Origin of the sequence: Micromonospora sp. C41 (genome assembly GCF_018070485.1) — a bacterium.
GTDB classification, from domain to species: domain Bacteria; phylum Actinomycetota; class Actinomycetes; order Mycobacteriales; family Micromonosporaceae; genus Micromonospora; species Micromonospora chalcea.
In genome coordinates, this window is sequence record NZ_JAGPXP010000003.1 from 282,014 (window position 1) to 339,684 (window position 57,671).

The 57,671-nt window shown below is 73.3% G+C and carries 47 protein-coding genes (2 of these 47 running past the window's edge); 16 read left to right on the forward strand and 31 right to left on the reverse strand.

Annotated elements, in window-relative coordinates; all coding sequences use genetic code 11:
• Both KBX43_RS05395 and KBX43_RS05400 read right to left on the reverse strand, forming a co-directional pair.
• Nucleotides 1-495, reverse strand: partial view of a MoxR family ATPase gene (locus KBX43_RS05395; protein ID WP_043325980.1) — the start only. 555 nt of this gene lie to the left of the window's left edge; only the first 495 of its 1,050 coding nucleotides appear in the window; its start codon is at nucleotides 493-495; the stop codon falls past the left edge of the window.
• 192 nt (nucleotides 496-687) lie between these two features.
• Nucleotides 688-1,209 (reverse strand): hypothetical protein, encoded by a 522-nt coding sequence (locus tag KBX43_RS05400; RefSeq protein WP_043325982.1) that lies wholly within the window; start codon nucleotides 1,207-1,209, stop codon nucleotides 688-690.
• A gap of 281 nt (nucleotides 1,210-1,490) precedes the next feature.
• Here KBX43_RS05400 and KBX43_RS05405 point away from each other — a divergent pair, with 281 nt between their 5' ends.
• The gene (locus KBX43_RS05405; RefSeq protein ID WP_210883536.1) at nucleotides 1,491-2,483 is read left to right on the forward strand and encodes an endonuclease/exonuclease/phosphatase family protein; all 993 of its coding nucleotides are present in this window, start codon (nucleotides 1,491-1,493) and stop codon (nucleotides 2,481-2,483) included.
• Between the two features lies 1 nt (nucleotide 2,484).
• Here KBX43_RS05405 and cimA read toward each other — a convergent pair whose 3' ends face one another.
• On the reverse strand, nucleotides 2,485-4,083 hold the full coding sequence (gene cimA / locus KBX43_RS05410; protein ID WP_210883538.1) for a citramalate synthase: 1,599 nt from the start codon (nucleotides 4,081-4,083) through the stop codon (nucleotides 2,485-2,487).
• A gap of 318 nt (nucleotides 4,084-4,401) precedes the next feature.
• Here cimA and KBX43_RS05415 point away from each other — a divergent pair, with 318 nt between their 5' ends.
• The 4 genes from KBX43_RS05415 (at nucleotide 4,402) to KBX43_RS05430 (ending at nucleotide 6,944) form a co-directional block, all read left to right on the forward strand.
• Complete coding sequence (locus KBX43_RS05415) at nucleotides 4,402-4,962, forward strand: peroxiredoxin (protein WP_030500869.1); 561 nt, start codon at nucleotides 4,402-4,404, stop codon at nucleotides 4,960-4,962.
• 2 nt (nucleotides 4,963-4,964) lie between these two features.
• Nucleotides 4,965-5,495: a carboxymuconolactone decarboxylase family protein gene (locus KBX43_RS05420; protein WP_104113885.1), complete on the forward strand. Its 531-nt coding sequence runs from the start codon at nucleotides 4,965-4,967 to the stop codon at nucleotides 5,493-5,495.
• 193 nt (nucleotides 5,496-5,688) lie between these two features.
• Entirely contained in the window at nucleotides 5,689-6,153 is a 465-nt protein-coding gene (locus KBX43_RS05425) for a hypothetical protein (protein ID WP_030500871.1), read from the forward strand.
• A 50-nt stretch (nucleotides 6,154-6,203) separates the two neighbouring features.
• A complete protein-coding gene (locus tag KBX43_RS05430; protein ID WP_043330569.1) occupies nucleotides 6,204-6,944 on the forward strand; it encodes a tyrosine-protein phosphatase in 741 nt (246 codons plus the stop codon).
• Between the two features lie 52 nt (nucleotides 6,945-6,996).
• Here KBX43_RS05430 and KBX43_RS05435 read toward each other — a convergent pair whose 3' ends face one another.
• Entirely contained in the window at nucleotides 6,997-8,091 is a 1,095-nt protein-coding gene (locus tag KBX43_RS05435) for a branched-chain amino acid aminotransferase (RefSeq protein ID WP_210883540.1), read from the reverse strand.
• Between the two features lie 193 nt (nucleotides 8,092-8,284).
• Nucleotides 8,285-9,316: a 3-isopropylmalate dehydrogenase gene (locus tag KBX43_RS05440; protein WP_030500874.1), complete on the reverse strand. Its 1,032-nt coding sequence runs from the start codon at nucleotides 9,314-9,316 to the stop codon at nucleotides 8,285-8,287.
• Nucleotides 9,317-9,535: 219 nt separating this feature from the next.
• Here KBX43_RS05440 and KBX43_RS05445 point away from each other — a divergent pair, with 219 nt between their 5' ends.
• Both KBX43_RS05445 and KBX43_RS05450 read left to right on the forward strand, forming a co-directional pair.
• Nucleotides 9,536-10,408, forward strand: coding sequence for an FAD:protein FMN transferase (locus KBX43_RS05445; RefSeq protein WP_043325992.1), 873 nt, complete (start codon nucleotides 9,536-9,538; stop codon nucleotides 10,406-10,408).
• 296 nt (nucleotides 10,409-10,704) lie between these two features.
• A complete protein-coding gene (locus KBX43_RS05450) occupies nucleotides 10,705-11,058 on the forward strand; it encodes a hypothetical protein (protein ID WP_030500876.1) in 354 nt (117 codons plus the stop codon).
• A 60-nt stretch (nucleotides 11,059-11,118) separates the two neighbouring features.
• Here the strand turns inward: KBX43_RS05450 and serA are convergent, their stop codons facing one another.
• The 5 genes from serA to KBX43_RS05475 all read right to left on the reverse strand — a co-directional run bounded on the left by serA (nucleotide 11,119) and on the right by KBX43_RS05475 (nucleotide 19,145).
• The gene (gene serA, locus KBX43_RS05455; RefSeq protein WP_210883542.1) at nucleotides 11,119-12,717 is read right to left on the reverse strand and encodes a phosphoglycerate dehydrogenase; all 1,599 of its coding nucleotides are present in this window, start codon (nucleotides 12,715-12,717) and stop codon (nucleotides 11,119-11,121) included.
• 315 nt (nucleotides 12,718-13,032) lie between these two features.
• A complete protein-coding gene (ilvC, locus tag KBX43_RS05460) occupies nucleotides 13,033-14,046 on the reverse strand; it encodes a ketol-acid reductoisomerase (protein WP_043325996.1) in 1,014 nt (337 codons plus the stop codon).
• 59 nt (nucleotides 14,047-14,105) lie between these two features.
• Nucleotides 14,106-14,621, reverse strand: a complete 516-nt coding sequence (gene ilvN, locus KBX43_RS05465; RefSeq protein ID WP_018786257.1) for an acetolactate synthase small subunit — start codon at nucleotides 14,619-14,621, stop codon at nucleotides 14,106-14,108.
• Nucleotides 14,622-16,517 (reverse strand): acetolactate synthase large subunit, encoded by a 1,896-nt coding sequence (locus tag KBX43_RS05470; RefSeq protein WP_069087633.1) that lies wholly within the window; start codon nucleotides 16,515-16,517, stop codon nucleotides 14,622-14,624.
• A gap of 180 nt (nucleotides 16,518-16,697) precedes the next feature.
• The gene (locus tag KBX43_RS05475; protein ID WP_064446998.1) at nucleotides 16,698-19,145 is read right to left on the reverse strand and encodes a bifunctional diguanylate cyclase/phosphodiesterase; all 2,448 of its coding nucleotides are present in this window, start codon (nucleotides 19,143-19,145) and stop codon (nucleotides 16,698-16,700) included.
• 110 nt (nucleotides 19,146-19,255) lie between these two features.
• On the opposite strand from KBX43_RS05475, the gene ilvD reads away from it, so the two are divergent.
• Nucleotides 19,256-21,103, forward strand: a complete 1,848-nt coding sequence (ilvD, locus tag KBX43_RS05480) for a dihydroxy-acid dehydratase (RefSeq protein ID WP_082931014.1) — start codon at nucleotides 19,256-19,258, stop codon at nucleotides 21,101-21,103.
• 82 nt (nucleotides 21,104-21,185) lie between these two features.
• Nucleotides 21,186-21,908 (forward strand): hypothetical protein, encoded by a 723-nt coding sequence (locus KBX43_RS05485; RefSeq protein WP_307851474.1) that lies wholly within the window; start codon nucleotides 21,186-21,188, stop codon nucleotides 21,906-21,908.
• 77 nt (nucleotides 21,909-21,985) lie between these two features.
• Here the strand turns inward: KBX43_RS05485 and KBX43_RS05490 are convergent, their stop codons facing one another.
• Both KBX43_RS05490 and KBX43_RS05495 read right to left on the reverse strand, forming a co-directional pair.
• On the reverse strand, nucleotides 21,986-22,159 hold the full coding sequence (locus KBX43_RS05490) for a hypothetical protein (RefSeq protein ID WP_210883544.1): 174 nt from the start codon (nucleotides 22,157-22,159) through the stop codon (nucleotides 21,986-21,988).
• A gap of 53 nt (nucleotides 22,160-22,212) precedes the next feature.
• On the reverse strand, nucleotides 22,213-22,917 hold the full coding sequence (locus tag KBX43_RS05495; RefSeq protein WP_210883546.1) for a TetR/AcrR family transcriptional regulator C-terminal domain-containing protein: 705 nt from the start codon (nucleotides 22,915-22,917) through the stop codon (nucleotides 22,213-22,215).
• An 85-nt stretch (nucleotides 22,918-23,002) separates the two neighbouring features.
• On the opposite strand from KBX43_RS05495, the gene KBX43_RS05500 reads away from it, so the two are divergent.
• A complete protein-coding gene (locus tag KBX43_RS05500; protein ID WP_113971849.1) occupies nucleotides 23,003-23,686 on the forward strand; it encodes a DUF4386 domain-containing protein in 684 nt (227 codons plus the stop codon).
• On the opposite strand, the gene KBX43_RS05505 is transcribed toward KBX43_RS05500, so the two are convergent.
• The 6 genes from KBX43_RS05505 to KBX43_RS05530 all read right to left on the reverse strand — a co-directional run bounded on the left by KBX43_RS05505 (nucleotide 23,683) and on the right by KBX43_RS05530 (nucleotide 31,450).
• Nucleotides 23,683-25,377 carry a SulP family inorganic anion transporter gene (locus KBX43_RS05505; RefSeq protein WP_043326022.1) on the reverse strand — a complete coding sequence of 565 codons (1,695 nt, stop codon included), beginning with the start codon at nucleotides 25,375-25,377 and terminating at the stop codon, nucleotides 23,683-23,685. The two genes, KBX43_RS05500 and KBX43_RS05505, sit on opposite strands and share 4 nt — an antisense overlap.
• Nucleotides 25,374-25,712, reverse strand: a complete 339-nt coding sequence (locus KBX43_RS05510) for a helix-turn-helix transcriptional regulator (RefSeq protein WP_043326024.1) — start codon at nucleotides 25,710-25,712, stop codon at nucleotides 25,374-25,376. The genes KBX43_RS05505 and KBX43_RS05510 overlap by 4 nt, the downstream gene beginning before the upstream one ends.
• Before the next feature lie 81 nt (nucleotides 25,713-25,793).
• Nucleotides 25,794-28,241, reverse strand: coding sequence for a glycoside hydrolase family 2 protein (locus KBX43_RS05515; protein WP_210883548.1), 2,448 nt, complete (start codon nucleotides 28,239-28,241; stop codon nucleotides 25,794-25,796).
• Entirely contained in the window at nucleotides 28,238-29,098 is an 861-nt protein-coding gene (locus KBX43_RS05520) for a carbohydrate ABC transporter permease (protein WP_113971852.1), read from the reverse strand. Before KBX43_RS05520 ends, KBX43_RS05515 begins: the two co-directional genes overlap by 4 nt.
• Complete coding sequence (locus KBX43_RS05525; RefSeq protein WP_210883550.1) at nucleotides 29,095-30,096, reverse strand: carbohydrate ABC transporter permease; 1,002 nt, start codon at nucleotides 30,094-30,096, stop codon at nucleotides 29,095-29,097. The genes KBX43_RS05520 and KBX43_RS05525 overlap by 4 nt, the downstream gene beginning before the upstream one ends.
• A 70-nt stretch (nucleotides 30,097-30,166) precedes the next feature.
• Nucleotides 30,167-31,450, reverse strand: a complete 1,284-nt coding sequence (locus tag KBX43_RS05530; RefSeq protein ID WP_069087623.1) for an ABC transporter substrate-binding protein — start codon at nucleotides 31,448-31,450, stop codon at nucleotides 30,167-30,169.
• A gap of 339 nt (nucleotides 31,451-31,789) precedes the next feature.
• On the opposite strand from KBX43_RS05530, the gene KBX43_RS05535 reads away from it, so the two are divergent.
• Nucleotides 31,790-32,815 (forward strand): LacI family DNA-binding transcriptional regulator, encoded by a 1,026-nt coding sequence (locus tag KBX43_RS05535; protein WP_113971853.1) that lies wholly within the window; start codon nucleotides 31,790-31,792, stop codon nucleotides 32,813-32,815.
• A gap of 11 nt (nucleotides 32,816-32,826) precedes the next feature.
• On the opposite strand, the gene KBX43_RS05540 is transcribed toward KBX43_RS05535, so the two are convergent.
• On the reverse strand, nucleotides 32,827-35,184 hold the full coding sequence (locus KBX43_RS05540) for a GGDEF domain-containing protein (protein WP_307851475.1): 2,358 nt from the start codon (nucleotides 35,182-35,184) through the stop codon (nucleotides 32,827-32,829).
• 378 nt (nucleotides 35,185-35,562) lie between these two features.
• Here KBX43_RS05540 and KBX43_RS05545 point away from each other — a divergent pair, with 378 nt between their 5' ends.
• Nucleotides 35,563-35,946 carry a PH domain-containing protein gene (locus KBX43_RS05545; RefSeq protein WP_064446987.1) on the forward strand — a complete coding sequence of 128 codons (384 nt, stop codon included), beginning with the start codon at nucleotides 35,563-35,565 and terminating at the stop codon, nucleotides 35,944-35,946.
• Here KBX43_RS05545 and KBX43_RS05550 read toward each other — a convergent pair.
• Nucleotides 35,940-36,866 (reverse strand): 2-hydroxyacid dehydrogenase, encoded by a 927-nt coding sequence (locus KBX43_RS05550; protein ID WP_140946256.1) that lies wholly within the window; start codon nucleotides 36,864-36,866, stop codon nucleotides 35,940-35,942. The genes KBX43_RS05545 and KBX43_RS05550 overlap by 7 nt on opposite strands.
• Nucleotides 36,867-37,008: 142 nt before the next feature.
• On the opposite strand from KBX43_RS05550, the gene KBX43_RS05555 reads away from it, so the two are divergent.
• The 3 genes from KBX43_RS05555 to KBX43_RS05565 are packed head-to-tail and all read left to right on the forward strand — an operon-like array spanning nucleotide 37,009 to nucleotide 41,708.
• Nucleotides 37,009-38,814, forward strand: coding sequence for a SpoIIE family protein phosphatase (locus KBX43_RS05555; RefSeq protein ID WP_210883553.1), 1,806 nt, complete (start codon nucleotides 37,009-37,011; stop codon nucleotides 38,812-38,814).
• Nucleotides 38,815-38,859: 45 nt separating this feature from the next.
• A complete protein-coding gene (locus tag KBX43_RS05560; RefSeq protein ID WP_043326037.1) occupies nucleotides 38,860-40,035 on the forward strand; it encodes a sorbosone dehydrogenase family protein in 1,176 nt (391 codons plus the stop codon).
• Nucleotides 40,036-40,088: 53 nt separating this feature from the next.
• Nucleotides 40,089-41,708, forward strand: coding sequence for a metallophosphoesterase (locus tag KBX43_RS05565; RefSeq protein WP_104113640.1), 1,620 nt, complete (start codon nucleotides 40,089-40,091; stop codon nucleotides 41,706-41,708).
• 339 nt (nucleotides 41,709-42,047) lie between these two features.
• Here the strand turns inward: KBX43_RS05565 and KBX43_RS05570 are convergent, their stop codons facing one another.
• From KBX43_RS05570 to ligA, 7 genes are all read right to left on the reverse strand, one after another.
• The gene (locus tag KBX43_RS05570; RefSeq protein WP_064446984.1) at nucleotides 42,048-44,405 is read right to left on the reverse strand and encodes a pyruvate dehydrogenase; all 2,358 of its coding nucleotides are present in this window, start codon (nucleotides 44,403-44,405) and stop codon (nucleotides 42,048-42,050) included.
• A gap of 111 nt (nucleotides 44,406-44,516) precedes the next feature.
• Complete coding sequence (gene gatB / locus KBX43_RS05575; protein ID WP_043326041.1) at nucleotides 44,517-46,010, reverse strand: Asp-tRNA(Asn)/Glu-tRNA(Gln) amidotransferase subunit GatB; 1,494 nt, start codon at nucleotides 46,008-46,010, stop codon at nucleotides 44,517-44,519.
• Between the two features lie 100 nt (nucleotides 46,011-46,110).
• The gene (locus tag KBX43_RS05580; protein WP_247677166.1) at nucleotides 46,111-47,259 is read right to left on the reverse strand and encodes a putative Ig domain-containing protein; all 1,149 of its coding nucleotides are present in this window, start codon (nucleotides 47,257-47,259) and stop codon (nucleotides 46,111-46,113) included.
• Nucleotides 47,260-47,451: 192 nt separating this feature from the next.
• On the reverse strand, nucleotides 47,452-48,927 hold the full coding sequence (gene gatA / locus KBX43_RS05585) for an Asp-tRNA(Asn)/Glu-tRNA(Gln) amidotransferase subunit GatA (RefSeq protein WP_043326045.1): 1,476 nt from the start codon (nucleotides 48,925-48,927) through the stop codon (nucleotides 47,452-47,454).
• A 76-nt stretch (nucleotides 48,928-49,003) separates the two neighbouring features.
• Complete coding sequence (gene gatC / locus KBX43_RS05590; protein WP_013284468.1) at nucleotides 49,004-49,309, reverse strand: Asp-tRNA(Asn)/Glu-tRNA(Gln) amidotransferase subunit GatC; 306 nt, start codon at nucleotides 49,307-49,309, stop codon at nucleotides 49,004-49,006.
• Nucleotides 49,310-49,407: 98 nt separating this feature from the next.
• Nucleotides 49,408-51,978 (reverse strand): bifunctional diguanylate cyclase/phosphodiesterase, encoded by a 2,571-nt coding sequence (locus KBX43_RS05595; RefSeq protein WP_210883557.1) that lies wholly within the window; start codon nucleotides 51,976-51,978, stop codon nucleotides 49,408-49,410.
• Nucleotides 51,979-52,130: 152 nt separating this feature from the next.
• Nucleotides 52,131-54,284: an NAD-dependent DNA ligase LigA gene (ligA, locus tag KBX43_RS05600; protein WP_083296931.1), complete on the reverse strand. Its 2,154-nt coding sequence runs from the start codon at nucleotides 54,282-54,284 to the stop codon at nucleotides 52,131-52,133.
• A gap of 179 nt (nucleotides 54,285-54,463) precedes the next feature.
• On the opposite strand from ligA, the gene KBX43_RS31825 reads away from it, so the two are divergent.
• Nucleotides 54,464-55,009 (forward strand): type II toxin-antitoxin system PemK/MazF family toxin, encoded by a 546-nt coding sequence (locus KBX43_RS31825; protein WP_210883559.1) that lies wholly within the window; start codon nucleotides 54,464-54,466, stop codon nucleotides 55,007-55,009.
• 19 nt (nucleotides 55,010-55,028) lie between these two features.
• Here KBX43_RS31825 and KBX43_RS05610 read toward each other — a convergent pair whose 3' ends face one another.
• The 4 genes in view from KBX43_RS05610 to mnmA are tightly spaced (at most 36 nt apart) and all read right to left on the reverse strand, a layout consistent with a single transcriptional unit that may run on beyond the window.
• A complete protein-coding gene (locus tag KBX43_RS05610; RefSeq protein WP_210883561.1) occupies nucleotides 55,029-56,063 on the reverse strand; it encodes an ADP-ribosylglycohydrolase family protein in 1,035 nt (344 codons plus the stop codon).
• 26 nt (nucleotides 56,064-56,089) lie between these two features.
• Nucleotides 56,090-56,458, reverse strand: a complete 369-nt coding sequence (locus KBX43_RS05615) for a VOC family protein (RefSeq protein ID WP_210883563.1) — start codon at nucleotides 56,456-56,458, stop codon at nucleotides 56,090-56,092.
• 36 nt (nucleotides 56,459-56,494) lie between these two features.
• Nucleotides 56,495-57,499 carry a methionine synthase gene (locus KBX43_RS05620; protein ID WP_210883565.1) on the reverse strand — a complete coding sequence of 335 codons (1,005 nt, stop codon included), beginning with the start codon at nucleotides 57,497-57,499 and terminating at the stop codon, nucleotides 56,495-56,497.
• A 30-nt stretch (nucleotides 57,500-57,529) separates the two neighbouring features.
• Nucleotides 57,530-57,671 carry the 3' portion of a tRNA 2-thiouridine(34) synthase MnmA gene (mnmA, locus tag KBX43_RS05625; protein ID WP_013284461.1) on the reverse strand. 935 nt of this gene lie beyond the right edge of the window, so only the last 142 of its 1,077 coding nucleotides appear in the window; its start codon lies beyond the right edge, outside the window — the gene reads right to left on this strand; its stop codon occupies nucleotides 57,530-57,532.

The window sequence follows — 57,671 nt, forward strand, 5'->3', positions numbered from 1 at the left end:
CGGGTTCTGGGTGGCCAGGACCAGGAACGGCTCCGGCACCGGCCAGCTCCGCCCGCCGATCGAGACCTGCCGCTCGGCCATCGCCTCCAGCAGGGCCGACTGCACCTTGGCCGGGGCCCGGTTGATCTCGTCGGCGAGCACGAGGTTCGCCATGATCGGTCCCAGCTCCACGTCGAACTGCTCGGTCGAGGCGCGGTAGATGCGGGTGCCGACGATGTCGGAGGGCACCAGGTCGGGCGTGAACTGGATCCGGGAGAAGGTGCCGCCGACCACTGTGGCGAGGGTCTGCGCCGCGAGCGTCTTGGCCACCCCCGGTACGCCCTCCAGCAGGCAGTGACCGTCGGCGATGAGGGCGGTGAGCAGGCGTTCGACGAGCCGATCCTGCCCGACGATCACGCGTTTGACCTCGGCGAGGGTCTGTTCCAGCTCGACGCCGCTCGCGTCGGCATCGACCGGGCTGGGCACGCTGGCCAGGGTGTCCGAGATGTCCGTCACGGTGCTTGCTTCCCGGGCCGGACCGGCGACAAACGTCGGATTATCGGACCCGGACCGGCAGTGGCCGAACCGGACGGGCAGCATCTCCCCGATCGGGCGGCAACGGCGCGAACCCCATCGGTCCGGGCGGGACCGGGACGGAACACGACACCGGCCCCCGCCGCAGCGGAGGCCGGTGCGCGGCCGGACGGGTCAGTTGGCGACCAGGATGTGGAACGGCCGGTCGGCGAAGCCGCCGGTGGAGTTGCGGGTCTGAACGAAGACCGCGTTGGGGGTCAGCGTGCGCGGCGCGGCCGAGATCTCGCCGCCCGGCGGCACGTTCGCCGAGTCGTTCGTGCCGATCGAGACGTGGTACGCCTTGGCGGACACGTCGTAGTCGAACAGCACCTGGTACTGCCCGGCGGACACGCCCGGGCCGGGTACGAACCGGAGCGAGGACACCACGTTGCCGGAGTGCTGCAGCAGCGTCCCGTTCGCCGACACGACCGCCCAGGCGACCTGACCGGGGGCCGGCGGGGCCAGCGTGGCCCGCATGGCGGCGCGGGCGGCCTGCCGCTCGGCGGCGGTCACCGGCGGCTGTGCGGTGCTGTGCCGGGCGCCGGGCTGGGGTCGCGCCTCCGCCTGGGCGGCCGCGGCGATCCCTCCACCGGCCAGGGTGAGGGACAGCGCGGCGAGCGCCACCACCGTCGCCTTTCGCTTGAAGAATGTGGCCATGAGTTCTCCCTTGGTTAAACCGTGGTGATACGGCGACTGCGCGCGTCAAATTGCGGATCATCGGGAATCCGCCCGGGGAGCGCACCGCTCGTGAGCTGGCCTTACTACAGAGAGTCGCGACGTCTCAACCAGGGGGAACGTAGCACCGGAAAACGCGGGCGGTCAATAGCTCATATTGCGTGTCCGACCGATCGAAAAAGTGCTCAGAAATTGCGGTCGAGCATTCACGAAATTGTTTCGCCGGGCATCGCGGCAGCGCGGACCCGGGTAGCCTGACGGCCATGATCACAGCGCCGGACCTGTCCCGGGGCGGCACCCGGGGCGGCCGCTGGGCCACCGCCGCGTGCTGGCTGGCAGCGGCGCCGGTCGCCGCCTGGGCGCTGGTACGCCTGGCCGGGCTGGAACGCGGTCCGCTGGTGCTGGCGATCGCCTTCACGCCGTACGTCGCCGCGCTGGCCCCGGTCGTGGCGGTGTCGGCGCTCGCCCTGCGGCGCCGGGCCCCGGCGGTGGTCGCGGCCCTCGCCGCGCTGTCGTTGATCGGCGCGGTGGCGCCCCGGGCGGTCCCCGACGCCCGTCCCCCGGCCGACGGGCCGACGCTGCGGCTGCTCACCGCCAACCTGCGCCTCGGCTCGGCCGACCCGGCGGGACTTGTCGACCTGGCCCGGGTCCGGCGGGTGGACGTGCTCACGGTGCAGGAGCTCACCCCGGCGCTCGCGGCCGAGCTGGACCGGCTCGGCCTGGCCACGCTGCTGCCCTACCGGTCGCTGAGCCCCGAGGTCGGCTCCACCGGCTCCGGCGTGTACGCCCGCCACCCGCTGCGCGACACCGGGCACCGCCGCAACAAGGGGTTCTTCTTCACCCAGGCGTACGCGACGGTGACGGTGCCGGGTGCGCCGCCGTTACGGGTGGAGTCGGCGCACCCGGCCGCGCCGTACGCGGTGGACGTGGTGCCGGACTGGTGGACCGACCAGCGCGCCCAGCCGCCGGCCACCCCGGACGGCGGGCTGAGCGTGCTGGCCGGGGACTTCAACGCGACGCTCGACCATGCGGCGCTGCGGGAGCTGATCGCCACCGGTTACACCGACGCGGCGGACGCGGCCGGGGCCGGGTTCGGCGGCACCTGGGGCCCGTACGACGGCGACCCGATCCCGCCGGTCACCATCGACCACGTCCTGGTGGACCGGCGCATCGCGGTGCGCGCCGCCGGCACCTTCCCGGTGCCGGGCAGCGACCACCGCGCGTTGCTGGCCGAGCTGCGCCTGCCGGCCGGGTGAGTCAGGCCGCGGTCCCGCCCGTCACCCGGGTCCGGTCCAGGCCGTAGGTGAGCGCGTCGACGAGCGCGTGCCAGCTGGCCTCGACCACGTTCGGGTGCACGCCCACGGTGGTCCAGTCGCGGCCCGCCCCGGCGGTCTCCACGAGTACGCGCGTCACCGCGCCGGTACCATGGCTGCCCTCCAGGATGCGGACCTTGTAGTCGGCCAGCTGGAACTCGCGCAGCTCCGGGTAGTGCCGGGACAGCGCCACCCGCAACGCCTCGTCCAGCGCGTTGACCGGGCCGTTGCCCTCGGCGGTGGCGATCACCCGCTCGCCGCGTACCCGGATCTTCACCGTGGCCTCGGAGACCACCGCGCCGTCCTCGCGGTGCTCGACCAGCACCCGGTACGACTCCAGCGTGAACGGCCGGACCGGCGCCGCGCCCGGCAGTTCCGAGCGGACCAGCAGTTCGAACGAGGCGTCGGCGGCCTCGAACGACCAGCCATCGGCCTCCAGCTCCTTGACCCGCCCGGTGACCTTGGACAGGGTGTCCGGATGGCCGGCCAGGTCCAGACCGAGCTCACGGCTCTTGAGCTCGATGCTGGCCCGGCCGGCCATCTCGGTCACCAGGATCCGCATGTCGTTGCCCACCACGGTGGGTTCCACGTGGTTGTAGAGCAACGGGTCGACCTTGATCGCGCTCGCGTGCAGCCCCGCCTTGTGAGCGAAGGCGGCGGCCCCGACGTAGGCCTGGTGGGTGTCGGGGGCGATGTTGGCGATCTCGGCGATGGCGTGCGAGACCCGCACCATCTGTTCCAGGCAGCCCTCCGGTAGGACGGGCATGCCCAGCTTGAGCTGAAGATTGGCGACGATCGCGAAGATGTCGGCGTTGCCGGGGCGCTCGCCGTACCCGTTGGCGGTGCCCTGCACGTGGCGGACGCCGGCCTCGACGGCGGCGATGGTGTTGGCGACCGCGCAGGCGGTGTCGTTCTGCGCGTGCATGCCGAGCCGTTCCGGCGCGATCCCGGTGCGCGCCACCAGCCCTTCGATCACGGCGGTGACCTGGGAGGGCAGCATGCCGCCGTTGGTGTCGCAGAGGACGAAGCGCTCGGCGCCGGCGGCCAGCGCGGTCTCCGCCACGGCGGCGGTGTAGCCCGGGTCGAAGCGGAACCCGTCGTAGCAGTGCTCCCCGTCGACGAAGACCCGCCGGCCCTGCGCCACCAGGTACGACACGGTGTCGCGGATCATGGCGAGGTTCTCCTCGGCGGTGGTGCGCAGCGCGCGTTCCACGTGCCGCAGGTCCGCCTTGGCGACCAGGGCGACGGCCGGGGTCTGCGCGTCGAGCAGCCCGCGCACCTGCGGGTCGTCCTCGACCGCGAGGCCGGCCTTGCGGGTGGCGCCGAAGGCGACCAGGATCGCGTGCCGCAGTTCCAGCTCGGTGCGGGCCCGGCGGAAGAACTCGGTGTCCTTGGGCACCGCGCCCGGCCAGCCCCCCTCGATGAAGCCGACCCCGAGGTCGTCGAGCAGGCGGGCCACCGCCAGCTTGTCGACCACCGAGTACGTGAGTCCTTCGCGCTGGGCGCCGTCGCGCAGCGTCGTGTCGTACACCTGGAAGGTCATCGGAGTCCTCTTCTCGTGTCCGTCCTGGGGAGCAAACAAAAAGACCCCCCGCGGATGCGGGAGGTCTGCGCGCTCGGCGAGGGAAGGCCGGCGCGCTAGCTGCTAATGATCAGGACGAAGCTGGTCACGACCAGTACTCTGCCACCCCGCCCCCGCTTTTGGGAGGCGAAACCCATATTCCGGGACGATCGCGGGGCTGGTGACCGCCTTCACACCCGGCCACCGCCCACCACGAGCGCAAACAGGGCTGCGGAAGAATCTTGAACAGATCCAGTTACTGGCCCGGCGGTGCCGCCGGGTCACGCTCAAGGAGGACCCGTGCTCACTGTCGGTGACCACTTCCCCGAGTACGAACTCACCGCCTGCGTGTCGCTCGACGCCGACAAGGCGTTCGAGACGATCAACCACAAGTCCCACGAGGGCCAGTGGCGCGTCGTGTTCTTCTGGCCGAAGGACTTCACCTTCGTCTGCCCCACCGAGATCGCCGAGTTCGGCCGTCTCAACGGCGAGTTCGCCGACCGCGACGCCCAGGTGCTCGGCGTCTCCGTCGACAACGAGTTCGTCCACTACGCCTGGCGCAAGGACCACCCGGACCTGCGCGAGCTGCCCTTCCCGATGCTCAGCGACATCAAGCGTGAGCTGACCTCCGCCTGCGGCGTGCTCGGCGCCGACGGTGTCGCGCAGCGGGCCACCTTCATCGTGGACCCGAACAACGAGATCCAGTTCGTCATGGTGACCGCCGGTTCGGTCGGCCGTAACGTCTCCGAGGTGCTGCGGGTGCTCGACGCGCTCCAGACCGACGAGCTGTGCCCGTGCAACTGGAACAAGGGCGGCGCGACGCTCGACGCCAACGCGCTCCTCGCCGGCGCCGGGGCCTGACCATGGGCCTGGACGCGATCAAGGCGGGCCTGCCCGAGTACGCCAAGGACATCCGGCTCAACCTCGGCTCCACCATCACCACCTCGACGCTGAAGCCGGAGCAGGCGTGGGGCACCGCCCTGGCCTGCGCGGTGGCGGCCCGCAACCCGGTGGTGCTGCGGGAGATCGCCGCCGAGGCGGCCGGTCACCTCACGCCCGAGGCGGTCGCGGCGGCCAAGGGCGCGGCTGCGGTCATGGCGATGAACAACGTCTACTACCGGGCCAAGCACCTGATCGGCGACGAGCAGTACGCGTCGCTGCCGGCCCGGCTGCGGATGCAGATCATCGCCCGCCCCGGCGTGGAGAAGACCGACTTCGAGCTGTGGTGCCTCGCCGTCTCGGCGATCACCGGCTGCGGCGTCTGCCTGGAGTCGCACGAGAAGACGCTGCGCGCCGCCGGGTTCAGCCGGGAGCAGGTGCACGAGGGGCTGCGGATCGCCGCCGTCGTACACGCCGCCGCGGTGACCCTGGACGCGGAGGCCGCGCTGGCCTGATCCACCGGCCCGGACGCGCCCGACCGGCGCCGCGCGGGCCGACCTCCCGAGGGGCCGGCGTCACCACCGTGGCGCCGGCCCCTCGGCGTCGGCGGGCCGGCCGCCGGCGGGTTGGTGCCCGGACAGGGTGGGTAACCCTCCCGACTGATGACGGCGCCGCGACGGCCGCGGCCCTGGGGACGGGAGGCGGCACATGGACGGACTGGACCCGCGCGCCACGCACGGCGGCACCGAGCCGATCCTCGACGACGGCCGGGGCACCGTCGCCGGGGGCGCCCCGGCGGGCGCCTTCGACCCGTGGCGCTACCGCGACGAGGCGGGCGTGGCGAGCGCCGACCTGACCGGCTACAAGGTCGAGGCCACCGACGGCGCCATCGGCAAGATCGACCGGGCGAGCCACGAGGTGGACGACAGCTACCTGGTCGTGGACACCGGGCCGTGGATCTTCGGCAAGAAGGTGATGCTCCCGGCCGGCACCGTGAACCACGTCGACCACGACGCCCGCACCGTGCACGTCGACCGGGAGAAGGACCAGATCAAGGCCGCCCCGGAGTACGACGAGTCCAGCCACGCCGACCCGGGCTACCGGGACCGGCTCGGCGGCTACTACGGCGAGAGCCACTCGGCGCTGCCGCCGGACGTGCCGCCGCGCATCTGACACCGCGGCGACGGCCGGCGGGGACGTGGGAACGCCCCGCCGGCCGTACCGTGTCGGATGTGGACGCCCCGCAGAGCCCCTTCCCCACCCTGTTCAACTTCCGCGACGTCGGCGGATACGCCGCTCAGGACGGGCGCACCGTGCGCCGCGGCCGGCTCTACCGTTCCGACTCGCTGCACCGCATCGACGAGACCGACCGGGCGGCGTTCACCGCGCTCGGCATCCGTACCGTGATCGACCTGCGCCGCCCCACCGAGGTGGAACGCGACGGGCGGGTGCCCGCCTACGACGGGCTCGCCTACCGGCACATCCACCCCGAGCACGCCGACTGGGGCGCGAACCGGTTCGACGCCTCCGGCGTCAGCCTGGCCCGCTACCTGGCCGACCGGTACGCCGACCTGGCGCGTACCGGGACCGCCGGGCTCGCCGAGGCGGTCGGGCTGATCGCGGACAGCGCCAACGCGCCGGTGGTGGTGCACTGCGTCGCCGGGAAGGACCGCACCGGCATCGTCTGCGCGCTCACGCTGTCCGTGCTCGGGGTGCCCGACGAGGACGTGGTCGCCGACTACGCGCTCAGCACCGCGGCGTCGCAGCGCTTCACCGAGTGGGTCCGCGCCACGCTGCCGGACGCGGAGGAACCGCCGCCGCCGTTCCTGGAGTCACCGGCCGAGACGATGGAGCTGTTCCTGGCCGAGCTGCGCGCCGGCCACGGCTCGGTCGAGGGTTACCTGAACCACGCGGGCGTCACCGAGACGCAGCTGGAGTCGCTGCGCACCCACCTGCTGGACTGACGCCGCGCGGTGAGCAGGGAGCGGACTCGCTGCTCACCGCGCGGTCGGGCGGTCAGATGACCCGGGTGACCCAGCCGTGCGGGTCCTCGGCGCGACCGCGCTGGATGTCCACCAGCTTCTGGCGAAGGGCCATGGTGACCTGGCCGGGCTCGCCGCCGCCGATGAGGAACTCGCCCTCCGGGAAGCGCACGCCGCCGATCGGGGTGACGACAGCGGCCGTGCCGCAGGCGAACACCTCGCGCAGCCGCCCGCTCGCCGCGTCGGCCTGCCAGTCGGCGAAGCTGACCGGCGCCTCCCGCACCTCGTGCCCGGCCTCGGCGGCCAGGGTGAGGATCGCGTCGCGGGTGATGCCGGGCAGGATCGTGCCGCCCAGCGGCGGGGTGACGATGCTGCCGTCGTCGTAGACGAAGAAGACGTTCATGCCGCCCAGCTCGTCCACGTAGCGCCGCTCGACCGCGTCCAGGAAGACCACCTGGTCGCAGCCGGCCTCGATCGCCTCGGCCTGCGCCGCGAGCGACGCGGCGTAGTTGCCGCCGCACTTCGCCGCGCCGGTGCCGCCGGGCGCGGCCCGGGTGTAGTCCGGCGAGACCCAGACCGTCACCGGCTTCACCCCGCCGGAGAAGTACGCCCCGGCCGGCGAGGCGATGACGCAGTACAGGTATTCGTTGGCCGGGCGCACGCCGAGGAAGACCTCGCTGGCGAACATGAACGGACGCAGGTAGAGGCTGGCGTCCTCGTGCTCCGGGATCCACGCCTGGTCGATCTCGACCAGGCGGCGCAGCGACTCCACGAACGTCGCCTCCGGCAGCCCCGGCATGGCGAGCCGGCGGGCGGACGCGCTGAACCGGGCCGCGTTGGCCTCCGGGCGGAACATCGTCACCGCGTCGCCGGTGCGGTACGCCTTCAGCCCTTCGAAGATCTCCTGCGCGTAGTGCAGCACCGCCGCGGCCGGGTCCATCGGGATCGGCGCGCGCGCCTCCAGGCGGGCGTCGTACCAGCCCTTGCCCTCGGCGTAGCGGATGGTGACCATGTGGTCGGTGAAGACCCGGCCGAAACCGGGGTTCGCCAGCAGGGCGGCCCGGTCGGCGGCGGATACCGGCGCGGGATTCGGACGGATCTCGAAATCGAGCTTGTCACCACCGCTCATCGCGCTGACCTCCCTGCGTGTTCACGGCATGCGGGATCGCACGCCGACGTCACTGGTGCCAGAAACTTACCCCGAACGGTCGTTCAGCGGATAGGTCCGCCCTCGGACGGCTGCGCCGCACCGGACCGCCGAATCGGGCCCGGAGACGGGTCTGGCGGCCCGTTACCGGGCCGCCAGGTGAGGATCGGCCCGGTCAGGATACGGCGTACCCGGCGAGCCGGTCGCCGACCTCCTCGGTGCGCAGCGGCGCGCCGGGCGTACGCGCGGCCAGCTCGGCGCCGACCGCGGCGGTGACCCGGGCGGCGGCGTCGGCGTGGCCGAGCTGGTCCAGCAGCAGCGCGGCGGAGAGCACGGCGGCGACCGGGTCGGCGACGCCCTTGCCGGCGATGTCCGGCGCGGAGCCGTGCACCGGCTCGAACATCGACGGGTAGCGCCCCTCCGGGTTGATGCAGCCGCTGGCCGCCAGCCCGATGCCACCGGTGACCGCGGCGGCGATGTCGGTGAGGATGTCGCCGAAGAGGTTGTCGGTGACCACCACGTCGTACCGGGACGGGTTGGTCACCAGGAACATCGCGGCGGCGTCGATGTGCTGGTACTCGGTGGTGACGTCGGGGTGCTCGGCGGCCACCGCGGCGAAGGCGCGCGACCAGAGCGAACCGGCGTGGGTGAGCACGTTGGTCTTGTGCACGAGCGTGACCTTGCGCCGTTCGCGACGGCGGGCGCGGGCGAAGGCGTCGCGGATGACCCGCTCGACGCCGTGCCGGGTGTTCAGGCTCTCCTCGGTGGCCACCTCGGCCGGGGTGTCCCGGTGCAGCGCGCCTCCGGCGCCCGCGTACAGCCCCTCGGTGCCCTCGCGGACCACCACGAGGTCGACCTCGCCGGGCTTGACCGCGGCGAGCGGGCCGCCGACGCCGGGCCAGAGCCGGGACGGTCGCAGGTTGACGTACTGGTCGAAGGCGAACCGGAGCTTGAGCAGCAGGCCGCGCTCCAGCACGCCCGGCGGCACGGTCGGGTCGCCGACCGCGCCGAGCAGGATCGCGTCGTGACCGGCCAGCTCGTCGAGGACGGAGTCGGGCAGCGCCTCGCCGGTGCGGTGCCAGCGCGCCGCGCCCAGGTCGTACTCGGTGGCCTCGATGCCGGGCAGCACCGCGTCGAGGACCTTGCGGGCCTGCGCGACCACCTCGGGTCCGATGCCGTCGCCGGCCACCACCGCGATGCGTGCCACCTGATGCTCCTCGTCTCGACGTTCCCGGCAACGGTACGTCGGTGTCCCGCCCCCCGGTACGAATCTTCCACCATTCGGGAACGCGAGTCACAGGATCCTCCCAGCTGACACCCATGGCGCGGTCATCTCCACTGCTTAGGGTCGGGTTTCATCGGGTCGACGCAGGCCCGGAACCGGCCACCGCCGCGACACGGCGGCGACCACCGAGGGGCAGGTGTCATGCGGATCGAGCACCGGCGGACCCACTGGGCGGACGAGCAACCACGTACCCGCTGGGTCGACCAGTCCGCGTTCCGCCCGGTCCGTCCGGACCTGCACCTGGGCGCCAGCAGCCACCGCGTCGAGCGGCCCGGCGCCGGCGCGTCCGGCCGGATCACCGTCCGGCACACGGTGGCCACCTCGACCGCCGACTACACACTGCTGCTCAACGCGCCCGAGTGGCTGGGCCACCGGGTGGTGGGCGAGGCGCTGCGGGACGCCGTCGCCGAACTGCGCGCCATCGACCTCACCTACGGACCGAACCGGCCGGACAGCCTCGTGTCCCGGCTGCGCCGCGACGAGATCAGCCCCGACTCGTACCCCCCGCTGGCCGACCTGATCGACCTCTGCGCGTCGATGCGGGCGGCGACCGACGGCTGGTTCGACGCCTGGGCCGTGCCCGGCGGCTTCGACCCGGGCGGCCTGCTCGGCGGCTGGGCCGTGGAGCGGGCCGCGGCGCGGTTGCGCGCCGCCGGCATCCACGACTACGCCGTGCTCAGCGGCGCCGACCTGACGGTACGCGGGCGCGCGGCGCACGGCGGGCCGTGGCGCGTGGCCGTGCACCACCCCACCGACACCCGGCGCACGCCGCTCGTGCTGGAGATGACGACCGGCGCGGTGGGCACCTCCGGTGTCACCGGGCGGCGGGGGCACGTGATCGACCCGCACACCGGCGAGCCGACCGACCGCCTGGCGGCCGCAACCGTGATCGGCCCGGACCTCGCCGTCGCCGACGCCTACGCCACCGCCCTGTACGCCGCCGGACCGGCCGGACTGGCCTGGTTCCGCCAGGACTCGGACTACCGCCCGCTGTTCGCGCAGCACCGGCGCTGAGCCGCGATCGGCCCCCGCGGTCTCGGCAACGACCGTGGGGGCCGGTCAGCGACGAGTGCGCGTGGCTCGCGCAATCGAGGGGTGCGGGCCGACGGGGCGGACGCCCGACCGCGCCACCCGAAGACGGGCCGGGGAATCGACTCAGCCGGAAACCGCAACGGTACGCTAGCGAATCGACGCAACTCGACGCAAGAGTCTCCACAGCGGACGCCGGGGAATCGGTGTCGGCAATCAGCCGGTGAACGCACGGTGGGGCAGAGGTGACGGGCCGGGCCCGGGATGGCACGCTGTCCGCCGTGAGTTTCGATCTGAGCGTGTGGGCCCTGCCGAACGGGGCGACACCGGAGCAGGTGCGGGCGGCGGTGCAGCAGTGCCGCGAGGGCTGGCACGGCAAGCAGCAACCCGACCCGAGGCTGGTCGCCTTCTACCGGGCGATCACGGCGAGCTACCCCGACGGTCCGACCCGGCCGGGTACGCCCTGGGAGGCGCCGCTGCACACGGCCGCCGACCACATCGAGATGAACCTGAACCCGACCTGCCCGGACCAGGTCCTGCTGGACATCGAACGGCTGGCCGGCGAACACGACCTGATGCTCTTCGACGCGCAGGACGGCTCGGTCTACCCGCCACCGGCCCGCGTGCGTTCCTGACCGGCCGGAACGACGAAGGGCCCGGCCGCATCCGGCCGGGCCCGATGTGTCCTGTCCGGACTACACGTCGCGCAGGTCGGCCGCGCTGGCCGCCACCGCGCCGATCGAGTCGGCGGCGGAGGTGAGCAGGTCGGCGCCGAGCGCCTGGTCGACGGTGAGCGTCATCAGCGTCTCGCCACCGGCCTCACGGCGGGCCACCTGCATGGCGGCGATGTTGACGCCGGCCTCGCCGAGCAGCGTGCCGACGGTGCCGACCACGCCGGGCCGGTCGGCGTAGCGCAGGAAGACCAGGATGCCCTCCGCGCCGATCTCGACGTCGAAGCCGTCCACCTCGGTCAGCTTGAACACGTCCCGGGCGCCGGTGTGCACCACGGTGCCGGACACCCGGACGGTACGGCCGTCCGGCAGCGCGCCGCGCACGGTCACCAGGTTCGGGTGGTCGACCGTCTCGCCCGGCGTGGCCAGCGTGACCTCGACACCCCGCTCGGCGGCCAGGTGCGGCGCGTTGACGTAGGTGACCTGCTCCTCCACCACGGAGCTGAACAGGCCCTTGGTCGCGGCGAGCTTGAGCACCGACACGTCGTGGGCGGCGATCTCGCCGCGCACCTCGACCGTGACGCTGGCGGCCACCCCGCCGGCCAGGGCGGTGAACGCCCGGCCCAGCCGCTCGGACAGCGGCAGCAGCGGGCGTACGTCCTCGGCGACCACGCCACCGGCCTGCACGTTCACCGCGTCCGGCACGAACTCGCCCTGCAGCGCCAGCTTGACGCTCTTGGCCACGGCCAGACCGGCCTTGTCCTGCGCCTCGTTCGTGGAGGCGCCCAGGTGCGGGGTGGCCACCACGTTGTCGAAGGCGAACAGCGGCGAGGAGGTGCACGGCTCCTTGGCGTACACGTCGACGCCGGCGCCGGCGACCCGGCCCTCCGCGATCGCGTCGGCGAGCGCCTGCTCGTCGACCAGCCCGCCCCGGGCCGCGTTGACGATCCGGACGCCCGGCTTGACGATCGCCAGCTCCTTCTCGCCGATCAGGCCCACCGTCTCCGGCGTCTTCGGCAGGTGGATCGAGATGAAGTCGCTCTCCCGCAGCAGCTCCTCCAGCCCGACCAGGCGGACACCGAGCTGCGCGGCGCGGGCCGGCTGGATGTACGGGTCGTACGCGATCAGCCGGGTGCCGAACGCGGCGATGCGCTGGGCGAACAGCACGCCGATGCGGCCGAGGCCGACCACGCCCACGGTCTTGCCCTGGATCTCCACGCCGGTGTACTTGGACCGCTTCCACTCGCCGGCCTTGAGCGCGGCGCTGGCGCTGGCGGTGTTGCGGGCCACCGCGAGCAGCAGCGCGACGGCCTGCTCGGCGGCGGAGACGATGTTCGAGGTGGGCGCGTTCACCACCATGACGCCCCGGGCGGTGGCGGCGGGCACCTCGACGTTGTCCAGACCGACGCCGGCCCGGGCGACCACCTTGAGCCGCGGCGCGGCCGCGATCGCCTCGGCGTCGATCTGGGTGGCGCTGCGTACGATCACCGCGTCGGCCTCGGAGAGGGCGGAGAGCAGGGCCGGGCGATCGGTGCCGTCCACGTGCCGCACGTCGAAGTCGTGGGCGAGCACCTCGATGGCGGCGGGGGCGAGTTCTTCGGCGATCAGTACGACAGGATTCATCGGTCCTCGTAGACGCTCGGTAATGGTGCGGCCTGGGACGCCGGGGCGCCGCGCTGCGCCCTACGCCGATCCGTGCCATGGCCGTCGGGTGCGCCGGGGCACCACACCAAGGATGGTAGGTGGCTGCCCGCCCGGCGTGTCCCGGAGTGCGGGGTGAGGGCCCTCACAAAGGCCCGTCGCACGCCCGTCATCCCCCGTTAACGGGTGCGGTACGGGACGAGGCGCTACTCACCGTGTCTCAACACGTGAACGCACGGCGGCCCGCAGCCGGACGCCGGGGAGAGCGTCGGGCCACGGGCCGCACGAGGGAAGAACTCAGGCGGTCTCGGTGATCGGCCGGTCGACCCAGCTCATCATGCCGCGCAGCTTCTGCCCGGTCTCCTCGATCGGGTGCGCCGCGCCCTCGGCCTGCCACTTGGCGAAGTTCGGCCGGCCGGCCTCGTCCTCGGCCACCCACTCGCGGGCGAACTCGCCGGACTGGATCTCGCCGAGGATCTTGCGCATCTCCTCCTTGACCCGCGAGTCGATCACGCGCGGGCCACGGGACAGGTCGCCGTACTCGGCGGTGTCGGAGATGCTGTAGCGCATCCGGGCGATGCCGCCCTCGTACATCAGGTCGACGATCAGCTTCAGCTCGTGCAGGCACTCGAAGTAGGCCACCTCGGGCGCGTAGCCGGCCTCGGTGAGCACCTCGAAACCGGTCTGCACCAGCGCCGCCGCGCCGCCGCAGAGCACCGCCTGCTCGCCGAACAGGTCGGTCTCGGTCTCCTCGGTGAACGTGGTCCGGATCGCGCCGGCGCGGGTGCCGCCGATCGCCTTGGCGTACGCCAGAGCCAGGCCGAACGCGTTGCCGCTGGCGTCCTGCTCGACGGCGACCAGGCAGGGCACGCCCTTGCCGTCGACGTACTGGCGGCGGACCAGGTGACCGGGGCCCTTCGGGGCGACCATCGCCACGTCCACGTCGGCCGGGGGCTTGATCAGGCCGTACCGGATGTTGAAGCCGTGCCCGAAGAACAGCGCCTTGCCCGCGGTCAGGTTCGGCGCGATGGCCTCGGCGTAGATGTGCCGCTGGGCCGTGTCCGGCGCCAGGATCATGATCACGTCGGCCTCGGCGGCCGCCTCGGCGGGCGTGAGCACCCGCAGGCCCTGCTCCTCGGCCTTCGGCCGGCTCTTCGACCCGGCGGGCAGGCCGATCACCACGTCGACGCCCGAGTCGCGCAGCGACAGCGCGTGCGCGTGGCCCTGGCTGCCGTACCCGATCACGGCGACCTTGCGGCCCTGGATCAGGCCCAGGTCGGCGTCGTCGTCGTAGAACACCTCAACGCTCATTGACTTCCCTTTCGTACGGCGGAGCCCGTCGGCCCGTCGAAAAAACTTGTGGGTACGGATCAGGCGGCGCGCAGGGCCGGGCCGGCGGTGATGGCCCGGGAACCCCGCCCGATGGCCACCGTGCCGGACTGGACCATCTCCTTGATGCCGAACGGCTCCAGGTCACGCAGCAGCGCGTCGAGCTTGTCCGGCGTGCCGGTGGCCTCGATCGTCAGCGTGTCCGGCGCGACGTCGACCACCCGGGCACGGAACAGGCCGACCGTCTCCAGCACCTGGGCGCGGGCCGTGCGGTCCGCGCGGACCTTGACCAGCAGCAACTCCCGCGCCACCGACACCTGCGGATCCAGCTCCACGATCTTGAGTACGTTGACCAGCTTGTTGAGCTGCTTGGTCACCTGCTCCAGCGGCGAGGACTCGGCGTTGACCACGATGGTGATGCGGGAGACGTCCGGGTTCTCGGTCTCGCCGACGGCGAGGCTGTCGATGTTGAACCCGCGCCGGGAGAACAGCCCGGAGACCCGGGCCAGGACGCCCGGCTTGTTCTCCACCAGCACGGACAGCGTGTGCATCGTCATTTAGAGTTCGTCCTCGTCGAAAGCAGGGCGCACGCCCCGCGCGAACATGATCTCGTCGTTGCTGGTGCCGGCGGCGACCATCGGCCAGACCATCGCGTCCTTGCCGACCACGAAGTCGATGACCACCGGCGCGTCGTTGATCGCCATGGCCGCCTCGATGGTCTTGTCCACGTCGGCGGCGTTCTCGCAGCGCAGCCCGACGCAGCCGAGCGCCTCGGCGAGCTTGACGAAGTCCGGGATGCGGTGCTTGTGCGTGCCCAGCTCGGTGTTGGAGTAGCGCTCCCCGTAGAACAGGGTCTGCCACTGCCGCACCATGCCCAGGTTGCCGTTGTTGATCACGGCGACCTTGACCGGGATGCCCTCCAGCGCGCAGGTGGCCAGCTCCTGGTTGGTCATCTGGAAGCAGCCGTCGCCGTCGACCGCCCACACGGTGGTGTCCGGCTTGCCGACCTTGGCCCCCATCGCGGCCGGGACGGCGTAGCCCATGGTGCCCAGGCCACCGGAGTTGAGCCAGGTGTGCGGCTTCTCGTACGAGATGAACTGGCTGGCCCACATCTGGTGCTGGCCGACGCCCGCCACGTAGATCGCGTCCGGGCCGGCGATCTCGCCCAGCCGCTTGATCACGTACTGCGGGGAGAGCGTGCCGTCGGCCGGCTCCTCGAAACCGAGCGGGTACCGCTCGCGCAGGTCGTCGAGCTGCGCCCACCAGTCGGTCAGGTCGACCGACGGGTGCGCGGCCTGCTCGGCGGTGACCGCCGCGATCAGCTCGTCGATGACGTGCCGCGCGTCGCCCACGATCGGGACGTCGGCGTGCCGGTTCTTGCCGATCTCGGCCGGGTCGATGTCGGCGTGGACCACAGTCGCGTCCGGCGCGAACGAGTCGAGCTTGCCGGTCACCCGGTCGTCGAAGCGGGCGCCCAGCGCCACGATCAGGTCGGCCTTCTGCAGGCCGTAGACCGCGGCCACGGTGCCGTGCATGCCCGGCATGCCCAGGTGCTGACGGTGCGAGTCGGGGAACGCGCCGAGCGCCATCAGCGTGGTGACCACCGGGATGCCGGTCTGCTCGGCCAGCTTGCGCAGCCCCTCGGTGGCGCCGGCCTTGAGCACGCCGCCGCCGACGTAGAGCACCGGACGGCGGGCCGAGGTCATCAGCCGGGCCGCCTCGCGGATCTGCTTGCCGTGCGGGTGCAGCGTGGGCCGGTAGCCGGGCAGGTCGAGCGCGGGCGGCCAGGAGAAGGTCGCCGGCGCCTGGAGCACGTCCTTCGGGATGTCGACGAGCACCGGGCCGGGCCGGCCGGTCGCGGCCAGGTGGAACGCCTCGGCCAGCACCCGCGGGATCTCGTCGGCCGTCTGCACCAGGAAGTTGTGCTTGGTGATCGGCAGCGTGATGCCCTGGATGTCCGCCTCCTGGAAGGCGTCCGTGCCGATCGACGGCCGGGCCACCTGGCCGGTGATCGCCACCATCGGCACCGAGTCCATGTAGGCGTCGGCGATCGGCGTCACCAGGTTCGTCGCGCCCGGGCCGGAGGTGGCGATGCAGACGCCCACCCGGCCGGTGGCCTGCGCGTAACCGGTGGCCGCGTGCCCGGCGCCCTGCTCGTGCCGGACCAGGATGTGGCGGACCGTGGAGTCGTAGAGCGGGTCGTACGCGGGCAGGATCGCACCGCCCGGAATGCCGAAGACCACGTCGACGCCGAGCGCCTCCAGCGACCGCACGAGCGAACCGGCGCCCGAGACCTGCGCGGTGGCGGGCTCCCGTACGGGCGTCTCGGTGGTGGCGGCCGCCGGGGCGGCACGGCCGGGGCGGGCGGCGGAGTCGGAGTCACCGGCCGCGCCGGTGCCGGAACGGGCACGGCGGGCGGAGTGGGCGAGGGTCTCTGGCGTGGGTCTCGTCATGGCGGTTCAAGCCTTCGGAAGTGAGTGGGTGACGCGCTTCTCAGGATGGGACGCGGAGGTCCCGCGATGGGTCCGACGGCAACAAAAAAGCCCACGTGCAGGATGCACGGGGCCAGCGCACTCTCGGTGGGAGAGTGCGCTCAGGTAAGTACTCGCGGCGACCGGTTCGACGACATGCGGCTAAGCCTGACGCATCTCACGCGATGAGTCAACTGATCCCACATTTTGGTTCACGGACGTGGGCGTTTCGGCACCCGGCATGCCCTCCACCCCCGGCGTCACCTGCGAAGATCCCTCCATCGGAGGACGCTGGGCGGGCACCGTGGCGGGCGGGTTGTTGCGCAGCCGGGGCAGCAACGGAGACGGGCTGTGCGCCGGCGGCGCCGGTGGTGTCTGCGGCATCGCGGTGTGCCGGTTCCCGGGCGCGGTCGCCGCCTCCAGCATCGCCTCCAGGTGCTCGGCCGGCACGCCCCAGCCGAACAGCGCCCCCTGACCGAACCGGCAGCCGGCGGCCACCACCGCGGCCAGCTCGGTCGGGTTGGTCACGCCCTCGGCGATCACCTCCAGGCCGAGCTGATGCCCCAGGCGCATGACGATGTCGACCATCGGCGCGAAGGCCGGACCGTCCCGCCCGACCGGCCGGACCGGCTCGTGCTCGGCGACCAGACTGTGGTCGATCTTGAGAATGTCGATCGGCAGCCGCCGGAGCTGGCCGAGCGACGAGTAGCCGGCGCCGAAGTCGTCCAGCGCGATCCGGACGCCGGTCAGCCGCAGCGCGGTGAGCCGCCGGATCAGCTCGTCCAGGTCGGTGGCGACCGCGTGCTCGGTCACCTCCAGCACCAGCCGCTGCGGCGGCACGTGGTGCGCGCGCAGCGCCTCGGCGACCTGGACCACGTACTCCGGCGCGTGCAGCTCGCGCGGTGAGACGTTCACCGACACCCACACGTCGTGCCCGTCGGCGAGCCAGCGGGAGAGCTGGTAGCAGGCCTGGTGCAGCACCCACGCGCCGAGCTTGGCGATCATCCCGCACTCCTCGGCGAGCGGGATGAACTCGTCCGGCCGGACGTTGCCCAGCTCCGGGTGCCGCCAGCGCAGCAGCGCCTCGGCGCCGACCGGACGCACCGACGGCAGCGAGGCCACCGGCTGGAAGACCAGCCGCAGCTCGTCGCGCTCGATCGCGCCGCGCAGCTCGTGCTCCAGCCGGGTACGCCGGCTCAGCAACTGGTCGTACGTGGCGTCGTAGCGCTCGATCCGGTTCTTGCCCCGCTGCTTGGCGTAGCGCAGCGCCAGGTCGGCGTTGCGCAGCAGCAGCTCCACGTCCGCGTCGCCGTGCCCGGCCGCCACGCCGATGCTCACCGACAGGAAGACCGGACCGTCCCCCTGCTCGTACGGGCGGCCGAGCACCCCGAGCAGCCGGTCGGCCACCGGGCCGGGATCGGCCGACCCGTGCATCAGCACCGCGAACTCGTCGCCGCCGAGCCGGGCCGCCAGGTCACCCGGCCGCAGGTTGCCCCGCAGCCGCCGCCCCACCTCGATCAGCACCGCGTCGCCGACGTCGTGGCCCCGCATGTCGTTGACGTTCTTGAACCCGTCCAGGTCGAGCCCGAGCAGGACGCAGGGCACGCCCGACTCGGCGCAGCGGTGCAGGGCCCGCAGCAGCCCGCGCCGGTTCGCCAGCCCGGTGAGCGGGTCGGTGTGCGCCAGCTCACGGAAGTGCGCCTCCCGCTCGGCCAGCCGGCCCGCGTAGCCGCGTACGTCGTTGAGCGCCAGGTACTGCCGGGTGACCAGGGCGAAGCCCTCGACCGTGCCGGCCACGATGGCGTACCCGTCGAACCCGCCACCCTGCACCAGGTGGTACATCGCGGAGGCGGCGATGGCGAACATCGGCACGAAGGCGTACTCGCCGTCGCGGCGGATGAGATCGACGTCGAGCTGCGTCAGGTCGGCCCGGCGTCCGGCCACGGCGGTGGCGAGCAGGCCGGCGGCGGTCAGCGTGGCGCCGGTCAGCGCCAGGCCGGGACCGGCCTGGCAGAGCCCGGCCGAGACGCCCAGACCGCCCGCGGTGACCGCTATCGCGCCGACGCCGAGCAGGGTCAGCCACCCGCGTGGCGGCGCGACCCGCAGCACCAGGATCACGGTCAGCCCGGTGGTCAGCGCCGCGATGATCGAGGCCAGCACGATCGGCAGGCAGGCGACCGGGGTGGCGTCACCGAGCAGCCGGGTCGGCTCGCTGAACGCCACCCAGCCGACGAACCAGAGCGCGCTGCCCATGATCAGGCCGTCCAGCAGCAGCCGGGCGGTGGCGGCGCGGGTCGCGGCGGCGCCGGGCAGCCGGAGCACGGCGGCGCCGAGGCCGAGCCCGGCGAGCGTGGTGCCCACCGCGACCACTGCCGCCCAGCCGGTCCGCTGGCCCTGCCGGTGCGCCCAGTGGTCCCCGGCCGCGAGCAGACCGCCGAGACCGACCAGCAGGCTGAGCAGGGCCGCCCCGGCGGCGACGGCCAGCAGCAGGTGGGCCTGCCGCCGAGGGCCGGTGCGACGCCGCGCGGACGCGGCGAGCAGCACCGTGGCGGCGGCCGCGGCGATCCCGCTCAGCGCCGCGACGGTGACCATCCCCGGGGACGACTGCACGCGTCAACTGTGCCGGATGAGCGCCCCCCGTGGGGCACCGGGTGTGCAACTGTTGGGACACAGGGTGCGCGGCGGGGGCGCGCCGCCGGGATGGTGTCAGACTGGTTGTCATGCCTGAGCTGCGGTCGAGGACCTCCACCCACGGTCGGACGATGGCCGGCGCCCGGGCCCTGTGGCGGGCCACCGGGATGACCGACGACGACTTCGGCAAGCCGATCGTCGCCATCGCCAACAGTTTCACCCAGTTCGTACCCGGTCACGTCCACCTCAAGGACCTCGGCGGCCTGGTCGCCGACGCGGTGGCCGAGGCCGGCGGCGTGGGGCGGGAGTTCAACACCATCGCCGTGGACGACGGCATCGCCATGGGCCACGGCGGCATGCTCTACTCCCTGCCCAGCCGGGAGCTGATCGCCGACGCGGTCGAGTACATGGTCAACGCGCACTGCGCGGACGCCCTGGTCTGCATCTCCAACTGCGACAAGATCACCCCGGGCATGCTGCTCGCCGCGCTGCGGCTCAACATCCCCACCGTCTTCGTCTCCGGCGGCCCGATGGAGGCCGGCAAGACGGTGGCGATCGAGGGAGTCGTGCACTCCAAGATCGACCTGATCGACGCCATGATCGCCTCCTCGAACGAGGCGGTCACCGACGACCAGCTCGGCGAGATCGAGCGCTCCGCCTGCCCGACCTGCGGGTCCTGCTCCGGCATGTTCACCGCCAACTCGATGAACTGCCTCACCGAGGCGATCGGCCTCGCGCTACCAGGCAACGGCTCGACGCTCGCCACCCACGCCGCGCGCCGGTCGCTGTTCGTCGAGGCCGGGCGCACGATCGTGGAGATCGCCAAGCAGTGGTACGAGAACGACGACGCCTCGGTGCTGCCGCGCTCGATCGCCGGCCGGGAGGCGTTCGAGAACGCGATCGCCCTCGACGTGGCCATGGGCGGCTCCACGAACACGGTGCTGCACCTGCTCGCCGCCGCCCGCGAGGCGGAGCTGGACTTCGGCGTCGCCGACATCGACGCGATCTCCCGCCGGGTGCCGTGCCTGGCCAAGGTCGCCCCGAACTCGCCGAACTACCACATGGAGGACGTGCACCGGGCCGGCGGCATCCCGGCCATCCTCGGTGAGCTGGACCGCGCCGGGCTGCTGCACCGAGACGTGCGCGCGGTGCACTCCCCCGGCCTCGACAAGTGGCTGGCCGACTGGGACGTGCGCGGCGGCTCGGCCACGCGAGAGGCGATCGAGCTGTTCCACGCCGCCCCGGGCGGCGTGCGCACCACCGAGCCGTTCTCCACCACCAACCGCTGGTCGTCGCTGGACACCGACGCGGCCGGAGGCTGCATCCGGGACCGGGAGCACGCCTACAGCGCGGACGGCGGCCTGGCCATCCTGCACGGCAACCTCGCGCCGGCCGGCTGCGTGGTGAAGACCGCCGGCGTGCCCGAGGAGTGCCTGACGTTCCGCGGCCCGGCCAAGGTCTACGAGTCGCAGGACGACGCGGTGACCGCGATCCTCGCCAAGGAGATCGTCGCCGGGGACGTCGTGGTGATCCGGTACGAGGGCCCGAAGGGCGGCCCCGGCATGCAGGAGATGCTCTACCCGACCTCGTTCCTCAAGGGCCGGGGGCTGGGCCGCTCCTGCGCGCTGCTCACCGACGGCCGGTTCTCCGGCGGCACCTCCGGCCTGTCCATCGGGCACGTCTCCCCGGAGGCCGCCTCCGGTGGGCTGATCGCGCTGGTCCGCGACGGCGACGAGATCGTCATCGACATCCCGGGCCGGTCGATCGAGCTGAACGTGCCCGCCGACGAGCTGGAGGCGCGCCGGGTGGCCGAGGAGAAGCGGGACCGCCCGTACACCCCGGTCGACCGGCAGCGTCCGGTGTCGGCGGCGCTGCGCGCGTACGCCTCGATGGCGACCTCGGCCAGCGACGGCGCCTACCGCCGCGTCCCCGAGTGATGTAAGGAAGGGCCCCTTCTTAACGCCTCCGGTAGAGGAGGGGGCCCTTCTTAACACCCGCACGCCGGTAGGGTCCGGCGGCGTGGAGACGACGGTGAGTTACGCGCGACTGGTCCGGCCGGCGATCGACCGGGTGTACGTGGGCGCCCGCTGGGCAGCGCGCGCCCGGATGGAGGCGTTCTACGCCGAGCGGGGCTGCACACTCGGCGCGGAGAACAGCTTCTTCTCCGGTGTGCTGGCCCGGCCGATGCCCGCCGAAGCGCTGGCCGACGGCCTGATCTACACCCCCGGAAGCATGGACGAGGAACTGGCGCAGGGCGTCGTCGTCCGGGACGACGAGGGCGCGTGGCACCTCACCGACCTGGGCCGGGAACTGACGCTGTTCGCCCAGCGGGCCACCGGCGAGGCCGCCGAGGAACTGTGGGCCATGCTGCCGGGCGTGCTGCCCGGCCTGGGCATCGTGCCCCGGCTCGCCGACCTGGTCGGCCGGGTGCTGGCGCACGCGCAGGCCACCGGCGGGCCGGTGTTCCGGGCGATGTCCCCGCCGTACGAGCCGGAAGGGGCCTCCCCGGCGCTGCTGCTCGTCACCCGGCTGGGCTCGCTGCGGCACCACCGCGCGGACGCGCACCGGGCCGCGTGGCGGGCCGCCGGGCTGACCGCCGACGAGATCCGCGCGCTGCCGGACGGCCCGGAACGCGCGGCGATCGAGGCGGACACCGACCGCCGCGACGAGCCGGCGTACGCGGCGCTCACCGAGGCCGAGCGCTGGGAACTGCTGGCCGGCCTCGCCGCACTGCCCAACTAGCGCCCCGCGGCCTCCGCGGCCATCGGGTGGAACGTCATGGGTGTCTCGGGACCCGTTTGACACCCATGACGTTTCACTCACCGCTGGGTGGGGTCCTCCTCGGCCGGGGCGGTGCCATCTATCGGCAGGCCGAACTCCGCCGGTGAGTTCTCGTCGGTGCCGTCCAGGTCCGCGTGCGGCTCGTCCGGGACGACGTCGTCGGGATCGGCGCCTCCGGCGTGCAGTTCGGACAGCTCAACCGGATCAGTCATGCCGTGCTGGTACCCGTCCGACGCCGCCCGAACCCGCCCGAGGGCCGACGGGGTCAGGCGCGCGGCAGGTGTCGTTCGAGGCCGTCGAAGAGCAGGTCGAGGGTGAACTCGAACTCGGTCTGCGAGTCGCACCAGCCCAGCGTCGGATCGGCCGCGTCGTGCGTCTCGGCGGCCACCATCGCGGCCAGGTGCGGCAGCCGTTCGGCCAGCGCCGCCATCTCCGCTTCCGCGGCTGCGGCGTCGGCCGCCCCGCCCGCGTCCGGGCGGAACACCTCCTGGGCGAAGCCGAGCGCCATGCTGCCGAACGCGTGCAGCGCCCGGTGGGCGATCCGGTACGAGAAGCCGCCGTCGACGAGCGTGGCGAGGATGCCGTCGTAGTAGGCGTACACCCCGGCGGGGACGGTCGGGCGCGAGCTGAGCAGCGCGGGGGCCCACGGGTGCCGCAGCATGACCGCGCGCGCGGCGAGGAAGCGCAGCCGCAGCCGGGTATGCCAGTCGCCGCCGGGCGCGTCCGCCTCGGCACGCTCGGCGGCCGAGGTGATCTCCGTGGCGACCGCGTCCACGAGGCCGTCGAGCAGTCCGGCCTTGCCGGGTAGGTGGTGGTAGAGCGACATGGCCTCGACGCCGAGTTCGGCGGCGAGCCGGCGCATCGTCAGCGCCTCCATCCCTTCGGCGTCGACAAGGGCGATCGCGCTGGCCAGGGCCCGCTCGCGGCTCAGCGGCTCCCGAGGTTTCCGCGCTCCCATCCGGCTCTCCATCTCCCCTTGACCTTACAACGTATGGTTGGCCTTACGGCGTAAGGCAAGCCCCGCCACCGCGTCGCTCACCCCCGAAGGAGCCGCCATGCACCAGCTGATCCGTACCGCCCGGGTGACCGGGCTGTTCTACCTCGGGCTCGCCGTCACCGGCGCGCTGGGGTTCCTCACCGTCCGGCCGATGATCTTCAACCCGGACGACGCGGGCGCGACGTTCGCCAACCTGGTGGCCCACGAGTCGCTGGCCCGCGTCGGCGTCGCCCTCGAACTGCTCGTCGTCCTCACCCAGGCGCTCACCGCCGTCTGGTTCCACCGCCTGTTCCGGACTGTCGACAGCACCGCATCGGGCAGCATCGCCGCCTTCGGGCTCGTCAACGCGGTCGCGATCCTGGGCAGCGCCGCAGTGCTCGCGACGGCCCTGGGGGTGGCGACCGGCGGGCCGGGCGACGCCAACACGGTCCAGCTGCTCTACCTGGTCAGCGGGAACCTGTGGGAGGTGGGCGGCCTCTTCTTCGGGCTCTGGCTGGTGCCGATGGGCTGGTGCGCGCTCCGGTCGGGCTGGCTGCCCCGACCGCTGGGCCGGCTCCTCGTCGCCGGTGGCGTCGGCTACGTGCTCATGACGTTCGTCGCGTACCTCGCCCCCGGCGCCGGCATCGTCGGCGATCTGCTGGTGGTGCCCGCCACGGTGGGCGAGGTGTGGATCCTCGGCTACCTGATCATCTTCGGCGTGCGAAAGCGCGCGGAGACGGATGCCAGGGCGACCGCGGCCTAGGCGGGGCTCGCGGCCAGGGCGACACCCCGGGCGTACCGGATGGCGGCCGGGGTGTCCGCGAACACCAGGCCCTCGCGGCGCAGCTCCTCGGCGACGCCGAGCGTGCTGAGCACCTGGTCGTGGCCCGGGGTGATGCCGGAGAGCAGCACCGTGATCCCCCGGGCGCGCAGCCGGGCGATGGCGTCGCCGAGCACCTGCGCGCCGGTGGCGTCGATGGTGGAGACGCGGGACATCCGCAGGATCACCACCCGCACGTCGGCCACCTCGGCCAACTCCAGCAGGAACGTGTGCGCGGCGGCGAAGAAGAGCGGCCCGTCCAGCCGGTACGCGACGATGTGCTCGGCGAGCAGCGCGTGCTCCTCGGCGCTGTGCTCGCCGGTGTCCAGCGGCACCTGTTCCAGCTTGGCGCTGCGGGCCACCGCGCGCAGCGCCAGCACGACCGCGACGGCGAGCCCGACGACCACAGCTGTCACCAGGTCCCAGATGACGGTGACGGCGAACGTCAGCACCAGCACCACCGCGTCGGCGCGGGTGGCCCGCATCAGCGCCAGCAGGGAGGCGGCCTCCACCATCCGGACGGTGGTGGCGAGCAGCACCCCGGCCAGGGCGGCCAGCGGGATGCGCCCGACGAGCGGGGCGGCCGCGAGCACGATCGCGGCGAGGGCCACCGCGTGGGTGAGCGCGGCGAGCTTCGAGGACGCCCCGGCGCGGACGTTCACCGCGGTACGGGCGATGGCGGCGGTCGCCGGGATGCCGCCGAAGACCGGGGAGGCGAGGTTGGCCAGGCCCTGGCCGAACAGTTCGCGGTCCGGGTCGTGCCGCTCGCCGACTGTCATGCCGTCGGCCACGGTGGCGGAGAGCAGGCTCTCCAGCGCGGCGAGCGCGGCCACGGCGAGGGCGCTGGGCAGCAGCACGCCCAGCGCGCCGAGGTCGACGAAGTCCAGCGACGGCGCGGGCAGCCCCTGCGGCAGCTCGCCGATCCGGGCCAGGTCGATCGGGGCCAGCTCGGCGAGGAGCGTCGCGGCGGCCACCCCGACCAGGGAGAACGGCACGGCGGGCCGCCACCGGCCGCCGAGCAGCATCAGCGCCGCCACGCCGAGCGCGACAGCGATCGCGGCGGGCCGGGGATGCGCGGCGAACCGGGCGACCGCGTCGGCGGCCACCGCCCACACCTTCTCGCCGTGCGCGCCGGTGACGCCGAGCGCGGCCGGCACCTGTTGCAGCGCGATGACCACGGCGATGCCGGCGGTGAACCCCTCGATCACCGGGGACGGCAGGTAGCGGACGTACCGGCCGAGGCGGGCCAGGGCGAGCGCGATCAGGATCAGCCCGGCCAGCGCGCCGACCATCAGCACGCCACCGGCGCCGAACTGCTGCACCACCGGCACCAGCACGACAGTCATCGCTCCGGTGGGGCCGGAGACCTGGAGGTTGGAGCCGCCGAAGACCGCCGCGACCGCTCCGGCGACGACGGCGGTGACCAGTCCGGCCTGCGCGCCGAGGCCGGAGGTGACGCCGAAGGCGAGCGCCAGGGGCAGCGCCACCACGGCGACGGTGAGCCCGGCGAGCAGGTCGCGCCGGGGCGAGCGGCGCGCCGCCGCCCAGTCGGCCCGGCCGGGCAGCAGCCCGCGGAACAGCCGGCCCGTCTGCCGTACGACGTCACCGGCGCGAAGGGCAGTCGCCGCGCTCACCGGTCCGTCCCCGAGGCCCGCAGCTCGTCCAGCAGGCCGTCCCGGTCGGTGAGGACCGCGCCGAGGATGCGCCGACCGGCGGCGAGCAGGTCCGCCACGTCGGGGGTGCTGAGCGCGTACATGACGAGGGGGCCGTCCCGGTACGAGGTGACCATGCCGGCGCGGCGCAGCACGGCGAGCTGCTGGGAGAGGTTGGACGCCTCCACGTCGATGGCGGCGAGCAGGTCGCGGACCGGTTTCGGCCCGTCCTGGAGCAGTTCGAGCACCCGGATGCGCACGGGGTGCCCGAGGGTGCGGAACAGCTCCGCCTTGGCCTGGTACAGCGGCACCGACACGACACACCCCTCCGACGACGACTCTGAAGACTTTAGCACTTGCATAAATCTTCACATCGACGGAGATGGAGGGCGTCCCGCTCAGGCCAGGTCGTTGACGCAGCGCAGCACCGGCCGGGAGGTGAGCGCCTCGGCATCCAGCGGGCACGTGGTGCTCACCGTGAAGACGACGCTCTCCCCCGGCAGCAGCGTCACCAGCGCCCGGTCCACCTCCGCGGCCGGATCGAGGCGGTCCGGGAACAGCGTCAGGTCGCGCAGCACCGTCCGCGCGGTCACCCGGACCCGCCGTCCGCCGTCCACCGGCTCGACCGCCGCGTCCCACTGCGCCGCCGGCCACCGCACGTCGCGGTCCTCGGCGAAGAACCACAGCGCGCGCTCCGCGGCGTCCCCGGCGTCCGCGACGAGCAGTTCCGCGCGGCCGTCGTCCGGCCGCGCCAGCTCCGCCGGCAGTTCCACCACGACCGAGGAGTACGCCGGGACGTCGAGGTCGACCGAGGTCTTCGCCCTCGGCTCCCCGGTGACGGTCAGCCGGGTGACGGTGGCCGGCCCGCGCCACGCCTGCGCGGTCTCGTTCACCGCCACCAGCGCCGGCCGGCCGTCGCGCGGCTGCACGGTGAGCAGCCAGTCGGCGTAGGCGCGGCGCAGCGCGTACCACAGGGGTTTGCGGCGCCCGTCGCCGTCGATCGCCGACCACGACGTGACCGGCCAGCAGTCGTTGAGCTGCCACACGACGGTGCCGGCGCACACCGGCCGGTGCGAGCGGAAGTGCTCCACGCCGAGCTGGATGGCGCGGGCCTGGTTGAGCTGGGTGAGGTAGTGCCAGTCGTCGAAGTCGGCGGGCGGCGGCAGGTGGGCGTCGAGCCCGCGCCGCAGCTTGCCGTCCCCGTCGGCCGCCTTCTGGTGGTGCGCCATGCCCGGCGAGTCGTGCGCGAGCGGGTCGTCGGAGAGGGCCCGGCGCAGCGTCGCGTACGCGGGCGGCGCCTGGTAGCCGAACTCGGCCACGAAGCGCGGCACGTAATCCCGGTAGCGCGTGTAGTCGTCGGTGTTCCACACGTCCCAGATGTGCGTGGTGCCGTGCGCCGGGTCGTTGGGGTGAAGTTCCTCGCTGCCGGACCAGGGACTGCCCGGCCAGTACGGGACGGTCGGGTCCAGCTCCCCGACGACGGCGGGGAGCAGCTCCAGGTAGTAGCCGCGCCCCCAGGTGCGCCCGGCCAGGGGTTCCTGCCAGTCCCAGTCGTGCCAGCCCCAGATGTTCTCGTTGTTGCCGGTCCAGAGCACCAGCGACGGGTGCCCGGCGAGCCGGGTGACCTGCTCCCGCGCCTCCGCCTCGACCTCGGTGCGGAACGGTTCCTCCTCCGGGTACGCCGCGCAGGCGAACAGGAAGTCCTGCTGCACCAGCAATCCCATCTCGTCGGCCAGGTCGTAGAAGTCGTCCGACTCGTACCGGCCGCCGCCCCAGACGCGCAGCAGGTTGACGTGCGCGCCGGCCGCCTGGCCGAACCGCTGCGCCAGGCGCTCCCGGGTGACCCGGTTCGGGAACGCGTCGTCGGGGATCCAGTTGACGCCCCTGACGAACACCGGCACGTCGTTGACGTGCAGCGCGAACGGGGTGCCGTGCGCGTCGGGCGTGGTGTCCAGGCGTACCGAGCGGAACCCGATCCGGCGGGACGCGGCGTCCAGCTCCCGGCCGTCGGCGGCGTGCAGGGTGGCGTCGAGGTCGTAGCGGGGCTGGTCGCCGTACCCGATCGGCCACCACAGCGCGGGGTCCGCGACGGTGAGCGTCACGACGGCGGTCCGCTCCCCCGCCGGTACGGCGATCTCGGCGGTGACCCCGGCGACATCGGCGCGGACGGTCAGCGGCTCGTCGCCGGTCCGCTCGACCTCGGCGTGCAGCTCGACCCGGCCGACGCCGTCGACCACGGTGACGATCGGCCGCACCGACGCGAGCCGGGCGGTGGACCAGGCGTGCAGGCCGATGTCGCGCCAGATGCCGGCGGTGACGAGCGTCGGTCCCCAATCCCAGCCGAAGTTGCAGGCGGTCTTGCGGATGAAGTGGAACGGCTCCGGGTACGCGTTCGGCCGGTCACCGAGCCGGTCCCGGTGCGCCTCGGCATACCGGTACGGGGAGTCGAAGCGTACGGCCAGGGTGTTGCCGTGCGGGCGCAGCAGCGCGCGGACGTCGAAGCGGTACGAGCGGTGCTGGTTCTCGGTGCGGCCGACCTCGACGCCGTTGAGCGTGACGGTGGCGACCGTGTCCAGGCCGGCGCAGACCAGGTCGACCCGCTCTTCGTCGCCGGGCTGCCATCCGAACGTCGTCTCGTAGACCCAGTCGGTGCGGCCGATCCAGGTGAGGCGGTTCTCGTTGTCGTCCAGGTACGGGTCGGGGATGAGGCCGGCCGCGAGCAGGTCGGTGTGCACGCATCCGGGCACTGTCGCCGGCACCGCCGTTCCGGCGATCTCCGGCGGCACCGCCGGACCGGGCTCGGCCCGCAGCGTCCATCCCTCGTGCAGCAGAGTTCGACGGCTCACGACTTCACCGCGCCTTCCATGATTCCGCGGACGATCTGACGTCCACCGATGAACAGCATGACCAGCAGGGGCACGGTGGCGATGAACGCGCCAGCGAGCACCCGCCGGTAGATCACGTAGTTGCCGCTTGCGAGGTCGGAGACCGCCACCATCGACGTCGGGTAGTCGGTGCCGCTGAGCGTGATGAGCGGCCACTGGAAGTCGTTCCAGGTGGCGACGAACGTGAGCAGGCCGAGCACCGCCAGCGCCGGGCGGATCGCGGGGAGCACGATGGTCGCGTACACCCGCATGGTCGTGGCGCCGTCGACCCGGGCCGACTCGATCAGCTCGTCCGGGACGGTGTTCAGGATGAACTGCCGCATGTAGAACACGCCGAACGCGGTGACCAGGCCGGGCGCGATGACCGCGAGCAGCGTGCCGTTCCAGCCGAGCCTGCCCATCACGATGTAGAGCGCCACGATGCCGAGCTGGTTGGGCACGGTGAGCGTGAGCACCACGAACAGCATCAGCGCGCGGCTGCCCCGGAAGCGCAGCTTGGCGAACGCGAAGCCGGCCAGCGAGCAGAAGAACAGCACCGAGGCGGTCACCACCAAGGAGACGATGACGCTGTTGATCAGCGACGCGGCGAAGTAGACGTCCTGGAGGGAGAAGACCTCCTCGACGTTCGTCAGGAACCGGTCGCCGGGGACCACCGCGGGTGGCAGCTTCGCCAGCGCCTCGTCGTTGCTCGTGGCGATGACGAACATCCAGTAGAGCGGGAACGCGGCGAACAGCATGCTGACCGCGAGCAGCAGGTAGGTCCAGAGCCCGGCCGGGGTGTCCTGCGGGGCCCGGGCCACCACACGTCGGGTCGTCACCGGCGGCCTCCGGAGAGTCGGTTGGTCAGCAGGTAGTTGAGGCCGGCCACGATCAGGATGATCAGGAACAACGCCCAGGACATGGCGGCGGCGTAGCCGAGGTTGAGGTCCTTCCAGCCGACCTTGTAGATGAGCTGGGCGATGGTCTGCCATTCGCCGTCCGGCCCGCCGGTGGCGGCCTGCGCGTTCGGGTCGAACAGCATCGGCTCGGTGAACAACTGCAACCCGCCGATGGTGGAGAGGATGACTGTGAACAGGACCACCGGCTGGATCATCGGCACGGTTATCCGCCAGAGCTGCTTCCACTGCCCGGCGCCGTCGATGGCGGCGGCCTCGTAGACGTCGCGCGGGATGGACTGCATGGCGGCCAGGTAGAGCAGCGCGTTGTAGCCGATCCACTTCCAGTTGACCATGGTGGCGATGGCGATCCAGGCCTGGAGCTTGCCGGCCCGCCAGTCGATCGGGTCGTCCGCGCCGCCGATGCCGAGCAGGCCGAGCACCCAGTTGGCCATGCCGAAGTCGCGGGAGAAGAAGACGCTGAACACCATCGTCGAGGCCACGATCGGTGTCACGTACGGCAGCAGGACACCCACCCGCCACCAGGTCTGCGCCCGCAGCTTGCGGTTGAGCAGCGACGCGACGAGCAGCGCGAGCAGCAGTTGCGGCACTGTGGAGAGCAGGAAGATGCCGAACGTGTTGGCCAGGGCGTTCCAGAAGTCCTCGTCGGCGATCAGGCGGCTGAAGTTCTCCAGGCCCGCCCAGTACGGCAGCGTCGGGTCGTCCAGGCGGTAGTTGCGCAGCGACACGACCGCGTTGAACAGCAGCGGGAACAGCCCGAACACGAGGAAGAGCAGGAAGAACGGCGCGATCATCAGGTACGGCATGTAGCGCATGTCGAAGCGGTACAGCCGGTCGCGCCAGGTCATCCGCCGGTCGCCGGCACTGCCGCCCTGCGGCGCGGGTGGGCGGCGGGGCGGTGCGGCACGGGTGCTGGACATCTGTTCACTCCAGGGCCGGGAGATCGGACGATGACGGGGCGGGCCGGGCCGCCCCGTCACCGCTGACACGTCAGGACTTCGCGGCCTTCTCGGCCTCCTTGACCGCCTCGTTCCAGGCGGCGTCGGACTTGAGCGACTTGTTCTCCACCCGCCGGATCACGTTCTCCACCGCCACCCGGGTCGGGCCGTTCTTGCGGCCCAGGTACTGCGGGGTGAGGCCCTGCGCCATCTTCGGGAAGATCTGGCCGACCGGGGCGTCGTTGAAGAACGGGTTCTTGAAGTCGGCGATGGCCGGGTCGGTGTAGAGCGCCGGCTGCGACGGCAGGTTGCCGACCTTCTTGAAGATCTCGATCTGCTGTTCCGGCGCGACCAGCCAGGTCAGCAGCTTGTACGCCTCGTCGACGTTCTTGCCCTGCTTCGGCAACGTCAGGAACGATCCGCCCCAGTTGCCGCCGCCACCCGGTACCGCGGCGATGTCCCACTTGCCCTCGGTGCCGGGCGCGGTGTCCTTGATGTGGCCGAGCATCCAGGCCGGGCAGGCGAGCACCGCGAACGCGCCGCTGGTGAAGCCCTTGTCCCAGTCGGCCTGGAAGCTGACCAGGTTCGCCGAGAGCCCGGCACCGACGGCCTTGACCGTGTAGTCGAACGCGACCTTCGGGCCCTGCTCCATCCGGAGCTGGTCCTGCTCGTCGTAGAACCCGACCGGCTGCTGACCGAGGATCGGGTTGAACAGGTTGGTGCCGGCGTCGATGAACTTCTTCTTCGTCGTGGTGGTGTACTGCTGGCCGACCTCGATGAACCTGTCCCAGGTGGGCCAGAGCGCTGACACCTGGTCGCGTTCGGTGGGCAGGCCGGCGGCCTTGAACAGGTCGGTGCGGTAGCACATGGCCAGGCCGCCGACGTCGGTGCCGAGGCCGATCTGCGTCTTGCCGTCCGCCGACAGCGACTGCTTCCACTTCCAGGGCAGGTACTTACTCTCGTACGAGCCGGCGCCCTTGTCGAGCAGGTTGACGAACTTGTCGGACTGGCTTCGGAACTGGACCATGAAGCCCTCGTCGATCGCCGCGATGTCCGGCGCGCCGTTGCCCGCGACGAGCTTCTTCTGCAGGTCCTCGTGCTGGGCGTTGTACTCGCCCGAGTTGAGCTGGATCTTGACGTTCGGATGTTCGGCCTCGTACCTGGCCTTGAGGTCCTGGAGCCCGAAGTCGCCCCAGAAGTTGATTTTCAGCGTGACCTGACCACCGGCCGGGTCGGAGCCGCCGGTGGTGCTCCGGCCGCTGCAGGCGGCGATCATGACCAGGCTGACGGCACCGACGGCGGTCACCCGCGCCAGGTGCGTCCAGGACCGTCTCATCTCATCCTCCGCGCCGAAATGGGAACGCTCCCGAATATCGAGAGACGTTGACTGAACCGGATAAGTGACGCCACCGTACGGTTCCCATTCACGACTGTCAACGGCCGGTTACCGATGTGCCGATCCGGTAACCTCGCCGCCGCTCACGACCACGCTGCGGGCGGTCTCGCCGGGTCCGCGCTCTAAGCTGAACCGCACAAGCGACTGCCGCCGGATGCGGTCCACCGATGCCGCCCGCGACACCCGGACCCGGCACCGCGTGCAGTAGCGTCACCAGACGCCGGTGATCCGGCGACCGGAAGCGCCCGCGAGGGCCGGACACAGTGGAGGAACGCTCCGGTGAAGCGGCCGACCATCGCCGACGTCGCCCGGCGCGCCGGGGTCTCCAAGGGCGCGGTGTCGTACGCGCTCAACGGCCAGCCCGGCGTCTCCGAGGCGACCCGCCAGCGCATCCTCGCGATCGCCGCCGAGATCGGGTTCCGGCCCAGCAGCGCCGCCCGCGCGTTGTCCGGGGCGACCGCCAAGGCGGTCGGGCTGGCGCTGTGCCGCCCCGCCCGGATACTCGGCATCGAGCCGTTCTTCATGGAGCTGATCAGCGGCGTCGAGGCCGAGCTGTCGGCCCGCTCGTACGCGCTCACACTCCAGGTGGTCAGCGACCAGGACGCCGAGATCGCGGTCTACCGGCGGTGGTGGGCCGAACGCCGGGTCGACGGCGTGCTCGTCTGCGACCTGCGCACCGACGACCGGCGGGTGCCGGCGCTGGAGGAGCTGCAACTGCCGGCGGTGGTGATCGGCGGCCCCGGCCACACCGGCGGCCTCGCGAGCGTCTGGGCCGACGACGCGGCGGCGCTGGTCGAGACGGTGGAGTACCTGGTCGCGCTCGGCCACCGGCGCATCGCCCGGGTCGGCGGGCTGCCCTCGCTGCTGCACACCGAGATCCGCACCGAGGCGTTCACCGGCGTGTGCCGGCGGCTCGGGCTGGAGGAGGCGCAGACGGTCTGGTCCGACTACACCGGCGAGGAGGGCGCGCGGGTGACCCGCCGGCTGCTCAGCTCCGCCGCACGCCCCACCGCGGTGATCTACGACAACGACGTGATGGCGATCGCCGGGCTCTCGGTGGCCCAGGAGATGGGCCTGGCCGTCCCCGGCGACCTGTCCATCGTGGCCTGGGACGACTCGCCGCTCTGCCGGCTGGTGCACCCGCCGCTGACCGCGCTGGGCCGGGACATCCCGGCGTACGGCGCGCACGCCGCCCGGCAGCTCCTCGCCGTGATCGCGGGTGAGCCGGCCGCCGCGGTCCAGGACGAGACCGCGCACCTCACGCCGCGCGGCAGCACGGCCCCACCTCGTACGACGGACCGCTGAACCGGTTCAGCTCAGCGGGCGGCGGACGGGAACTCCTCGAACCACGCCTCGACCCGCTCGGCGGTCGCCGGGCGGGCCAGCGCGAAGCCCTGCCCGTACCGGCAGCCGGCCCGGCGCGCGCCCGCCACCTGGCCCTCCGACTCCAGCTCCTCGACCACCAACTCGACCCCGAGCCGGTCGGCCAGGTTCGCCACCACGTCGATGAGCGGACGCTGCCCGTCCCCACCCGGCCGGACCAGATGCGGGCCCACCTTGAGCAGGTCGATCGGCAGGCGGCGAAGCTGGGCGAGCGAGGCGTGCTCGGCGCGGAAGTCGTCGAGCGCGGTCCGCACGCCGATCGAGCGGAGACCGGCGAGCCGGGCCACCACAGTGGACAACTCGGCGCCCACCCCCGGCTCGGCCACCTCCACCACCAGCCGCTCCGGCGACACGTCGTACGCGGCCAGCGCGGTCGCCGTACGCGCCACGAAGTCCGGCGCGGCCAGCTCACGCGGCGTCACGTTGACAGCCATCCACAGCTCCCGGCCGCCCCCCGACCACGCGGCGAGCTGGCGGCAGGCCCGGTCCACCACCCACCGCCCGATCTCGCCGACCAGATCGAGGTCGGCCGCCACCGGCAGCAACTCCGCCGGCAGCACGGTGCCCAGCGTGGGACTGCGCCAGCGCAGCAACGCCTCGGTGCCGACCGGTGTCCGCTCCGCGAGCGCCACCACCGGCTGGTAGACCAGGTCCAGCTCACCGCGCGCCACCGCGCCGGGCAGCTCCCGTTCCAGATCCAGGCGCCGGACCAGTTGCTCCTCCAGGTAGGCGTCGTACCACTCGACCCGGTCCCGGCCGAGCTGCACCGCCCGGCGGCGGGCCAGGTCGGCCTGACGCAGCACGTCCTCCGGCTCGCCGCTTCCGGTCTCGGCCAGCCCGACGCTCACCCGCACCCGGGCCACCCCGCCCGGCCGCGGGTACGGCTCGGTCAGCGCCGCCAGCAGCCGGGTGCCGAGCGCGTACGCCAGCACCGGCCCGACATCGGTGAGGACCGCGTACTCGGTGTCGCCCAGCCGGGCGACCAGGTCGTGCGCCTCGACGCCGACTCGGAGCCGGCGCGCGACCTCGGTGAGCACCGGCCCCTCCGGCACGGCCGCGCCCTCGCCGTGCAGGTCGACCACGAGCAGGGCGCCACCGCTGCGCTGCGCCAACGCCCGGACCAGATCCGCGCGCGTCAGCGGCGCGGGCTCGACGGCCCGGGCATCAGGCCCGAGCCGGCGCCGCAGCCACGCCTCCCGGGCCGCCAGTCGTTGCACGCGGCGACGCTGGTCCGCGGCGGCGAGCAGCTCACCCACCATGATCGGCGGAACGACCGTCAGGCCCAGGGCCATCGCGCCGGTGCTGAACTCCCCCACCACGCACAGATGGACACCGGCGGCCAGCGCGGCGATCCCGGCCGGCGCGGTGAGGCGGGGCCAGGCGGCCGGCGCCCCGTCCCGGTCCGGCCGCTCCCCGGCCCAGGCACGCCGGAGGCCCGCGACGGTCAGCAGCGCCCCCGCCAGCAGCGGCGCCGCGACAACCGGCAGCGCCCGGTCCGGCGCGCCGTACGCCAGCAGCACCACAAGCAGCGTCAGCCCGCCGAGCGTCAGCGCGGCCCCGGCGTGACAGCGTGCGGCGCCCGGCCGGCGGTGACGTTCGGCGAGGGCCACCACCACGAGCACGGCCAGCACCACCGCGCCGCCCGACGCGGCGATCCCGGCGGCGGCCGGGACCGGGCCGCCCGGCAGCAGCATCCAGCCGGCGAAGACCAGGCTGACGCCGAGCGCGAGCACGTCGACGGTACGGCGTACCAGCTCGGGCCCGGACAGCCGGGACCGGCCGGGCAGGCGCAGCAGCGCCGTCACGTACAGCGGCGCGGTGAGGCACAGCCCGGTCAGCGCGATCGGCAGCCGGTACGCGGGATCACTCAGCGGCAGCACCGCCACGGAGAGCCCGGCGACCAGGACGGCGGCGTCGAGGATCGCGGCGACCCGACGGGACAACGCGACCCGGCGCGCCTGCCGCCCGGTCGTCACGCCCGCCGCGAGTGCGTCCCGGCGCTCGGGTGGGCCGGTTTCGGCGCTCCGGGCTGGTGATTCGGCGGTTCGGGCGTCGACGGTCGGCGGCGCGTTCGGGGCGAGGTCGCTCAGAGCGGGCAGCGCTCCGCCGGCCAGCCAGGCGAGCCGGACGCAGGCGAGTGCGGATCCACCGGCGACGGCGAGCGCAGCCGCGGCCGGACCGGGTAGGAGCCCGGCGACGCCCGCCAGGAGAAAGACCGCGCCGGTGAGCGACACGGCGACATCGGGCAGGGGTGGCCGCCGACGGGGACCGGCGGGAGGAGGGACGGGCACGGCGGTCGCCTTCGTGAGGGGGCACGGGGGCGGTGCGGTTGCGGTTCGCGGTAACGACGTGCGGGGTCGGGGCGGGCGGACGCATCGGCGGGGACCGCTGCGGCCACGCCTAGAAACGATCCCGGAAGCGCCCGGCGACGTCATCCCACCAGTGACATCCGTCACACCCCAGCCTCCCGACGAGATCTCGGAAGCAAAGGGCCACCATGAGGACCGTTTCCTTCCAAGATCTCCATCGCACGACCCGCCCGCGCCAGATCTTGGTACGCAGTCGCCCTCGGGAGGGCGGAGACGTACCAAGATCTCCGGAGTTGACGGGGTTGCCGGGGCTGCCGGGGCGCGGGGTGGCGGGAGTCGGCCGGGTGGGATCATCGGAGGGTGAGCCGTGCCGATACCGTCCGTTTCCGACACAACCAGGCCATCCTGGTCGCCGCGATCGTCGCCACCATCGGCGCGCTGCCGCTGGCCTCCGCCCGCTGGTGGCTGCTCTGGGTGCTGCTCGTCCCGCTCACCGTCGCGGTCTGGGCGTGGCGCGCCGGCACCGACGCCGACGCCTCGGAACTGCGGCTGCGGGCGATCGCCGGGCAACGCCGGGTGCCGTGGACGCGCGTCACCGAACTGGCCGGCGACGCCCGGGGCCGCGCGCTCGCCCGGCTCGACGACGGCGAGGTGGTGATGCTGCCGGCGGTACGCGCCACCGAGCTGCCCCACCTGATCGCCGTCACCGGGCAGGAGCTGCCCGGTGAGGCGAACGATCAGTAACCGTCGACCACCCGGTTCGTCAGCTCCTCCCCGGCCACGTACCGGCGCAGCTGCTCGGCCACCAGGCGGTACGCCCGGGGCAGCAGACCGCGTACCGAGCCGCCGATGTGCGGGGTGAGCAGCAGGTTCGGCAGCTCCCACAGGGGATGGTCGGCGGGCAGCGGCTCCGGGTCGGTGACGTCCACCGCCGCCCGCAGGCGCCCCGAGGCCAGCTCGGCGAGCAACGCGGGGGTGCTGACCACCGGCCCCCGTGCGGCGTTCACCAGCAACGCGCCGTCCGGCATCGCGGCCAGGAACTTCTCGTCGACCAGCCCCCGGGTCCGGTCGGTCAGCGGCACCAGCAGCACCACCACGTCCGCCTCCGGCAGCAGGGCGGGCAGCTCGTCCACCCCGTGCACACCCTGGTCCGGGCGCGGCGTACGGGCCACCAGCGTGAAGCTCACCTCGAACGGGGCGAGCCGGTCACGCACCGCCGTGCCGATCGAGCCGGCGCCCACGATCAGCACGCGCTTACCGGCAAGTTCGTCGGTCGGCGCGACCTCGTCGTACGCCCACTCGCGCCGCGCCTGCGCCCGGGCCAGCGGCGCGAACCCGCGCAGCGAGGCGAGGATCGCGGCCACCACCCACTCGGCGGTGGGCGAGTCGTGCACGCCCCGGGCGTCGCAGAGCGTCACACCGTCCGGGACGCGCCCCACCCAGGCGTCCGCGCCGGCGGAGAGCAGCTGCACCACCTCGACGTCCGGCAGGCGGGCCAGGAACGCGCCGGCGTCCGGGCCGGACAGGAACGGCGGCACCCAGAACCGCACCCCGGCCGGGGACGACGGGGGCCGTTCCGGGTCCTCCAGCAGCTCCACGGTGACGCCGGGCGGCAGCTCGCCGAGCAGCCGGAGGCCTTCGGGGTGCGGGATCCATGCCTTCACGACCGCCGACCATATCGGCAGCCCCGGGCCGGCATGGCGTGGGCCGTGACGAACGCCCCGCCCGGGGTCGATTGACAGTGCAGCGGGGTATAACCGAGGACGGGATGCCGGTCGGGTGTTCCGCTTGCTGAGGGCGGTGGCGATGAGCGAGGACGGCCGGGGCCGGGTGGCCGTGCCGATTGCCGCGCTCACCGATCCCGACCGGTTGCGTGCGCTCGACGAGACGCGGCTCGACGCCGTACCCGACGAGGCGTTCGACAGGTTCGCCCGCCTGGTCGGCGACCTGCTCGACGTGCCGGTCGCGCTGGTCTCCCTGGTCGACGCCGACCGGCAGTTCTTTCCCGGCGCGACCGGGCTGCCGGAGCCCTGGGCGGCGCGCCGGCAGACACCGCTGAGCCACTCGTTCTGCCAGCACGTCGTCGACATCGAGATGCCGCTGGTGCTGCCCGACGCCCGCCTCTACCCCCGGGTACGCCTCAACCTGGCCATCGAGGACCTGGGCGTGGTGGCGTACGCCGGAATGCCGCTCACCGACCTGGACGGGCGGGTGCTCGGCTCGCTCTGCGCGATCGACAGCAAGCCCCGGGCCTGGACCCCCGAGCAGTTGCGTACGCTCGCCGACCTGGCCGCCGCGTGCTCCTCGGAGCTGCGGCTGCGCATCGCGGTCCGCGGCGCCGAGCAGGCCCGCCGCCGCGCCGAGGAGGCGCACGACCGGCTCGCCATGCTGGCCGGGATGAGCGAGATGCTCGGCGGCACGCTCGACGTGGCCACTGCCGTCGACCGGCTCGGGCACGCGATGGTGCCGCTGCTCGCCGACTGGTGCCTGATCACGCTCGTCGACCCGGCGGGCCGCCCGCGCACCGTCACCGGCGTACACCGGGAGGCCGAACGCGGGGCCGACCTGGCCCGCTTCGCCGAGTTGCTGACGACCGGCCTCAGCGCGGAGTCGCAGATCCGTTCGGTGCTGCGTACCGGGCGGCCGGCGGTGCGGGCCGTGGCCGGACTGGACGACGTGGCGCGCGGCACCACGCGCCCGGAGCTGGTGCCGCTCGCCGACCGGCTCGGCATCGGCTCCCACCTGACCGTGCCGATCACCGCCGCCGGGGACCGGGTGATCGGGGCGGTCACCCTCGTCAACCGCCAGGGGCGGCGCGGTTTCGACGACAGCGACCTGCGCACCGCGCAGGACATCGGGGTACGCGCCGGACAGGCGGTCGGCAACAGCCGCCTCTACGGTGAGCAGCGCCACGTCGCCGAGGTGCTCCAGCACAGCATGCTGCCCACCCTGCCGACGGTGCCGGGGATCGAGCTGGCCGCCCGCTACCTGCCGGTCGCGGACCGGGTCGAGGTGGGCGGTGACTGGTACGACGCATTCGTCCAGCCCGACGGCGAGCTGGTGGCCGCGATCGGTGACGTCGCCGGTCACGACATCGAGGCGGCGGCCACCATGGGCCAGTTGCGCAACCTGGTGCGCGGCAACGCGTACGGGCGCGACGACCCGGTGGAGTTGCTGGTGGCGCAGCTCGACCGGGCGATGGGCGGGCTGCGGGTGCCCACCGTCGCCACCGCGGTGCTGGCCCGGATCCGCCCGGACGGGGACGGGCTGCGGGTCTCCTGGTGCAACGCCGGGCATCCCCCACCGGTGCTGGTCCGGGCGGACGGCACGGTCTCGGTCGCCGAGGGACGCGGGCCGCTGCTCGGCCTGGCCCGGGCGCCCCTGCGTACCGGCCGGACACTGGTCCTCGCCCCCGGCGACACGCTGCTGCTGCACACCGACGGGCTGATCGAGCGCCGGGACCGGTCGATCGACGAGGGACAGGCCGACCTGCTCGCCCATCTCCGCGCCGACGGGCCGGGCGCACCGCTGGACCTGCTCTGCGACCGGCTGCTCGCCGCCGCCCACCGCCGTGAGGACGACGTGGCCCTGCTCGCCCTGCGTGCCGGCTGAGCTGAGCGGCCCGGTTCGGCGCTTCGCCCGGCTAGGCTGGGCCGGGTGAGAGCGCGTCTTCCGTACCCCCGTGCCCGCCGGCTCCGCACGGCGCTGGCGGTGTCCTGCGCGGCGCTGCTGCTGGGCAGCGCCGGTTGCGCCCTCGGCGAGCCCGAGCCGGACCCGGCCGGCGCGCCGCCCAACCTGCCGAGCCCGTCCAGCACCGCCAGCCCGGGTGGGGCCGGCCAGCAGGTGGTCGCCACCGTGCTGGCCAAGGGTCTGGAGGTGCCGTGGGGCATCGCGTTCCTGCCCGACGGCGCGGCGCTGGTGACCGAGCGGGACAAGGGGCGGATCCTGCAGGTCGGCCCCGAGTCCGGCCCGGACGGGCTGGCCGTGCGGCCGGTGCAGACCGTGCCGGACGTGGCCGCCGGCGGCGAGGGCGGTCTGCTCGGCATCGCGGTCTCGCCGGCGTACGAGCGGGACCGGACGATCTTCGTCTACTACACCGCCGAGAACGACAACCGGATCGCCAAGATGCGGCTCGGGCAGGCGCCGACGCCGATCCTGACCGGCATCCCGAAGGCCGGCACGCACAACGGCGGCGGGCTGGGCTTCGGCCCGGACGGTCTCCTCTACGCCAGCACCGGCGACGCCGGGCGCACCGAGAACGCCCAGGACGCGAAGAGCCTCGGCGGCAAGATCCTGCGGATCACCCCGGACGGCAAGCCGGCGCCGGGCAACCCGACCGCCGGGTCGCCGGTCTGGTCGACCGGACACCGCAACGTGCAGGGCTTCGCCTGGACGCCGGACAAGAAGATGTACGCGGTGGAGTTCGGGCAGAACACCTGGGACGAGATCAACCCGATCAACAAGGGCGGCAACTACGGGTGGCCCCGGGTGGAGGGGCGCAGCGACGACAGGCGCTACGTCAACCCGATCACGCAGTGGCCCACCGGTGACGCCTCCTGCTCCGGCCTGGCCGCCGTGGATCGGCTGCTGGTCGCCGCCTGCCTGCGCGGGCAACGGCTGTGGCTGGTGGAGCTGGCCGGCAACGGGACCGTCCTCGGTCAGCCGCGCGACCTGCTCAACGACAAGTACGGCCGGCTCCGGGCGGCGGCGGTGGCCCCGGACGGCTCGCTCTGGGTGAGCACCTCGAACCGGGACGGGCGGGGCCGGCCCGCCGCCGAGGACGACCGCCTCCTGCGGCTGGTCTTCGCCGACGGGGGCGCCGGCCGGAGCTGATCCGGGTCGGCAGGTTTGTCAAGATCGCTCAAGGGGCAGGTCAGGATCTCAGCATGGACGGCCACGACAACGAAGAGCACCGCGCGGGGGACGAGACGTCGCCCGGGCGCGGGCCTGCCCGCCGCTGGACGGCGTGGCGGCCGGGTCACCGGCTGCGCCGGCTGGGTGTCGTGCTGGCCCTGTTCGCGGTCACGCTCGGCGGCATCGTGGTCGGCACGTACGCGGGCGGCCACGTCGGCACCGACATCGGCCCGTTCCGGGCCGAACTGAAGCTCAGCCCGTCGCTGAGCGGCGGCACCACCGTCGACATCCCGCCGCTGGGCGCGTTGCTGCTGGACAGCCACGACGGGCCGGCGTACCTGACCGTCGAGGTGGGCGCGCTCGACCAGGGGCGCACCGAGGCGCTGATCGACGACCCGGCCAGCATCAGCCGGGCCAGCCAGTCGGCCGTGCAGGACGTCCGCGACGGCGTGATGCGGCTCGGGCTGCGTACGCTCGCCTCGGCGGTCCTGGCCACGCTGATCCTGGCCGCGCTTGTGTTCCGCGACGTGCGCCGTACCGCCTGGGCCGGCGGCCTGGCGCTCGTCATCACCGCCGGCAGCCTCGGAGTGGCCGCGACGACGCTGCGTCCGCAGGCGATCGAGGAGCCACGGTACGAGGGCCTGCTGGTGAACGCGCCCGCGATCGTCGGTGACGCGCGGCGGATCGCCAACGACTACACCAAGTACGCCGAGCAGTTGCAGCGGCTGGTCGGCAACGTCAGCAAGCTGTACACCACGGTCTCCGCGCTGCCGGTGGTGCAGCCGTCGCCCGGCACCACCCGGGTGCTGCACGTGTCGGACATGCACCTCAACCCGACCGGCTGGCAGTTGATCCGTACCGTGGTCGAGCAGTTCGGCATCGACGTGGTCATCGACACCGGCGACATGACCGACTGGGGCAGCGAGCCGGAGGCGTCCTTCGTCGGCTCGATCGGCCTGCTCAAGAAGCCGTACGTGTTCATCCGCGGCAACCACGACTCGCCGCGCACCGCCGCCGCGGTGGCCCAGCAGCCGAACGCGATTGTGCTGAACAACTCGATCACGACGGTGGGCGGGCTGACCATCGCCGGCATCGGCGACCCCCGCTTCACTCCGGACAAGGAGACCTCACCGGCCGGCAGCGGCCTCACCGCCGCCGTCGCCGACCAGGTGATCGGCGCCGGTGAACAGCTCGCCGCGACGGTCGAGAAGTCGCCGCGCAAGGTCGACATCGCGCTCGTGCACGATCCCGCCTCGGCCGGCCCGCTCTCCGGCACCTGCCCGCTGGTGCTCTCCGGGCACACCCACGCCCGGCAGGTGTCGAAGCTGCCGGAGGTGCCCGGCAAACAGCCGACCACGCTGATGGTGGAGGGCTCGACCGGCGGGGCCGGGCTGCGCGGCCTGGAGGGCGAGAAGCCGACGCCGCTGACCATGACGGTGCTCTACTTCGACCAGCAGAAGCTGCTCCAGGCCTACGACGAGATCACCGTGGGCGGGACCGGGCAGTCGCAGGTCAACCTGGAGCGGCACGTCATCCGCGACCCGGCCAAGGGCGACCAGGTGCCGGTCACCCCGACCCCGACCCGGGGACCCTCCGAGTCGCCGTCGCCGGGTACGACCACCCTGAGCCCCACCGCCACCCCCACCCGCTGACCGTCCGGGCCTTCTCCGGCCGCCTGCCGCGCGGACGCCCGGTCACCGCGTGTCACCGACCCGTCCGGCACTGGCATGTCCTGCCGCCGCCTTTGCTCTGCAACCATCGGCGCGGCAGGCACCGGGAGTGACCGCACGGACGGCCGCGCGCCGCGGGCACTCTTCGCCGCACCCCAGCTCAGGGCGATGCTGCGGATGTGGCTGCAGAGCAAAGGCGGCGAGAGGCGATCGCCCGGGTCGCCGGAGCCGGTCACTCTCAGCAATCGGGCGAATCTGTCACGTTCCGTGACCACCACGACCTGCCGCGCCGCCGGGTCGAGCCGGACCAGCCCGGCGCGGTCAGCGCAGCGCGATCGCGGCCAGCGCGGCGTTGACGATGCTGCCCGGCAGCAGGTCGTGCAACTCGTACAGCTCCCGGACGTTGCCGGACTGGCCGAACTCGTCCACGCCGAGCGGCACCGCCGGGGCGCCGACCGCCGAGCCGAGCCAGGCCATCGCGTGCGAGGCCGCGTCGTGCACGGTGACCACCGGCACCCGGTCGGCGAAAGCCGACCGCAGCGCGCCCGGCACGCTCGGCACCGTCGCGGTCCGCACACCTTGACGCAGCGTCCGCTGCCACGCCCGGTAGAGGCGGTCCAGGCTGGTCACGTCCACGACGTGCGCGGCCACGCCCTCCTCCGCCAGCTCCGCGGCGGCGGCGAGCACCTCCGGCAGCACCGCGCCGGAGGCCGCGAGCTGCACGACCGGGGCGTCAGCCAGATCGGGGTACGCCTGGTGCGCGTCGACGAGCCGGTACGCGCCGGCCACCACCTGCCGCCGCAGCACCGCGTCCCCGAGCCGGGTCCGGGCCGCCTCGAACGGGGCCTGGTCGATCGGCCGGGTGCTGAGCCGGAAGTAGTACGCCCCGTCCTCGGCCGGCGCGGCGGTGGCGGCGGGCGCGGCGCCACCGGCGATCTGCCCGAGCGCGTCGCAGAGCAGCCAGTCGAGGCTGCCGGCGTACGCGGGCTCCAGGAACGTCACCCCGGGCAGCTCCAGGCCGACCGAGGCGGTGATGGTGGACTGGTGCGCGCCACCCTCGGGGGCCAGCGTGATGCCGGACGGGGTGCCGGCCACCACGAACCGGGAACCGGAGTACGTCCCGTAGAGGAACGCGTCGAGACCGCGCAGCACGAACGGGTCGTAGACGGTGCCCACCGGCAGCAGCGGCTGGCCGGACAGGTCCCACGACAGGCCGAGCTGGCCCAGCAGCAGGAACAGGTTCATCTCCGAGATGCCCAGCTCGATGTGCTGCCCGGCGGGGCTCTCGGTCCAGCGCAGCATCCGGTCCTCGGTCCAGGAGCGCTGCTCGGTCGGGGCGAACACGCCCGTCTTGTTGATGAACCCGGCCAGGTTGGTCGAGGTGGCCACGTCCGGCGCGGTGGTCACCAGGTAGGGCGCCACCTGCGGATCGCGGGCCAGGTCGACCAGCACCCGGCCGAAGACCTCCTGGGTGGAGACCGGCTTGTTCGCGCGTACCCGCGTGGTTTCCGGAACGGTGACGCCCAGCGCCCGCTCGCGCGGCGCGCGGGACAGCGCCTCCCGGCGCTCGCCGGCCCGGATGCCGGCCGGGGACGCCGGGTCGAGACGGTCCCACTCGGTCTCCGGGGTCAGGCCCTGCGCGGCGCGCAGCGCGTCGACCTGCTCGGTGGTGAGCAGCGCCGAGTGGTTGCGCGGGTTGCCGGCGATGGGCAGACCCCAGCCCTTGACCGTGTACGCGAACACGACGCTGGGCCGGTCGGCCACCGCGTCGCACTGGGCGTACGCGTCGAGCATCGCCTGCGCGTCGTGGCCGCCCAGGTCGGTGACGAGCGGGCCCAGCTCGTCGTCGCCGATGTCGGCCACGAACGCGGCCACCTCGGCCGGCGCGCCGTCCAGGAACTGCTTGCGCAGCGCCGGGCCGGCCAGCCCGAACAGCGACTGGTACTGCTCGTTGGGCATCCGGTCGATCCAGTCGCGCAGCGCCGCGCCACCCGGCCGGGCGTACGCCTCGGCGAGCTTGCGGCCGTACTTGACCTCCACGACGTGCCAGCCGGCCGCCTCGAACTGGCCGCGCCACTGGTTGATCCGGATGCCGGGGACGACCCGGTCCAGCGACTGCCGGTTGAAGTCGACGAGCCACATCACGTTGCCCAGGCCGGTGGTGGCCGGGTCGGCGACCGCCTCCCAGATGTTGCCCTCGTCCAGCTCGGCGTCGCCGATGATGGCGACGAACCGGGAGTGCGGGCGCGGGCCGAAGTGCGCGTCGACGTAGCGGCGGGTCACGGCGGCGAACAGCGGCGCGGCGGCGCCCAGGCCGACCGAGCCGGTGGAGAAGTCCACCTCGTCCGGGTCCTTGGTCCGCGACGGGTACGACTGGAGGCCGCCGCGCGCCCGCAGCTTCGGCAGGTACGACTTGTCGAGGTTGCCGAGCAGGTACTGGATGGCGTGGAACACCGGCGAGGCGTGCGGCTTGACCGCGACCCGGTCCTCGGCGTCGAGGTGCTGGAACCAGAGCGCGGTCATCGCTGTCACCAGGGAGGCGCTCGACGCCTGGTGGCCGCCGACCTTCACCCCGTCGCCGGTGTCGCGGTCGTGGTTGGCCGCGTCGACGATGCGGGTGGCGAGCCAGAGCACCCGGCGCTGGATCTCGTCGAGGACGTCGAGGTCGTGCTGGTTCACGGTGACTCCATCCGGGCGTCGCCGTTGACGCCCACTGAGTGGGGGTGAGGCGTTAGGAAGGGCCCCTTCCCATGCACCAGGCGTTAAGAAGGGGCCCTTCCTTACAACACGTCAGGCGCCGAGGCGCGCCAGGATCAGCTCGCGGACCGTCTTCGCGTCCGCCTGGCCGCGGGTGGTCTTCATGACCGCGCCGACCAGCGCGCCGGCCGCCGCGACCTTGCCACTGCGGATCTTGTCGGCGACGTCCGGGTTGGCGGCGATCGCCTCGTCCACGGCGGCGGTGAGGGCGCCGGTGTCCGAGACGACCTCCAGGTTGCGGTTGGTCATGATCTCGGTCGGCGAGCCCTCGCCGGCCACCACGCCCTCCAGCACGGTACGGGCCAGCTTGTCGTTGAGCTTGCCCGCGTCGACGAGGCCCTGCAGCTCGGCGACCTGGGCCGGGGTGGCGCCCACGTCGGCCAGCTCCACGCCGGTCTCGTTGGCGCGGCGGGACAGCTCACCCAGCCACCACTTCCGGGCCGCCGCGGGGGTCGTGCCGGCGGCCACTGTCGCCTCGATCAGCTCGACCGCGCCGGCGTTGACCACCGACTGCATGTCGAGGTCGGACAGGCCCCACTCCTGCTGGATCCGCTTGCGGCGCAGCCGCGGCAGCTCCGGCAGGGCGGCCTTCAGCTCGGCCACCCACGCGGTGTCCGGGGCGAGCGGCACGAGGTCCGGCTCCGGGAAGTACCGGTAGTCGGTGGCGGTCTCCTTGGACCGGCCCGACGTGGTGTCGCCGGTGTCCTCGTGGAAGTGCCGGGTCTCCTGGGTGATCCGGCCACCCGCCTCCAGCACGGACGCCTGGCGCAGCATCTCCGAGCGCACCGCCCGCTCGACCGAGCGCAGCGAGTTGACGTTCTTGGTCTCGGTGCGGGTGCCCCACTCCTCGCCCGGCCGGTTCAGCGACGTGTTGACGTCGCAGCGCAGCGAGCCCTCCTCCATCCGCACGTCGGAGACGCCGAGCGAGCGGATCACGTCGCGCAGCTCGGCGACGTAGGCGCGGGCGACCTCGGGCGCGAGCGCGCCGGTGCCGGGGATGGGCTTGGTGACGATCTCGACCAGGGGGATGCCGGCCCGGTTGTAGTCGACGAGCGACTCGGTGGCGCCGTGGATGCGGCCGGTGGCGCCGCCGACGTGCAGCGTCTTGCCGGTGTCCTCCTCCAGGTGCACCCGCTCGATGCCGATGCGTACCAGCTCGCCGTTGACCTCGACGTCCAGGTAGCCGTCGAAGCACAGCGGCTCGTCGTACTGGCTGATCTGGAAGTTCTTCGGCATGTCCGGGTAGAAGTAGTTCTTCCGGGCGAACCGGCACCATTCGGCGATCGAGCAGTTGAGCGCCAGCCCGATCCGGATGGTCGCCTCGATGGCGGCCTTGTTCGCCACCGGCAGCGAGCCGGGCAGGCCGAGGCAGACCGGGCAGACCCGGGTGTTCGGCTCGCCGCCGAAGTCGGTCGGGCAGCCGCACCACATCTTGGTGTTCGTGCCCAGCTCGACGTGGGTCTCCAGGCCGATCACCGGTTCGAAGCGCGCGACGACCTCGTCGTACGCGGGCAGTGTCGTCGTCATCTGAGCTCCAGGCGCGATCCGGACAGAACCGTTCCAGCCTAATCGGCTGGCCCGGCCACCCCGCTGCCGGGCTTCGAGATCACCGCGCGGGGCCCGGGCGTCACTCGGGTGTGGTGAAGGTCCGGCGACGGTTGTACGCCAGCACGAGCAGGATGCCGCCGATGGAGAAGGCCACGATGCTCAACAGCAGCAGCACGAGCGGCGAACCCGGCCCGGTGATCGGCAGCCACGCGCCGCTCACCTTCGACGGCGAGGCCGTCGGCAGCGGCGCCGAGGTGCTGCTCTCCGACGGTGTGGCGGCCGGGTCGTCAGGGGTCGGCGTGGCCGTCGGGTCGGCCGGGTCGGGCGTCGAGCCGGTCGGGGACGCCGTCGGGGTGCCCGGGTTCCGCGCGGCGACGGTCAGCGACACCTGCTTGGTGGCGCTGGTGCTGTAACCCTTCGCCGCGACGGTGAAGGCGAACGTGCCGGCGCTGCCCGGGGTGCCGCTGAGCTTGCCCTCCCCGTCGAGGGTGAGGCCGTCCGGCAGGGCCCCGGCCGCCAGGGAGAACACGATGTCCGAGTCACCGGCGGCGGTGAACCGGAAGGAGTAACGCTTGCCGACCGTGGCGGCGGGCGGGTCGCCGGAGGTGAACGCGGCCGCCGCCTCGGCGACCACGATGGTGGCGTCCTGCTCGTCGAAGCGGTCGTTCTTGTCGGTCATCCGCAGCGTGAACGTGTACGTCCCCGCGGTGGTCGGTGAACCCCCGAGCGACGTACCCACCACGAGCATTCCCGGCGGCAGACTGCCCGAGACCACCGACAGCCGGTACGGCCCGGTGCCGCCGGTCGCCTCGACCGTGTGGATCGCGTACACCCGGCCCAGGTACATGGGCGACCGGGGCTTGCCCGACGTGATGACGACCTTGGGTTCGCGCACCTCGATCGTCGCCGTCTGCTCGTCGAAGAGGTCGTTCTTGTCGGTCATCCGCAACGTGAACGTGTACGTCCCGGCAGTGGTCGGTGAACCCCCGAGCGACGTACCCACCACGAGCATCCCCGGCGGCAGACTGCCCGAGGTCACCGACAGCCGGTACGGCGCGGTGCCACCGGTCGCCTCGACCGTGTGGATCGCGTAGACCTGCCCGATGACCATGACCGACCGGGGTTTGCCCGAGGTGATGGTGACGGCCTCGGTGGCGACGGTGGCCGGTTGCGCGGCGGCCGGCTGCCCGGCGCCCAGCAGCAACGCGACGACCATCGTCAGGGCCATGACCGGGCGAAGTGTCCCCATCGCACATCCAGCTCTCGGTCGGAACCGCTCGCGTCCGCCAGCGGGCCACAGTCCAGTCGATCCAGCAGACTCGCAGTTTATTCGACCAGTGCCAGTGACCCCCGGCAATCCCCTGATCGGTGATCACCGTGTCGGTACGGAGGCGGGCGGGCCGCCTCCGTACCGTCCGGTTCAGATCGTCGGCGGGGTGAGCGTGCCGACGGCGCTCTCCAGCGCGGCGGCGATCCGGTACATCCGGTCGTCCGCCATGGTCGGCGCCATGATCTGGAAGCCCACCGGGAGCCCGTCGGACAGGCCGCACGGCACCGAGATGGCCGGGCCGCCGTACAGGTTCGTCGGGATGGTGAACAGGTCCGCCAGGTACATCTGGTACGGGTCGGCGGTACGCGACCCGAGCGGGAACGCCACGAACGGCGTGGTCGGCGAGATCAGCGCGTCGACCTGCTCGAACGCGCTGGTGAAGTCCCGCGTGATCAGCGTGCGGACCTTCTGCGCCTGGCCGTAGTAGGCGTCGTAGTAGCCCGAGGAGAGCGCATACGTGCCGATCATGATGCGGCGCTTGACCTCGGGGCCGAAGCCAGCCTCGCGGGTCAGCGACATGACCTCCTCAAGCGACCGGTTGCCGTCGTCGCCGACCCGCAGGCCGAACCGGACGCCGTCGAACCGGGCCAGGTTGGAGGAGCACTCGCTCGGCGCGATCAGGTAGTAGGCCGGCAGCGCGTACTTGAAGTGCGGGCAGGAAACCTCGACGATCTCCGCGCCCAGCTTCGCCAGCGCCTCGGCCGCGTCGCGGAACGCGGCCATCACGCCCGGCTCCGCGCCCTCGCCGATGAACTCGGTGACCATGCCGAGCTTCACGCCGGTCAGGTCGCCGGTGGCGCCGAGGCGCGCGGCGGCCACCACGTCCGGCACCGGGGCCGGGATCGACGTGGAGTCGCGCGGGTCGTGACCGCCGATCACCTCGTGCAGCAACGCGGCGTCGAGCACGGTACGCGCGCACGGGCCGGGCGTGTCCAGCGACGAGGAGAACGCCACCAGGCCGTAGCGGGAGGTGCCACCGTAGGTGGGCTTCGCGCCGACGGTGCCGGTGACCGCGCCGGGCTGGCGGATCGAGCCGCCGGTGTCCGAGCCGATCGACAGCGGCGCCTCGTACGCGGCCAGCGCCGCCGCGCTGCCACCGCCGGAGCCGCCCGGGATCCGGTCGGTGTCCCACGGGTTACGGGTCGGCCCGTACGCCGAGTATTCGGTGGAGGAGCCCATGGCGAACTCGTCCATGTTCGTCTTGCCGAGCATCACCGTGCCGGCGGCGCGCAGCCGCTCGACGATGGTCGAGTCGTACGGCGGGCGCCAGCCCTCCAGGATCTTCGACCCGACCGTGGTCGGTACGCCCTTGGTGGTGAGCACGTCCTTCACCGCGACCGGCACACCGGCGAGCGGGCCGAGTTCGTCACCGGCGGCGCGGCGCTCGTCCACGGCACGCGCGGCGGCCAGCGCCCCCTCGGTGTCGACGTGCAGGAACGCGTGCACCCGGTCGTCGACGGCGCCGATGCGGTCCAGGTGGGCCTGGGTGACCTCGACGGCGGAGGTCTCGCCGCTCGCCACCAGCCCGGCGATCTCAACAGCGCTCAGCTTGGTCAAGTCGCTCATGCCGGCACTCCGCTTCGCTCCGTGCCGTCATGAGCGACAGCCATGCTGGGCCCGATGATTCGCTCGCTGCGCTCGCTCATGAGGCCACATCCTCGTCCAGGATCCGCGGGACGCGGAACCGCTGCTCCTCGGCGTCGGGTGCGCCCGACAGCGCCTCCTGCGGGGTCAGGCCCGGCCGTACGACGTCCTCGCGGAGCACGTTCGTCAGCGGCACCGAGTGGGACGTCGGCGGGATGTCCGCCGCGGCGACCTCGCCGACCTGCGCGACCGACTGGAGGATCACATCCAGCTGGCCGGCGAAGGTGTCCAACTCCTCCTCCGTGACGGCGAGCCGCGACAGTCGCGCGAGGTGCGCGACCTCCTCGCGGGAGATGGCGGCCATCGGGTGCCCCCTTCGTGGCTGTCCTGAGACGTCTGCGGTGGGCCGGCCGCGCGTACGGGATGACGCGCGGTGACCGGAGCGAGTCTATTGTCCCGCCGTCACGACGACGCCTTCGCCTCCCCCTCCGGCGCCGCTCCGCTGCGGCTCCCGGCCTCCACCGGGCGCACCGGACGGTAGCGCGACAACCAGGCCACCAGGTCCTCGGCCGGCATCGGCCGGGCGTGGAACCAGCCCTGCGCCACGTCGCATCCGGCGGCGTGCAGCAGCCGCCAGGTGCGCTCGTCCTCCACGCCCTCGGCCACCACCCGCAGCCCGAGCGCGCCGGCCAGCTCGATCATCGAGCGGACGATCGCCGCGTCGTCCGGGTCGTCGGCCATCCCGAGGACGAACGAGCGGTCCACCTTCACCTCGGACAGCGGCAGCCGGCGCAGGTGTTGCAGCGACGAGTAGCCGGTGCCGAAGTCGTCCAGCGCGATGCCGACGCCGATGCGGTGCAACTGGGTGATGCTGGCGAGCACCCGCCGGGGGTCGGCCATCAGCGCGCCCTCGGTGATCTCCACCTGGAGCCGCTGCGGCGGCACCCCGTACCGGGCCAGCCGGTCGGCGATCTGGTCGGCGATCTCGCCGGTGTGCAGGTCACGGACGCTGACGTTGAGCGCGGCCCGCAGCGTGAGCCCGGCCGCCGACCACTTGGCCAGCTGCTCCACCACGTCGTCCACCACGCGGCGGGTGAGCAGTCGCATCACCGCGCTCTGCTCGGCGACCTGGATCAGCTCGCCCGGGTCGACCATGCCGCGGCGCGGGTGCCGCCACCGCAGCAGCGCCTCGACGCCGACCACCTCGCCGGTCGCGATCGCGATCTGCGGCTGGTAGTACATGGTGATCTCGCCCGGGTGCCCGGACTGGTCCTCCGGCTCGGCGCTCCCGTCGGCGGTCGGCCCGATGACGCCGGGCGCGCCGGTGCTCACCGCGGCCTGCGCGTCGTGCCCGGTGTCGGTCTCGTGCGCGGCCTCCGTGTCGCGCCCGGTGCCGGTCTCCGCCGCGTCGGCGTCCCCGCCACCGACCACTGGCGTCGCCACCACCGCTCCGGCGCGCGCGGCCCGGCTGCGGACCGGGTCGGCGCCGGTGAGGATCCGCTCGATCAGGTCGTCGTCGTGCCGCTCCGCGGCGCGGTCCCGACGACGCCGCAGCCACCGGTTCGGCCCGTCGCCGGAGCGTCCGCCGCCCCGGCCGTCGTCGCGCGCCGGGCGCTGGTTGCGCGACGGCCGCTCGGCCCGGGCCGGTCGCGGCGCCGACAGCGCCGGCGTCAGTGCCGCGCCGTCACCCCCGCGTACGCCCACCGTCTCCCCGCCCTGCGCGGACGGGCCCGACTCCAGCACCCGGCGCAGGTCGGCCAGGAGGCTCAGCCGCTCGGCCGAGTTGTGGTCGGACTCCGGCGCGTACACCGCCACCGTGTCGTTGCGATGCTTCGCGTCGTACATGGCCACGTCGGCGTGGCGCATCAGCGTGGCGAAGTCCTCGCCGTGGTCCGGGTAGAGCGCGATGCCGATCGAACCGCCCACGTCCAGCGGCAACCCGTCCAGCGGCACCGGCTCGGCGAGCGCGGCGACCACCCGGTCGGCCCGCTCGCGGGCCTGGTCGATGTCGGTGAGCCGGGGTACGACTATGGCGAACTCGTCACCGCCCAGTCGCGCCACCATGTCACCGGCGCCGACCACGCCCATCAGCCGGGCGCTCACCTCGACCAGCAGACGGTCCCCCACCGCGTGCCCGAGCGCGTCGTTGACGTGCTTGAACCGGTCGAGGTCGAGCAGCAGCAGCGCCAGGTGCGCGTCCGGCGCGCCCCGGGCGGCCCGCTCGCCGTGCAGGTGCACCTGCTCGGCCACCTCGGTGAGCAGCGCCTTGCGGTTGGGCAGCCCGGTGAGCGGGTCCACGTCGGCGAGCTGTTCCCGTTCCTCGGACAGCCGGGCCATCCGGTAGACGGCGAACAGCGGCACCAGCACCAGCGGGATCAGCGCCGCGCTGGCCCGGGCGGCGGCCACCAGCACCGGCGCGAGCAGCAGCAGCGAACCGGTGGACAGCAGCTCGTACGCCAGCCCGCTGCGCACGCTGGGCCACCACCGGTCGCCGAACCGCAGCCGCACGGCCGAGCTGACCAGCCCGTAGTTGACCACGAACCAGGCGAGCGTCGCGCCGCCCACCGCCGCCACGTCGGTCCAGTGCAGCCGGCCGTCGCCGAACAGCTCGCCCGGACCGAGCCGGCTGACCGCGTACGCGGCGGCGAGCGCGCACGCGTACTGCGCGGCGTTGAAGCCGGTACGCCAGGGCGCGTACCCGAGCCGCCAGCCGCTCACCGCGACGGCCACCGCCTGGACCGCCACCGCCGGGCCGAAGCCCCAGCCGAGCAGGATGGCGAAGGTGAAGCAGGTCGACGGGAACACGGCCGAGGTCTGCCGCCGCCCCGGCGGCACGAACGGGCGGGCGTCGCAGGCGACGGCGAGCGCCGCCATGGTCCAGAACGCGGCCGGCAGCTCGGTCAACCGGTCGGCGAGCGCGATCAGCGGCCCGGCCGAGACAAGTACGGCCACCACGCCGACCGCGCCGACGAAGCCGAAGAACGGCCCGCTCCGCCCGGGCGGGACGGAGTTACGCGGGTCGCCGGTCTCCATCGCACCTCCCGGGGGCAACGTCGTGGCGCGCGCCGTCACGCGCCGTACGCCAATGAAACGCCCTCCGAGGCGGTTTCCCCGACACGACAGTCACGAATCGGTCGGAGTCGTAATTAACTTGGTATCCGCGGACGATCGCCGTGACCAGCCCGTCAGTCCTCCACCCGGGCCACCTCGCGGGCCGCGTCCGGGCCGGAGTCCAGCAGCACCCGGAAGCCGTCCTCGTCGAGGATCGGCAGTTTCAGCGTGGCCGCCTTGTCGGCCTTGGAACCCGGGTTGTCGCCGACCACCACGAACCCCGTCTTCTTGGAGACCGAGCCGGTCACCTTGCCGCCCCTGACCTGGATCGCCTCGGCGGCCTGGTCCCGGCTGAACCCGCTGAGCGTGCCGGTGACGACGACGGTGACGCCGTCGAGCGGTCGTGGCCCCTCGTCGGCGGCCTCCTCGGCCATCCGTACGCCCGCCTCGGCCCACTTGCGCACGATGTCGCGGTGCCAGTCGACGGCGAACCACTCCTTGACGCTGGCGGCGATGGTCGGGCCGACGCCGTCCACCGAGGACAGCTCCTCCTCGCCGGCGGCCTCGATGGCGTCGACCGACCGGAAGTGCCGGGCGAGCGCCTGGGCGGCGGTCGGGCCGACGTGCCGGATGGACAGTGCCACCAGCACGCGCCACAGGTCGCGTTCCTTGGCCTCGGCCAGGTTGTCGAGCAGCTTGACCGCGTTGCTGCCCAGGCTGCCGTCCTTGTTGACGAAGAACGGTGACCGGCTCAACTGCTCGGCGTCGAGCTGGAACAGGTCGCCCTCGTTGGTGATGATCTGCGCGTCCAGCAGCGCCGCCGCGCCCTTCTCGCCGAGCACCTCGATGTCGAGCACCTTGCGGCTGGCCAGGTAGAACACCCGTTCGCGGATCTGACCGGGGCAGGCGCGCCCGTTGGGGCAGCGGATGTCGACGTCGCTCTCCTTGGCCGGCGCGAGCGGCGTGCCGCAGGCCGGGCAGGTGGTCGGCATGACGAACGGACGGGCGTCGGCCGGGCGCAGCTCGACCACCGGGCCGAGCACCTCGGGGATCACGTCGCCGGCCTTGCGCAGCACCACCGTGTCGCCGATGAGCACGCCCTTGCGCTCGACCTCGCGGGCGTTGTGCAGCGTGGCCAGCGCGACCGTGGAGCCGGCGACCCGGACCGGTTCCAGGACGGCGAACGGGGTGACCCGGCCGGTGCGCCCGACGTTGACGTCGATGTCGAGCAGCTTCGTGTTCACCTCCTCCGGCGGGTATTTGAAGGCGATCGCCCAGCGGGGGGCCCGGCTGGTCGAGCCGAGGCGGCCCTGGATGGAGACCGGATCGACCTTGACCACCACGCCGTCGATCTCGTGCTCGACGTCGTGCCGGTGCTTGCCGTAGTAGGCGATGTAGTCAGCGACGCCGGCGAGGTCGTCCACCACCCGCCAGCGGTCGCTGGTGGGCAGCCCCCACGCCTTGAGCGCGGCGTACGACTCGGACTGCGCCGCCGGCCGGAAGCCGGTGCGGGCGCCGATGCCGTGCACCACCAGGCGCAGCGGGCGGGAGGCGGTGACCCGCGGGTCCTTCTGGCGCAGGCTGCCGGCGGCGGCGTTGCGCGGGTTGGCGAACGGCGCCTTGCCCTGCTCGACCAGGCTCGCGTTGAGGTCGGCGAACGCGGCCACCGGGAAGTAGATCTCGCCGCGCACCTCGATCAGATCCGGCACGTCGGGGAAGTCGTCGGCCGGGGTCAGCCGGGCCGGCACGCCCTTGATGCTGCGCACGTTCGCGGTGACGTCCTCGCCGGTGCGGCCGTCGCCCCGGGTGGCGGCGCGCACCAGCCGGCCCTTGGAGTAGGTCAGGTTGATGGCCAGCCCGTCGACCTTCAGCTCGCACAGGTAGGGCACCGGGCCGCCGGCGTCGCGCTCGACCCGCTCGGCCCAGGCGGCCAGCTCCTCGTCGGCGAAGGCGTTGTCGAGCGAGAGCATCCGCTCGGCGTGGGCGACCGGCGTGAAGTCGGTGGAGAAGGTGCCGCCGACGCGCTGGGTGGGCGAGTCGGGGGTGCGCAGCGCCGGGTATTCCGCCTCCAGCGCCTCCAGCTCCCGCAGCTGCGCGTCGAACTCCGCGTCGGTGATCGTCGGCGCGTCCAGCACGTAGTAGCGGTACTGGTGTTCGGTCAGCTCCTGACTGAGCGTGGCGTGCCGCTCCCGGGCCGCCGGGGTCGGCTCGGCCCCCGCCGCCGCCTCCTGGGCCGCGTCGGCCGCAGTGGGAACCGCTTCTTCGGACACGCCGCCGCCTTCGGACACCGCTGTCGCCTCCCGTGCTCGCGCTACCCGAGAACCGTAGCGGTCGGCTGTGACAACAGTCCGGCCACCCGCACGAGCAGGGCGAACCGGCGCGCGTCACGCCCCCGCGCGGTCCGGCCCCGGGCGTGCGACCATCGCCTCGGCGGCGCTGTGCGGGAACGGTCGGAAGGCGGGTACTGATGCGCGACGGGGTTCTCTGGGCGCTGGTGATCGTGGCCTGCGTCGCGGCCGGCTGGCTCTGGAACGAGTGGCGCCGCCGGTCGGCCGACCGTTCCGCCGGGGCGCGCGGCCGGGCCGACGGGCGACGGCCGGGCTCCGGGCGCGGTGGCCGGACCGGCGTCGGCGTCCGGGGGAACCGGGGCGGGGCGCCGCCACGGCCGCGCGGCGCCGGGCGGACGGACCGGGACGAGCCCCGGCCCGGGGAGATCTGGTGGGCGGACGTGCCCTACGCCGACGGGACCGGCTCCAAGGTGCGGCCCTGCCTGGTGCTGCGGGTCGACGGCGGGGACGCCGAGGTCCTGAAGATCACCAGTCAGGACAAGTCGGACCGGGACGACCACCTGCCGATCCCGACCCGGAGCTGGGACCCGGACGCCGACCACGACAGCTACCTGGACATCAGCGAGCCCATCCCGGTGCCGCTCACCGCGTTCGCCGACCGGGCCGGCACGTGCGACCCGGACCTGTGGCGGGGCGTGCGCCGCCTGAACCACCTCACCGGCTGACGCCGGCGGCCTCCGGACCTCAGCGCTGCGACGCCCCTGCGTCGAGCGCGTCGGCGAGCGCGGCGAGCTGACCGGCGTACTCGATCCGGTCGGCCCACCCGGCCGGCCAGGCGGCCATGCCGTACGCGGCACCGGCGAACGCGCCGGCCAGCGCGGCGATGGAGTCCGAGTCACCGGCCGTGGTGGCGCCCCGGGCCAGCGCGCCGACCGGATCGTCGCGGTGGCGCACCGCGCAGAGCAGCGCGGTGGCGAGCGCCTCCTCGGCGATCCACCCCTCGCCGGTGAGGCGGCACGGGTCGCCGCCGTCGTCCGGGCGGGCCAGCGCCGCCTCCAGCCGGCCGAGCACGTACAGGCAGTCGTCCCAGCCCCGGGCGACGAACTCGGCCGCGCTGCTCTCGCCGGGCCGCTGCCACAGGTCACCGAGCCAGTCGTCCCGGTAGACGGTGCGCTGCTCCCGCGCCCGCTCGGTGAGCAGGCCGGGCAGCTCGGGCAGCGCCGCGCCGTCGCGCAGCAGCCGGACCGCGTACGCGGTCAGCTCGCTCGCCGCCAGCCCGGTCGGGTGGCCGTGAGTGAGCCCGGCCTGGAGCTGGGCCAGCCCGGCCATGGTGTCGAGGTCGACGTCGAGCAGCCCGACCGGGGTGACGCGCATGTTCGCGCCGCAGCCCTTCGAGCCGGCGACTGTGGCCTCCTGCCAGCGGGCGCCCCGGGCCAGCTCGGCGCAGGCCCGCAGGCAGGTCATGCCCGGGGCGCGGTTGTTCTCCGGGCTGACCGACCAGTCGACGAAGCGCTGCCGCAGCAGCGGCTCCACCGCCTCGGCCGTGTACGCGGGCGCCTCGTGCAGCGCCCACGCCACTGCGAGCGCCATCTGCGTGTCGTCGGTGACCAGGGCCGGGTCGCCGGTCAGCTCGCGCGGACCGCCCGGGCCGTAGCGCCGGACGATCTCGGTGACGGTGAGGAACTCGGTCGGCTTGCCCAGGGCGTCGCCGTAGGCCAGGCCGAACAGCGAGCCGGCGACGCGGCCGGTGGCGGTGGAGGCGGTCACGGTGGCGATCATGCCTCCACCACGCAAGCCGTGGAAGATCAGTCCCAGCAGAGGCAGAACGGGTGGCCGGCCGGGTCGGCGTAGACCCGGAAGCCCTCCCCCTCGCCCGGCAGCCGCCGCGCGCCGAGCGCCAGCGCCGCCTTCTCGGCCGCCTCGATGTCGTCGACAGTCACGTCCAGGTGGAACTGCTGCGGCCGGGCCGGGTCGGGCCAGTCGGGGGCGCGCAGGCCGGGCGCCCGCTGGAAGGCCACCCGCGGCTGGTGCCCGGGCGGCCCGCCGAGCACCACCCACTCGTCGCCGTCGGAGTCCTCCTCCACCAGGGGCAGGCCGAGCAGCTCGGCGTAGAAGGCGGCGAGCGCGTGCGGATCGGGGCAGTCGATCACTGTGGAACGCAGTCGTCCAATCATGCCGGTCATCGTGCCCGGCGGGTACGACGGAAAACGTCAGTCCTCGGCGAGCCGCCGGCCCGCGTCGCGGCAGGCGGTGAGCACCGCGCGGGCGTACGCCGGGGTGGCGCCGGCCAGGCCGCACGCGGGGGTGACCACCACCTGATCGGCCAGCCGGCGGCGGGGGAAGCCGAGCTGGTCCCAGACCCGGCGGACCCGGCCGGCGACCTCGGCCGACGTCGGCGCCCGGCCGGAGGCCGGTGGCAGCGTCGGCGCGGCGCCGGCCAGCAGGCCGAGCCCGGCGTCGATCGCCTCGCCGAGCGGGTCGAGGTCGGTGACCAGCGACAGGTCGAGCGCGACGCCCACCGCGCCGGCGGACCGGATCAGCTCCAGCGGTACGTCCGGCGCGCAGCAGTGCACCAGAGCCGGTACGCCCGCCGCCTCGAACACGTCGCGCAGCAGTCCCCGCGCCACCTCGGTCTCCACCGGACGGTGGGTGCCGAAGCCGCTCTCGGTGGGCACCCGCCCGGCCAGCACGGTCGGCAGGGACGGCTCGTCGAGCTGGAGCAGCACCGAGGCGCGGGGCAGCCGCCGGGCGACCGCCTCGACGTGCCCGCGCAACCCTTCGCCGAGCGAGCCGGCGAGGTCGCGTACCGCGCCCGGGTCGCGCAGCATCCGGCCGCCGATCGGCAGCTCCAGCGCGGCGGCCAGGGTGAACGGGCCGGCCGCCTGGACCTTTACCGGGCCGGCGTACTCCTCGGCCTGCTCGGCGAGCTGGTCCAGGTCGCGTTCCATCAGGTCGCGGGCGCGGCGCAGGTCACGGCCGGGGCGCGGGGCGATCCGCCAGCGGGCCGCGTACAGCTCGACGGGCAGTTCGACGAGCAGGCCGGCGGTGCGGCCGACGAGGTCCGCGCCCGGTCCCCGGGCGGGCAGCTCGGGCAGGTGCGGCAGGGTGGGCAGCTCGCCGAGCACGATCCGCTGCGCCTCGGCGATGTCGGTGCCGGGCAGCGACCCGATGCCGGTCGCCGCTCCGGTGGGCCAGGGCCACGCCTGCTCAGTCACGGCCGCAGCCTATCCGCTGCCGATGCGAGGTCAGGCGGCGGTGATGGTGGCGGAGCCGAGGACCACGTCTCCGGCCGGGTCCGGCCGGTAGGCCACGATCGCCTGGCCGGCGGCGACACCCCTGACCGGGCGGCGCAACGACGCGCGCAGGCCGTCCGCGTCGACCTCGACG

Bases quoted from the DNA above. Each gene is read 5' to 3' on its own strand.
- KBX43_RS31825 (WP_210883559.1), top strand. From the start codon at position 54,464: ATGCGCGACGGGGTTCTCTGGGCGCTGGTGATCGTGGCCTGCGTCGCG.
- KBX43_RS05530 (WP_069087623.1), bottom strand. From the start codon at position 31,450: ATGAGACGGTCCTGGACGCACCTGGCGCGGGTGACCGCCGTCGGTGCC.
- KBX43_RS05425 (WP_030500871.1), top strand. From the start codon at position 5,689: ATGGACGGACTGGACCCGCGCGCCACGCACGGCGGCACCGAGCCGATC.
- KBX43_RS05500 (WP_113971849.1), top strand. From the start codon at position 23,003: ATGCACCAGCTGATCCGTACCGCCCGGGTGACCGGGCTGTTCTACCTC.
- KBX43_RS05555 (WP_210883553.1), top strand. From the start codon at position 37,009: ATGAGCGAGGACGGCCGGGGCCGGGTGGCCGTGCCGATTGCCGCGCTC.
- KBX43_RS05445 (WP_043325992.1), top strand. From the start codon at position 9,536: ATGCGGATCGAGCACCGGCGGACCCACTGGGCGGACGAGCAACCACGT.
- cimA (WP_210883538.1), bottom strand. From the start codon at position 4,083: ATGACCTTCCAGGTGTACGACACGACGCTGCGCGACGGCGCCCAGCGC.
- KBX43_RS05435 (WP_210883540.1), bottom strand. From the start codon at position 8,091: ATGAGCGGTGGTGACAAGCTCGATTTCGAGATCCGTCCGAATCCCGCG.
- gatC (WP_013284468.1), bottom strand. From the start codon at position 49,309: ATGGCCGCCATCTCCCGCGAGGAGGTCGCGCACCTCGCGCGACTGTCG.
- KBX43_RS05595 (WP_210883557.1), bottom strand. From the start codon at position 51,978: ATGGAGACCGGCGACCCGCGTAACTCCGTCCCGCCCGGGCGGAGCGGG.
- ilvD (WP_082931014.1), top strand. From the start codon at position 19,256: ATGCCTGAGCTGCGGTCGAGGACCTCCACCCACGGTCGGACGATGGCC.
- KBX43_RS05420 (WP_104113885.1), top strand. From the start codon at position 4,965: ATGGGCCTGGACGCGATCAAGGCGGGCCTGCCCGAGTACGCCAAGGAC.
- KBX43_RS05470 (WP_069087633.1), bottom strand. From the start codon at position 16,517: ATGACGAGACCCACGCCAGAGACCCTCGCCCACTCCGCCCGCCGTGCC.
- ilvN (WP_018786257.1), bottom strand. From the start codon at position 14,621: ATGACGATGCACACGCTGTCCGTGCTGGTGGAGAACAAGCCGGGCGTC.
- KBX43_RS05525 (WP_210883550.1), bottom strand. From the start codon at position 30,096: ATGTCCAGCACCCGTGCCGCACCGCCCCGCCGCCCACCCGCGCCGCAG.
- KBX43_RS05610 (WP_210883561.1), bottom strand. From the start codon at position 56,063: ATGATCGCCACCGTGACCGCCTCCACCGCCACCGGCCGCGTCGCCGGC.
- KBX43_RS05495 (WP_210883546.1), bottom strand. From the start codon at position 22,917: ATGGAGAGCCGGATGGGAGCGCGGAAACCTCGGGAGCCGCTGAGCCGC.
- KBX43_RS05565 (WP_104113640.1), top strand. From the start codon at position 40,089: ATGGACGGCCACGACAACGAAGAGCACCGCGCGGGGGACGAGACGTCG.
- serA (WP_210883542.1), bottom strand. From the start codon at position 12,717: ATGAATCCTGTCGTACTGATCGCCGAAGAACTCGCCCCCGCCGCCATC.
- KBX43_RS05400 (WP_043325982.1), bottom strand. From the start codon at position 1,209: ATGGCCACATTCTTCAAGCGAAAGGCGACGGTGGTGGCGCTCGCCGCG.
- KBX43_RS05580 (WP_247677166.1), bottom strand. From the start codon at position 47,259: ATGGCCCTGACGATGGTCGTCGCGTTGCTGCTGGGCGCCGGGCAGCCG.
- KBX43_RS05615 (WP_210883563.1), bottom strand. From the start codon at position 56,458: ATGATTGGACGACTGCGTTCCACAGTGATCGACTGCCCCGATCCGCAC.
- ilvC (WP_043325996.1), bottom strand. From the start codon at position 14,046: ATGAGCGTTGAGGTGTTCTACGACGACGACGCCGACCTGGGCCTGATC.
- KBX43_RS05490 (WP_210883544.1), bottom strand. From the start codon at position 22,159: ATGACTGATCCGGTTGAGCTGTCCGAACTGCACGCCGGAGGCGCCGAT.
- gatB (WP_043326041.1), bottom strand. From the start codon at position 46,010: ATGACGACGACACTGCCCGCGTACGACGAGGTCGTCGCGCGCTTCGAA.
- gatA (WP_043326045.1), bottom strand. From the start codon at position 48,927: ATGAGCGACTTGACCAAGCTGAGCGCTGTTGAGATCGCCGGGCTGGTG.
- KBX43_RS05405 (WP_210883536.1), top strand. From the start codon at position 1,491: ATGATCACAGCGCCGGACCTGTCCCGGGGCGGCACCCGGGGCGGCCGC.